This is a genomic window from Mucilaginibacter sp. GW821-FHT07G05 (assembly GCF_059418565.1).
Map to the genome: position 1 here is coordinate 114,235 of NZ_JBWKQC010000004.1, position 57,671 is coordinate 171,905.

A 57,671-nucleotide genomic window follows, 5' to 3' on the forward strand; every position below is an offset into this window, starting at 1 on the left:
TACTAAGGGCGAAAAACATAAATTACAGATTAGCGCTACCAAATCAATGACCGGTCACCTGTTGGGTGCAGCGGGCGCTATTGAGGCCGTTATTTCGTTATTGTCGATACGCGATAAGGTGATTCCGCCAACCATTAATACACAAGAGCTTGACCCGGCAGTACCTGACAGCCTGAACATTGTACTTGGCGAAACCATTGATTTCCCGGTGAACTACGCCATGAGCAATACATTTGGCTTTGGCGGCCATAACGGTACCGTTCTATTTGCTGATCACGAGGCTAAATAAATTTTGAATATACCTGCTGTAGGGGCTACTGCGTTAGCGCGGCCCTTACAGCAGTACCTACCAATTGCATGGTTATTGGCGAACTGCCTATAATGCCCAACCGGGTAATGCCTGCTTTATCTACCACCACATATGCCGGAAAGCCTTCGGGTTTGTAAGCATTGGTTATATCCCTTGCCCCGCTGATCAATTTGGCATATAACACAGGTTTCTCTTTTAATTTTGCCGCGGCAACATCTTCATTATCGGTGGTGATAGCCAGTATGGTAATATCTTCGGGATTATGTACCTGCTTAAGTATTTTGTTGATACTTGCGAAATCTTCCGTACAAGGCGGACAGTTGGCATACCAGAACAGCAAAAGCAGCACCTTACCATTTAATTGGTTTACAGGCACAATAGATTCGAGCGGTTTCGTATCAAATGGCGAACCCTCCTTTATAGCCGGGCTTTTACTGGTAATTGATTCGCGGATCATGTTGAACATTTTATTCTGCTCATCTAATGATAGCTTTTTTATGTGCATTACCGGCTTATCAGTTTGCGGGCCTTCAAAGCTCATAGTATACTGGCCCGAATTAAGCAGTTTAGTATATTGGTAATAACGCAGTGCCTTGCCTTGCTCATCGTATGCCACTAAATTGGTATCCAAACGCCCTGCCTTAGTACTGATCATCGTTGTTGTTATAGTTGTGCTGCCATCGGCATTTTGGACAGTATCCTGGCTATATGCAGCGGCAGATAAAACAAGAAAACAGGCGATTATAAAAAGTTTCTTCATGGTTTACGATAGGTTTAACGGTGAAGCAATTTATAAAATATAGATTGAAAGAAGATGGTCTTTTATGAAATTTAACAGTTTGAAATTAACCGCTGAGTTAGCTGAGGTTAACGCTGAGTTTTGGGAGTTCTTCTTGCAAAATTCAAAGAGATCTCTGTGTAACTCCGTGTTTCTCTCTCTGTGTACTCTGTGGTAAAAAAATAAATCTCCCCGCCCTCTGCGATAACCTCAGCTAACTCAGCGGTTAACCCCTCTTCAAAAAACCAAAACAAAAAAGCCCTTAGCAATTAAGCTAAAGGCTCCGTTTAAAAGTGTATCCAAAAATTATCTTCTTTCGTCAAATAACTGGAACTCGGCTATCGATACCTGATGATCGGAGGCATCAACCAGTATGCGTACTTTGCTGCCCCATACCCGGTTAAAGCGGTGCAGTTTCATGCGCGATTTGTTTTCGCCGCTGTAAAGTGGTTTCCAGGCAATACCATCCCAGTACTCTAAACGGTATTTGCTGATGTTAGATTGCTCTTCAAAAACCACGATAGTGTTAAATGGCTTGTCTTTCTTAAAATCGATCTCGTACCATGGCGCTTTAACACCCGGACTTGATTGCCATGAAGAGTGAAAATTATCATCGTTAGCAAAATCGTAAATAGCCGAATCATCACTCCAGCTGCCATTGGCAGGTGCACGCAACGCGATGTTGCTCGAAATGATAGGTGCTTCAAGCGGAGAAAGTTTGGTTGTTGGGCCGGTGTTCTTCCACAATTTACCTACTTCTTTCAGGCTGGCTAAAGCATTGTCGTCAATTAAACCATCGCGGTTTGGCGCAACGTTCAAAATGAAGTTACAGCTTGCATCGTTTAGCGGGATAATGTTCTCGTTAACAATTTTAGCTGCTTCACGAACCGGGGTAGTAGGGAAATCCGTTTTCCAGAACCATGCGCTGTTGATAGGTAAGCAAGCCAGTGCAGGCATGCGTTTGCTATCTTTTGATAAACGCTGACCGGCACCCATTTCGTAAGTTTTAATATCGGTATAGTATAAACCTTCGGCAGGGTATTTGGCGCCGTTAAGGTCCATCAGCAAACAATCAGGCTGTAATGATTTTACCAGGTTGTAAATATCTTCAAAAGGCACATCGTCGTAAGAAATACGCGACCATGGCGCGTCCCATCCGTCAATGATCAGGGCCTCTATTTTGCCGTATTTGGTAAGCAGCTCGGTAAGCTGGGTTTTGATCATCTCAATATGCTTATGCTCAATTTGGTTAGGGCGTAGTTTGTGGTGTGTATCCAATATCGAATAGTACAGCATCACCTTTAAGCCATTAGCACGAAAAGCATCGGTAAATTGCTTTACCACGTCCTTTTTGTACGGACTGTTCATTACGTTATAATCGGTGCTCTTGGTATCCCAAATACAAAAACCGCTGTGGTGTTTGGTGGTAAGGCAACCATAGGTCATGTTGGCAGATTTTGCCGCTTTTGCCCATTGGTCGGCATTAAGCTTTTTAGGATTGAACATTTCCGGTGAAGCTTCCGGATCAGGCCAGTCGGCATTGTTATAAGTTGGCATGTTAAAGTGAATGAACATACCGAACCTAAGATCCACAAATTGCTGCTGTAGCTGGTTCAATTTTTCGTTATTGATGGGCAGTCCGTTTTGGGCGGCCACAATAGCGGGCAGGCTTGTTATCAACAATAACAAGAAAGTGATTTTGCGCTTGATGGTTTGCATTATGAGGTTTTTAACAAAAGTCAAATAAAACGTTTTTCCGAGGTACTGCGTTTAGCGTTTTTGTCAAAACGTTAAGCTATTTTGGCATGCCCTGTATATTCAAAGCAAAAAACAATGTTAAAATAATATTACAGGTGCTTTATCACCCTGCAAGGGTTACCCGCGGCAACCACATTGGCCGGTATATCTTTTGTAACCACGCTGCCTGCGCCAATGGTAGTGTTTTCGCCAATGGTTACGCCGGGGCAAACAATTACACCGCCGCCCAGCCAGGCGTTGTTGCCAATGGTGATAGGCGCAGCCAGTTCGGGGCCCTTAATTCGTTCGGATGCTATAATGGGATGGTATGCGGCATACAGTTGCACATTGGGCGCTAAAAACACATTGTCGCCGAGGGTGATCTTAGCGCAATCAAGCATAATGCAGTTGAAGTTGACAAACACGTTCTCGCCGAAATAGATGTTCTCGCCATAATCGCAGTAAAATGGCGACTGGATATCTACGCTGTTGCCAAAGCCGCCAAGCAACTTTCGCAGGATGGCTTTCTTCTCGTCGGCATTTTCATAAGGCAGCGCATTATACGCTACAAAAAGCTTACGCGCGGCTGCACGACGCGCTATCAGATCGGGATCGCCGGCATTGTATAGCTCGCCGGAAAGCATTTTTTCGAGTTCGGTAGGCATGGGTTGATGTATTTATACAAATATCAACTTTGCAAGGTTAGTTCCGCTATGCTTTGCGGATTAAAATCGCGCCCAATTAACATTAACGCTTACTCCGAAGTAATGATCACTTCCTTTTGCTTTTTAACGTAAAGCTCATCTACCAACACAATAATTATAGCCAGCATAGGCGTGGCCAGCAAGATACCTAACACCCCCGACAGCGTACCCATTAATACCTGGCTGATGATGGTAAGCGCGGGCGGCAGGTCGATCATGCGTTTTTGTACCATCGGGGTAATGATATTGCTTTCGAGTATTTGTATCAGGATATACATGGCCGCAATGGTGATGGCCATATTTGGGCTAATGGTGAAGCCAAGCAATACGGCAGGCACCATGGCAATCAGCGGACCAAAATTGGGTATAAAGTTAAGCAGGCCCGCCATCAGCGCCAACGTGAGTGCCATGGGGATGCTAAGCGCGGTAAGGCCGCTAACGGTTAGTATGGCGATGAGCAGCATAGCCAGCATCATGCCCTTCAGCCAGCCCTTCAGTACTAAACTAATACGGTCTATAACCACCTTGGCATCGTGCTTGCCGCTTGGCGGTATCAGTTTGATAATACCATCCTTATACATCGACGGACTAACCGTAAAAAAGATACCCAGGAAAAGGATAATATACAGATCGCCCAGTACGCCAAAACTGGTGCTGAAAAAGCTTTGCGCGGTGGTCATAAGGCTGGTGGTATCATATTTGGATACGCTTTTAAGCACCTTCGCGCCCAACTCGGTTTGTTGTAACTGGCCTTGGGCTTTACTCACGATCCTCGGGAAATCATCGCTAAGGGCGGCTACCTGTGCCTGTATCTTGTTGCCCATAAACCAAAACAAAAAGCCCACAATAGCAAACGTACCCACTACTGATATGATCATGCATATCGAGCGGCGCATAAAAGTTCTGCGTTGTATGGCATCGCCCAGGCCATGAAAAAACACTGCTATAAGCGAACCGGCCAGCACCATCAGCAATACGTTAAAGGCAACCCGCAGTATTAATATAATGCTTACCGCAAGTGCTACTATGCCTATTACAATCCAAATTTTATGCGAAAATGAAAGTTGTTCGTCTGTTTTGCCGGTCGGCCTGCCTGTGTTTAATGCCATACTCCTTTTGTGTTTATTACATCAATAAAATTGCAGGTTAATTGTTTGTTAAATAATGATGATTAGATGTAAATAGTATGTTTACAGGGTGCTTGGAAAACAAAAAAGCTTTGACAACTTTTAAAAAGTTGTCAAAGCTCATATCAGGATAGTTTATAATATCAGAATTACTCCGCTATCAAAACAGAGTCAGTAAACCAACCACGGTCATCATATAAATGATCAATGGTTTTAAAACCGGCCGCATCGGCCATTTGGTCTATTTCGTTTACGGTGTATTTTTGGGAGATTTCCATATAAATATACTCGTCCTTTTCAAAACTGATGTTTTCGCCGTTAACGCATACCTGTTGTTGGGTAAGGCTGATGAGGTAACTTTTGCACGAACCCGTCTCCGGGTCATAACTGCAATAATGGTCGAAGCTGTCTACATTGAAATCGGCATGCAGCTCCCGGTTGATACGGGTAAGCAGGTTAAGATTGAACTGCTTGGTGATGCCCTCTTTATCGTCATAAGCGGCACGGATGGTTTTCGGGTCTTTTTTCAGATCGACGCCCATTACCAGCATATCACCTGCCGAAATATGTTTGCGGATCTCGTTGCAAAACTCCTGAGCTTCGCTCACCGGCATATTACCGATGTTGGAGCCTAAAAACAGCACCACCTTTCGCCTGTTAGATATTGCCGACGCCTTTTTCAGCATATCAAAATACTCGCCGTTAAGGCCGGTTATTTTTAGGCCGGGTAAGCTCACCGGCAAGGTAGCATCGAGGTATGATATTACATGGTCAGATATATCTATGGGCAGGTAAGTAAAGTCAGCCCCCTCATCCATCAGCTGTTTTAGCAGGTGGATGGATTTAGTGGCATCGCCTGCACCAAGTTCTATCAGGTCGAATGGTTCGCCGCCTTTGCGTACCGCGGCAGCCAACTGTTTGGTTTGCCGCGTGAAGATCTCCATCTCGCAATCCGTAAGGTAATACTCCGGACTGTTCATAATGTCCTGGAACAGCTTATCGCCGTTCTCGTCGTAAAAATACTTTGATTGCAACTGCTTGGGGCGCAATTGCAAACCGCTGATCACATCGCGGTAAAACTGCTTGTTCTCAACTGCAATATTTTTACACTGGTGGTTTTGTGTTAATATCATAGTGGTAGGTGGTTTTGTATGTTTTATTTTGCCAGCCTTATGCCCGTATACTGCCAGCGCAAATGGGTTTGAAAAAAGTTGCGGTAGGTGGCCCGGCTATGCCCCGGCGACGTTACCTCTGATGCCCCCCGCAATACCTTTTGGTTTACCATGAACTTGCCATTGTACTCGCCAATAGCACCCGGCGCCTTAGCGAAACCCGGGTAGGGCAGGTATGAACTTTCGGTCCACTCCCAACGGCTGCCCCAGTTAAATTTGGCGGAGGCGGCTTCCCATTCAAACTCTGTAGGCAAGCGGCATTGTTTCCAGTCGGCATAAGCGTAGGCTTCAAAGTAGCTGATGTGATTTACGGGCGCTTTTAAATCCAAGGGCTCTAAACCGTTGAGGGTATAGTGGTGCCAGTTGCCGTCAATGAGATACCAGTACATCGGCGCTTCAACCTTGTGGGTATTTACCCAGGCCCAGCCCTCGGCATGCCAGTGTCGAAAATCCTGGTATCCGCCCGCGTTAATAAACTCCAGGTACTCGCCGTTAGTAACCAGTGCTGGGCTTATTTGGTAAGCGTTGAGGTATACCTTGTGGCGGTTCAATTCGTTATCAAAACTAAACCCTTCGCCCTCAAAACCTATTTCATAAATGCCCTCATCCATATTAATAAAAGCAGATGAAGTATGCTCATGAACGTGCGGCGCCTCATGATCTTTTTTATAGGCCGGGAACAGCGGGTTATGCCCTAAAATGTATTTGATATCGGTAAACAGCAGTTCCTGGTGCTGCTCTTCGTGGTTAAAGCCAAGCTGCATCAATTCTTCAATTTTGGCAGGTAACTCGCCGCGTAAAAAGTGATACATGGCATCGTCCACATATTTACGGTAGCTGTAAATATCGATAACCGTGGGGCGGCTTAAATTACCCCTGTCTGTACGGATAACGCGGTTGCCAACAGTTTCGTAATAACTGTTAAAAACGTAGTTGTAATTCGGGTCGAACTCCTGGTAGGCGGCAAAGTAGGGCTTTAATATAAAGGTTTCAAAAAACCAGGTGGTATGCCCCAAATGCCACTTAGGCGGACTCACATCTTCTACCGGCTGCACTACATAATCTTCCGTTTGCAGCGGACTACAGATCCACTCGGTACGTGCCCTAACTTTTTTATAACAGTCTACTAAGTCCATCAAAAATTTTAATTTCTGTCAAGATATTTTTTCAGATCAGATATTGTCTTAACACGCAATTCGGTAGCTTGTTTTTGCCGCATCATTAAAGCGTAAGCGTTGTTAAAACCAATAGGTGTAAGCCATTTTATTTGGTAACGCTTTTCAAACTCGGTTTTTACGTATTGGTAGGTTTTGTCTTTACTTACGGTTAACTCGCTCACCTTTTTAGGCGATGCCTGTAGTATGGCCAGCAGGCCGGTGCCGGTATATTCGGGGTAAAGATCGATCTGCTTATTGGTAAGCGCGTCGAAACAAATTTTGGTACCGCCCAGGCCTGTTTTGGTGGCCACATCGTAATTGGTGTTGCCCTTTATCAGCATGGTGTACATGTTGGCTAAAATGTACTGCTCACCAAATATTTTTGAGCCTATGCGCACTATGCCGTCGTGCCCGTTGCGCGGTGCTTTGTACAGGTTTTTTGATTCCAGGAAATCTTTCGCCACTTGCTCGGGGCTTTGGTGCAGGTAGTCGGTACGGTAATTCAGCTCACGCATAATAGAATCGGTAATTACGCCCGCCAGTATATTCAAGGTATGTTCCAGCTCGGGGAACTGGTTCAACGCGCTCTCGTTAACTATGGGAGCGGCATAATATGGTGGAAAAATGTGCTTATCATCATCCAGCGTAACCAGGTCGTAAGCCTTGAGGCGGCCATCGGTAGAGTAGCCGCTGATGACATCCAGTTCTTTTTCATACGCTGCCTTGTACATCACCGCGTCGCTGATCACTATAGTGCGTACTTTCAATCCGTATTTACTTCGCAGCCCCAAATTGCCATCCTGCCTGCCCATAAACTCGGGGGTAAAACCGGCAGTAAACTTGCCCCCATAAGCAGAAGGGATAAAGTAGAAAGAAGCCAGTAACAACATCAGTACCGGCAATACCGATGTGCCGGTGCGGATCTTTTTAAAGTTCAGCTTTTGCACCCCCGACAACAGGAAATCGAATATTATTGCCAGCAATGCAGCGGGTATAGCGCCTGCCAGTATCATGTTGGTATTATTAAGGGAGATACCCCCGAAAATGAACTCGCCCAACCCACCGGCGGCTATATAAGAAGCCAGCGTAGCCACACCCACATTGATCACCGTAGCGGTGCGGATACCTGCCAGTATCACGGGCATAGCCAGCGGAAGTTCTACCTTTTTAAGTATTTGCCATTTGCTCATGCCCATAGCTAAAGCGGCCTCTTTTACAATAGCATCAACCCCGCTGATGCCGGTGTAAGTATTACGGATGATAGGCAACAGCGCGTATAAAAACAGCGCTACAATGGCAGGCTTGGGGCCAATGCCCAATAGCGGAATCATAAAGCCAAGCAATGCTATACTCGGAATGGTTTGTAAAATACCCGCGATGCCCAATACAGAGCCTGAAAGCTTACGTTTGCGGGCGATAAGGATACCCAGCGGCACCCCGATGATGACCGCGATAAACAACGATATAAAAGTAAGACCGATATGCTCCAGCGTTTGCGAAAGCAGCTTATCGGCTTGCTGGCTCATGAAGCCCAGCAGGGATTGTTGCTGTTCATCCATGGCTTTTATGTTGTTTATATTGATAAAATGCCGTCATCAGTTGATCAAAGCTTACGGTTTTAATTTCTTTGCTTTGCTGGTTTAATATGTTAAGGTTTTCTGCGGATGCGAACCTGAAGCTTTCCAGCGCGGTCCACAAACCTTCATCTGCCGATATTTGGGAGGTGTTGCTTTTGCGTTCAATTGTAGGCAGCTGTTCCCATACATCGGTAAGCTTAATGGTTTTAAACTCCAGTTGCAGGCGTTGCTCCTTTAAAAAATCAATGATAAAACTATTGGCAGGCTTAAACAACAATTCGGCAGGGCTACCCGATTGGATGATGCGGCCTTTGTCCATAATACATATACGGTCGCCCAGTTCAAAAGCCTCCTGCACATCATGCGTTACCATGATGATAGTCTTCTTTTTCAGTTCATCCAGCGCGTTAAACTCTTTATGAATGCTCGACCGGGTAACATTATCCAGCGCGCCGAAAGGTTCGTCCATCAATAAAACCGGCGGATCGGCGATCAGTGCCCTTGCCAGGCCAATACGTTGCTGCTGCCCTCCGCTTAACTCACCGGGATAGGCATGCAGTTGATCTTGGCTGAGATGGAGTTTTTTTAATAGTTCCTGTGTGCGCTGCGCTATGCGTGCTTTATCCCACTTTAACAGTTGTGGTACAATGGCAATATTTTCGGCCACGGTATAATGCGGAAACAGGCCGTTGTTTTGCAACACGTAACCTATGCTTCGCCTTAACTCTTCGGCCGGTTGATCGAGGATGTTTTTCCCGTTAATAAATACGGTGCCGCTGGTTGGCTCGATAAGCCGGTTGATCATTTTGAGGGTGGTGGTTTTGCCACAGCCGCTGGTGCCCAGCAGTACCATGGTTTCGCCCTCGTTCACCTCGAACGAGATCTCATCCACCGCCTTTATTCCCCCGAAATGTTTGCTCAGCTTGTCGGCTTTTATCATACGCGCGTTTATTTTTCTAAGGTCATGAACAGGTTGTTTAACGATTCGGAATAGGTAGGGTGCGCGAAAACGCAATAGCGGATCCTGTCGTAAGTGATGCCGCCCTGCATGGCCATTTGCAGTACGGTAACCACCTCGCCGCCTTCGGTACCCAACACGGCCGCGCCCAATATTTGCTTGGTATCGGCATCTACTATGGCCTTCATCATGCCGCGGGTATCGCCCACCTCAATCGCCCTGGCCACATGCTCCATAGGCAACGTAGCCACTTTATAATTCAGCCCCTGCTTTTTCGCCTCGGCCTCGCTGATGCCTATGCGTCCCAGCTGCGGATCGGTAAACATGCAGTAAGGTACAGGCCTGTCGTGCGCGTTAAAATCTTCGCCGTCAATCAGGTTGCGGTATACTATGGTATAATCGTTATAAGCAATGTGCGTAAACGCCGGGCCGCCTTTTACATCGCCCAAAGCATAAATGCCGGGCACATTGGTTTCCAGCTTATCGTTTACTTTTATAAAACCCTTATCGTCGGTAGCTACGCCTGTTTTATCCAGCGCTAAAGCTTCCGTTTGCGGGATGCGCCCGGCGGCTACCAGCACATGCGAGCAGCTGATCTTTATTTCTTTGTCGCCATGTTTAATGCTGGCCGATATTTTACCGTCGGCAGCTTTTTCAAACAGCGATGCGTTAGCTTCGGTAAGAATGTCAATTTGCTCCGCTTTCAGGATCTTGCTTACCGACCCGGCAATATCTTCATCCTCGCGTGGCAACAGGCGCTCCGATCTTTCCAGTATCGTCACCTTACTGCCAAAGCGGCGAAACATCTGCCCAAACTCCAGGCCGATATAGTTACCGCCAATGATGAGCAAATGCTCCGGCACTTCTTCCAGATCGAGAATAGTGGTTGACGTAAGATAATCGATATCCTTTAGTCCGTCAATATCCGGGATGGCAGTTTTGTTGCCCGCGTTGATAAAGATCCATTCGCCGTTTAATTCTTCCTCGCCGCCATCGTTCAGTTTTACCAGCAGGGTTTTGTCGCCCGTAAATGTGGCTTCGCCGAAAATCAGGTCGAGGTTCTTGGTGGCTTCAACGGCTTTTTGCCCGCCATTGCGCGATTTCAGCACAATAGCATCTTTACGTGCTTTGATCACTTTCAAATCGACCGTAAACCCGCTTATGTTTACACCCAAAGCCGAAGCATGCGCCGCATCATAAGCCGCCTTAGCCGATGCCACCATGGTTTTTGTGGGGGTACAGCCATCGTTAACGCAGGTGCCGCCTACAAAACGCTTTTCAATAAGTGCCGTTCTTTTACCGGCATTGGCGAGTTTTTTGGCTAACGGCACACCAGCCTGCCCGGCACCAATTATTATGGCATCGTAGTTTTTCATAATTATCCGGTTATTTTAACGCCTTTCCAAAAAGCGATGTGGTCTTTTATTTGCGCCGCGGCCTCCTTAGGTTCGGCATAATACCATGCCGCGTCTTGGTTGTGCTTGCCGTTAACGTTAAGCGAATAGTAAGATGCCCGGCCCTTCCAGGGGCAGGTAGTGTAAATGTCGGTTTCTTCGAGGTATTCGCTTTTTACACTCTCTTTAGGGAAATAATGATTGTTGTCAATTACAATTGTGTTATCGCTTTCGGCAATAACCTGGTCGTTCCAAATGGCTTTCATACAGTAGGTTGCTTATAAGGTTCCGTTCTTTATCCCGGCCTTTTCTGCTTCACTCAAAGCTACCCATTTCTCAAATGATTTTATAGCATCGGCAGCATCAATTCTTTTAAAAATTATATCGCGCTCATTTAATGGCTTTGAAAGTTCCTGCTCAATAAAGGCATCGCTGAACCCCGCACTGTACGCGTCGGCCTTGGTGTTAGCATAATAAACAGCGCTTATTTTTGCCCAGTAAATAGCGCTGGCACACATAGGGCAAGGCTCGCAACTGGTATACATAACGCAGCCTTCCAAATCGGGCGTCTCCAGTTTTTTGCACGCTTCGCGGATGGCATTTACTTCGGCATGCGCGGTAGGGTCATTCGTAGCCGTTACCGAATTAGGCGTAGCGGCTATCACCTCGCCATTTTTCACTACCACCGCCCCAAACGGCCCGCCATTGCCTGTTTTAAGGTTATCATCGGCGCACTTAACGGCCAAGGCTATAAATGCAAGATGTGTGGCTTCAGTATTCTCGTGGTTCATAATAATATACAATACCGGCAAGGCGCGTTTTGTTTTGTGCTGATATTCAGCATGGTTTTAAAAAAGAAAAACTGTTTTTAAATAAATTTTTATTTTTTCACAAAAACACATATCTTTGCATTCCCAAAATAAGGGAAATATAAGGCCCGTTCGTCTAGGGGTTAGGACGTTAGATTTTCATTCTAGAAACAGGGGTTCGATTCCCCTACGGGCTACTGAAGAAGCCGCTTTACGAAAGTAGAGCGGCTTCTTTGTTTTACATATTAGTCCCAATATAATATAATAACCGATCTGGTTTGTCTTCCTGAAAGGATGATAGCAATTTCGATACTTTTGTTAAAACAACGTATAAATTAAATATTGTAAAATGCTTAGAAGTGAGTTAAGATATGCTATATGGATAGCTCATGGAAAAAAGGATGCGTACGGGGGTGATTTAATAGAGCATTTCGGTGATCTGGAAATTGATCACATTATTCCAAGATCAACAAGTGAAGAAATGTTAAAAGAGAAGATCATTAGATATAATTTAAATAATGATTTCACTTTAGATTCAGTTGAAAACTTATTGCCCACTTTTAAATTGCGCAACCGGCAAAAATCAGAAATGGCTTTCAATGAATCTTCCGAGAGGTTTTATTTAGCTTATGCCCAAGGGAAAAAGAAGACAGTTGAAGAAGAGTGTAAAAAGGCGATCAGAAACCGAAAGTTAAAAGAAAAAATCCAGTTTGGAAAAAGTTATAAAATTGTTGACACGGAGCGCACAGAGTTTAATCCTACATATTTTCATTCAGATACATTAGTAGTTCTTAATGCTCTTTTACCATCTAAGTTAGATGAATCAGGCAGCTGCGCGATAGAATTTTATGAGGTGGGAAACATGATAACACTGAATAATGATTTAATTACACACTTAATTTGCAATACGGAAAAATACACTTGGAAGAAGTGATTTTGCAGTATTACAATGAAAAAAGTGAAACCGCATTTGTAATTATTGGAACAAGTTCGCTACACCTAAAAAAAGAAGCATATAATCAATTGATCTTTATACTGAAAGATTTTTTGAATGTTTATAGAGAGTTCGCTCATAGATTCAGGACATTTATGGGGATAAGAAACCTTGAAACGCATGAATCTAAAGAACGATATAAACTTACAGTGATAACATTGGAAGAGTGGAAATATCTCGTACAATATAGTTATCAGAATGACCTAAGTAACTCCAATAATAGTTCATTTTACTTTAATGCCAATCCTAATATTTTACTCGCTATTGATTCTTTTAAATCGATCGTAAAGTTTAAAATTTCGCCTTTACTTCAAATGGATAAGGTAATATTAGTATGGCACCTACCACACAAGAGTGATCGTAGATTTATAGAAGATGATGTAGTTTGGACCGCGGAAAAAACACTCAATTGGACTGAAGAAATGCTTACGAGATTTAAAGACGAAAGCATATCAAGCGAAAAAACACAATCAAAGCGCTATAAAAAATTAACCTTATATAAAATATTCCGCATACTACTCAGAAAAGATAGTGTTTGAGATGCCTTAACTCATTTAGGTTTCTACCCGGCGAAATTCCAGTTCTTGCGATAGCAGTTGATGGTTATGAATATCATAAAAAACGACACCTGACAATATGAAAGAGACAGGCTGAAGCACGCCTGTAATTTACTTTGTGAGCTCAAGCTTATTCTGCCTTTTTATTGCACTTACTACACACCCCATATACGCTCAAATTAACTGACGTGCTTTTGAAACCTTTAGGCACGCTGATCTCGGGCAGGTGAACATGCCCATCGAGACAGTAAATGTGGTTACAGTTGGTGCAGTTGAAATGTACGTGTTCATCGTGGTGCTCGTGCTCGTTGCACTTTGCTGAGCAGATGGCATAGTTAGCGGTGCCCTTTAAATCGAGCACTTTATGAATGATGCCTTTCTCTTCAAAAGTGCTTAATACGCGGTACAGGGTAACCCGGTCAATCTCTTTCCCTAAAATCTCTTCCAGTTCGGGTTGCGAAGTAGCCATATCGCGCGAGCGCAAAACAGACAGCACGCTCAACCGCGGACCTGTTTTTTTAAGGTGGTGCTTCTCCAGTAACGTATTAAATTCTTCCTGCATCATTTGCACGCAAAATTAACATTTTTAAGGTATAACGTTGGTATCGGCACATTGGTGTGTATATAAACGCCAATTAATGTAGTGCGCGGCTGCAATGGTAAGGCCGCCAAGCGGCACCATAATATGTTCCCACGCGGCATCGCTTAGGGCGTGCCCGGTAAATATCAGCACAAAACCTATTACCAGCGTAATAAGCGGGGTATAGCTGTAATGTCTTTTAAAGGTAGTGATCAATGCTATACAGCCAATTATTGCCGACAGGCCGATCATGGAAATCTCTACCCATTCATTCGCTAAAAAGCCAATGCCCAAAAGCGGCAGGGCGGTAAGTAAGAGCGGCACAAGCGCGCAATGTACGGCACAAAGTAATGAGGCGGTCATGCCTATAGTATCTAACCCGGAGTGAATTTTTCCTTTCATAACACAAAGCAACCATGTTGCATTTGCAATATTAGCAATTATATTATCACTTCACCGTCATTAAATATTACCCACACCTAAACTATTGGTTTATAAATTGTTAAATATACCATATTGGTGTTATTCGCATATCAGCAAAGTGTTTTCCGCACATCGGCGGCTTACTTTCATGCCCAACTTTGGTTAAAATAATTATCACCATGAAAAGTAAGTTCACGCTGTTTTGTGTAATATGTTTATTATCAACAGCAACAGTATTTGGTTTCGACGGGCCGGGCACTCCAAACTCAGTGGCCTACAACAACATTGTAAAACAGTTTATAGATTGCCACATGACGGCCGACTCTAAAAAACTCGACCGTATTTTGAGCGACGATGCTACCTTTAAAATTCCGCGCGGCGAAAAAACATACATCCAAAGCAAGCAAAACCTCATTAAACAAATGAAAGCCGAAGCCGGCACACAACAAAATTGTGAGTCGAACTACGAAATATTAGCCGAAAGCGATGCCGTGGTATTAGCCCGTGTTCACTTTGTGTACGGTAATACCTGCCAGTGCAACTATTTAACCATCCAAAAAAATGCCGATAACGAGTGGAAGATCACCCAGGTATATAAATTCTTTAAAGAATCAAAAGGCGACGAAGCAACTATGCCGGTAACTGCCAGTACAAAACAGTAACAATAAAGCACTAAGAACCATCTAATTACTGACCTTACTAATCACCCTTATGGGGTGATTTTTTTATTTTTAATATATTGTACTTTAACGTTGGTAAATACCCGCCACAGGCATATAATTAATTTGATAGCATTGCAAATACCCCTATACCGTTTTTACTTCCGCATTATTGCGTTTTTGTGCCTTACAGGCTGTTTTTTTTATAATACAGCTAATGCTCAGCGTTATAATTTTACCCATTACGATATCGAGAACGGCCTGATACAATCGCAGGTTAACCGCCTTGCGCAGGATAACGCGCACCGTTTATGGATGGGCACCCTCGGCGGCGCGGCCCGGTTTGATGGTAAAGACTACTACAACATATCAAAAGCCAACGGACTGAACAATAATTTTGTTTATGCCGTGTTTACCGATAAATCGGGAGCGGTATGGTTTGGTACGCATCGTGGCTTGTCGCTTTTTAAAAATCAAAAAGTATATAACTTTCCGCCACCTTCGGGCATGAAAAACACCTGGGTTACCCAAATAGCACAAGATAAAAAAGGCGATGTATGGATCATCCTGAACAATCATTTGTTTAAGGTTCAGGGTAAAGCGCTGGCGTTGGTTTCATTTGGCGATAACGACCATGGCGTAACCAGCGTAATGGCCGATAAGCAGGGTAAACTATATGCCGCGCTGTACAGAAAAGGCATCTACTCCCTTAATGATCACACCTGGCAACTCTATGTAAATTTCAATGATGAGGCCGATCCAATCCATGTAATGAAGTTCGCGTTTGACAGGGAGGATGCGAAAATACTTTACATCCTGTCACTTAAAGGCTTGTTTACAGCCCGGGGCGGCATGCTGAGCCCGCTTACCGCGGGTACTATGTTACCATCGGGTACATCCTTTTTAAGTTTTGATCAGGATGCTGATAACAACCTGTGGATAGGCACCAACAATGGCGCTTATTACCTTAAACAAGGCAAAGCCATACACTTTACCGCTAAAAATGGTTTAACCGATAATCCGGTTACCGATGTTTTTAAAGATGCCGATAACAACTTGTGGCTGGCTACATCGGGCAGTGGTATTTTTAAGTTTGAGGGCGATGATCACGTTACGTATGATCGCAGCAACGGCTTAACCAATAACCAGGTGGTTATGGGTATAGCCCCGGGCCGCAATGGCGAAGTTATTTTAGGTACAGATGCCGGTTTGCTGAGCTATGCCAACGGTTTACTTAGCCCTATGCCTTTCAAAAATGGGGGTATTGACGAGCGTCGCATACAGGGTTTATTTACCGACAGCAAAAATAATTTATGGATAGGTGCCGATGCCGCCTGGAAGTACGACGGCAGCAAGTACGAAATGATTAAAGGCACAGAGGGCAGTACCATCATCAGCATTGGCGAAGATACCGCCGGCACTATTTGGCTGGCTACGCCCACTGGCTGCATGTATTACCAAAACGGACAGCTTACACGTCTGCAAGGTAGCAGCGCGTTCACTACGGCCTTGTTGCCTATCGGTCGCGATTCTATGCTGATTGGCACGCAGGAAGGGGCTTTGCTCGCCGTTAATAAAAAGCTGGTTCCCGGTTTTAAAATCGGCGCTATAGCCCGCTCGTCAATTTTGGGGATGGCCAAGTATAAAAACCTCGTATTCTTTGGCAGCGACGATAGGGGAATCTTTATTTGGGACATTCCGACCGGTAAAATACGCAACTATGGCGAAAAGCAAGGCTTAAAATCAAACGCGATATACAGCTTGGTTAACGATGATAAGGGCATTTTATGGGTAGGTACCGGCAGAGGGGTGAACCGTTTAAAGGTGGATACCAAAGCTGTTTCGGCCACAGTGCTCAAAAATATCAACGCTAACGAACCCGTTGTTGAATCAAACCAAAACGCCGCGCTGTTTTTTAAAGGCAAGATCTTCATAGGCAATACCAAAGGACTCACTATTTATAATACCGACATTAAAATGCGGTCGGGAGCAGCGCCGTATGTGATGATACAGAATGCACGGCTGTTTGAAGATAATAAATCTCCGAGGCTCATCAGCTTGAACAGCAAGAACGATACTTGCCCGCAATTAAGCGCCGATCAGAACCATTTGGCTATTACCTTTTTTGGCGTGCATCTCAACAATCCGCAAAGCGTAAAATACCAATATAAACTTACCGGGCTGGAGCGTGAATTTTCAATGCCGGTGAGCACCAACGTGGTGGAGTATCCTTCGCTGCCGCCGGGTCGTTACACCTTTGAGGTAAAGGCCATTAATGCCGATGGGCAGCAATCAAAAACCACGGCCAAATTCCATTTTGAAATTGTGCCGCCATTTTATAAAACCGCCCTCTTTCAAATTGTGGCAGCCATATTTATCATGCTGCTCATCATTGCTATACAAAGTCTTTGGCACCATAATAAAAAACAACGCCAGCTGGCTATTGAAGCCATTAAGCGCGAAGAGAAGATCAAAATTCGCCAGCAAACCGCCGAAGATTTCCATGATGACCTGGGTAATAAGCTTACCCGCATCACCGTATTATCCGAAATTTTGAATGTAAAAATTGAAAGCGACAAGCCCGAGCAGCGTAACCTGGTTGAGCAGATCAAGCAGAACGCGGCCGCGCTGTATAATGGCACCAAGGATATTCTTTGGGCGCTCGACCCTAAAAGTGATAACCTGTACGAAACCCTTAAACATATTGAAGAAATAGGGATAGAAATATTTCAGGATACGCCGGTAGCCTTTACCTTTGACAACATCAACGAAGACCTCGAACTGGTAAAGCTAACCATGGAGTACAACCGCAATATCACCATGATATTTAAGGAATCGCTCAATAACGTGTTAAAGCATGCAGATGCTACCAAGGCGGTGTTGAAAATAATAAGGATAGATAAAAACATCATTGGTATAATGCTAACCGATAATGGCAAAGGCTTTGATGCCGACGCAGATATTAAAGGGCATGGCATTAAAAATATACAAACGCGAGCAAAACGTTTCAATGGCTATCTGCAAATTATATCGGCACCGGGGGCGGGTACTACCGTTGCATTAGAATTTACTATTAATACCAAAACCACCAGATAACCATGAGCCGCGATATAAGAGTGAGTATTATTGAGGATGACGAAACCATAAGGCAGGGCTATGCCTTTTTAATTGGTGAGGCCGATGGTTATGAAGTAGTAAGCCATTACAGTACCTACGATGATGCCGCTCGCAAAATCACCGGCGATAAACCCGATGTGATCCTGCTGGATATTGAAATGCCCGGTACCAACGGCATTGAGGCTATCCCGAAATTGAAGAAGCTGCTTCCTCAGTGTTTTATACTGATACTTACCGTATACGAATCGGAAAAGCAAATTTTTAATGCGCTTGAAAACGGCGCATCCGGCTATCTTACTAAAAACACGCCACCGTCGCGTATTATCGAATCTATAAAAGAGGTAAAGGAAGGCGGTGGACCTATGAGCATCAATATTGCCAAGCTGGTGATCAAATCGTTCCAAAAGAACCAGGAGTCGCCGCTATCAAAACGTGAAACCCAGATACTCGAACTCATCCGCGATGGTAAGAACCGCAGTCAGATAGCCCGCGAACTCTTCATCGACCTCGAAACCGTACGCAGCCACGTGAAAAACATCTACCTAAAACTTGATGTAAATTCACGCGCCGATGCCATTAAAACGGCTAAGGAAAACAAGTTGATTTAGGTGGCACGTATTACCTTGTTGTCATTTCGAACGATGAACGAGGAGAAATCTTCTTCATAAGGCAAATCGTAAACATGCATGATGAAGAAGATCTTTCACTTCGTTCAAGATGACAGGTTAAGATGGGGCTCTCTGTGTTTCTTTGTGAAAAAAACTCTGTGTTCTCAGCGATTAAAACTCAGCTACCTCGGCGGTAAAATTGAACTTTTAAGCATAGCGAAGAATCTTTCACTTCGTTCAAGATGGGGCTCTCTGTGTAACTCTGTGAAAACCTTTGTGCTCTCTGTAGTTAAAACACTCAACAACCTCAGCGGTAAAACCAAATCATTAAGCTTAACTAATAGCTAATACCACCCCCATATAAAAAGCTTTCCTGCCTTTAATGTTAAGAAATCGTTCTGTATATTCTAAAGTTGAAAAGATTAATCGTTTTATCAGTGCCAAAAAGTGCCTTTTAATCCTATTAATCGTCAATTAATCTAATTTATACCACAAAAATCCCCCTATGTGGGTGATACTATAACCCATAACTTAGTCTACCTTTGATATCAGAAGTTATTAACTGACCGTCTTTCTGCGACATCTAACCGGGAAAATTCAAGCTACTCTTATTTAAATTTTAGGTATACCCTGTGTTTTCCTGTTTTTACTAATTAGCCGGTAATAATAATGTATGAAACTAAGGTATATACCCGTACACGCGGGTAAATTTGAAGAACAGATAAGCTTTTACACTGAGAAATTAGGCTTTAAAATTATTGACGACAAGCCTCTTTATGAGGATGGATCGTGCGTGATATTAGAAGCCGAAAATCATGATGTATTGCTTGCTGTATCAAAGCAAAATCCTGATAACAGTTTCGAAAATTGCATTGTTTTGAATACCGACGACTGCCTGAACGACCATCACCAGCTTAAAACAGCGGGTATTGAGTTTAGCCGGGAGCCGGAATATTTGCCGATTGGTTTGGTCGCCGAGTTTTTAGACCCCTGCGGTAATAAATTTTTACTTGTGGAGGAACGGGATTACACAGACTACTAACATTCTACCTTATCATGGACTACTCAAAAACCTTAAGAAACAACAACAAAATATATAGCCGCACCAGCAGCAGGCAAAATGCTATGCAATGCTCGTCTGATTTTAATATCAGATTTGTATTAAGCGGCAACGAAAGCTACCAGATCGGCAGGCGCAACCTGTCTATCTACCCCGATTCTTTTTTGATACTCAACAAAGGCACCCATTATGCCAGCAGTGTAGGCTCAAATGACCCGGCGCAATCGTTCTCCATTAATTTCGATCAGCAATTTTTGAACGATTTTAAGAACAGCCACGAACAAACCGACAGGTCGTTATTAGAGGGGCAGGGCTATTTGCAAAGACAGGAGGATGAGTTTAACGAAACCATTTATCCTTTCAAGGGCGATATCAGGTACAACATTTTCCACCTTAAAAGCAGACTGGATAATGGCTTGCAGGATGAAATGCTGATTAACGAATACCTGCACCACTGCCTTATCAATTATTATAAAATTTATAATACCGAGGTGCTGGAGAAAGCCGGCAATCTTAATTTTTTAAACAGTAGCACCCGTGTAGAAATATTGCGCCGCCTTAACATGGCCAAAGAGTTTTTGTACACCAACTTTAACAGCAATATCAGTTTGGAAGATTTGGCGGAGCATGCCTGCCTTTCGGTTAATCACCTGCTGCGCACATTTAAACAGGCGTTTAAGTTAACGCCGCACCAATTTTTGGTACAATTGAGGTTGCAAAGGGCGCAACAGCTTTTAAAAACAACCAAGTATCCTATTAACGAGGTGGTGAGCATGGTGGGCTTTGAGTGCCCGAGTTCGTTTATACGCCTGTTCCGTACACATTACAAACTTACCCCTTTAAAATACCGGATGACCGCCTAAGGCGGTCATCCGGTATTTTAACTTATTGTAGTTTTTCGGTGATTTGCGCGATGTTCAGCTTTTGCTGTTCGCCGCTGTTCATATCTTTAAATGCCAGCAGGCCGCTTTCCATCTCTTCGCTGCCGATGAGGATAGTGTAGGCAATTTGTTTGCTGTTGGCATATTCCATTTGCTTTTTAATTTTGGCACCCGCAGGGTAAAGCTCTGCCTTTACATCTAATGCGCGAAGGCGTTGCAACAGGGGCAGGGCGTATAATTCGGCATTTTTATCAAAGCAGCAGATCAGTACTTTGGTGCTTTGCACAGCTTCGGTAGGGAAAAGGTTTAGTTCTTCCATTACATCGTAAATTCTGTCGGCCCCGAAAGAAATCCCTGCACCGGTCAGATTCTTCAGTCCGAACATCCCCGTAAGGTCGTCGTAACGGCCGCCACCGCCGATACTGCCCATTTGCGCCTCATTGGTTTTAACCTCGAAGATAGCGCCGGTATAATAGTTCAGTCCGCGGGCCAGGGTTATATCCAGTTCCAATGTCGCTTTTTGTAGCGGGGCTATTTTGATGTAGTTTAGCACGGTTTCCAGTTCTTCACAACCTTTCAGCCCGATTTCTGATGTAGCCAGGGCCTCACGCAAGCTTGCCAGCTTTTCGGTATTGGTGCCTTGCAGTAATATTACAGGCTTCAACTGCTCAATATCCGCCTCGGTAAAGCCTTTGGTAAGCAGCTCGGCAGTAACGCCATCCAAGCCTATTTTATCCAGTTTGTCAATGGCTACAGTAAGGTCAATTATACTATCGCTTTTATCTATAACCTGCGCAATCCCTGATAGTATTTTTCTATTATTGATTTTTATAGTGAAATCTTGCAGTCCCAACTTGCTTAAAGCCTCATCATAGATCTGTATAAATTCGGCTTCGTTCAGTAGGGAATCAGAACCTACCACATCGGCATCGCATTGGTAGAACTCGCGGTAACGGCCTTTCTGTGGCCTATCGGCACGCCATACGGGTTGCACCTGGAAACGCTTGAACGGAAAGGTAATATCGTTTTGGTGCTGCACTACATAACGTGCAAACGGAACGGTAAGATCGTAACGTAAAGCTTTTTCGGAGATAGAAGCCGTTAACGCGTTTGAATCATTGGCAGCAAGAGTGGCGGGATTGGCTTTTGAAAGAAAGTCGCCGCTGTTCAATATTTTAAAGATCAGCTTATCGCCCTCATCGCCATATTTACCGGTAAGGGTGCTCAGGTTTTCCATCGACGGCGTTTCTATCTGCTGATAACCATACTTGCGGAAAACCGACTTAATGGTATCAAAAATAAAATTACGTTTAGCCATTTCGGCCGGAGAAAAATCGCGGGTACCCTTTGGTACCGATGGTTTAATGGATGCCATGCGGCAAAGGTAAAAAATTGCGGGGATTTAAGGTGTGTTGGGTAGGTATGCTGTTAGGGTAGGTGATTATTTATTATAAATGAAAGTGTTTGATTACGGGTACTTCATCAAGTATTGCTATTGTCGTAAGGTAAGAAGCAATCTTCTGCTTAGGATAGGCTTCTTGCTGTAATTAATGTTAGTCTGCTCTTGGGCGCAGTGCCCCATTACTTTTGAGGGCAAAAGTAACAAAACCCTTGTCCAGCAATAGGCTTCTTTGCCGCACGAGGCCTTACCCTGCAAATCGTGCAGAACTTGGGGCTGGAACTTTTGCCCCGCCGCTCTTTTCCTCCCCCACATGCAACAAGTTCGCTATGCCCGCCTTTGCGCTCATGGCCTCCATAGTTCTGCCCGCTTTCGCCCGAAGCTGTTTGCTGACGGGAAGAAACAGTCAGAAGCTTTTTTGCTTGCCATACCATACTATTGCGCATATCAACTCACCCCGACTTCCCTGCTCTCGCCACCCCTCTCCGCAAGCGGAAAGAAGGGTTTTACAAGGTGGTTTTTTATCTTTTCATCCCTCTTTGCGCAGCAGAGAGGGTGGCCCAGCGAAGCGTAGACCGGGTGAGTCGACTATGTCGGTTGCTTACCCCAAAACCAACTCCGCCACCTCTTCTCCAACCAAACTACCCATGGCTACGCCCATGCCGTTGCAACGCACAGCGCAATAAATATTGGGTGCTATTTGTTTTACAATAGGGCTTAGCTCGTTGCCGAAACCCATGATGCCGCTCCACCAGGTATCTATTTGTACTTGCTGGCCGGGTAAAATTATGTTGTTGAGATAGTGCAGCAGTTTGGCCTTTACTGCTTCGGTATGGCCCATGTCCCAGGTTTGTTCGGCGTTAAAATCGATATTGCGGCCGCCGCCGAAGAGTATACGGTTGTTGATATTGCGGAAGTAGTAATAGCCTTCATCAAAATGATAGGTGCCCTGTAGCTTTAAACCGGTGATAGGTTGAGTTACCAGTACCTGCCCGCGGCCGGGCTTAACATCCAGCTCGGCGAATAGCTGCGCGGCAAAAGCATTGGTGGCCAGTATCACTTTGCCTGTTTTAAAATTACCCTGCGAAGTGATCAGGTTGATGCCCTCACCTGTTTGCTCGAACCGTTCGATAGCGCAATTATTCAGCACCAGTACACCCGCATTATATACTTTTTGCAGCAGGGCGCGCATCATCTTACCGGTATCTATCTGGCCTTCACATCGGTTTACTATTATCCGGCTTACTTTATCAAACCCAAAGTCTGCAATTTTGGCATTGGCTACTGCATAAATGTCGCGTTCGCCGGTAGCTTGTTGCAATAAGTTGTTAAAGTATGTTAATTGCTCAATGCAGGTATCGGCACGTACTGTTTCGTGCTGCATAAACAATTCGTAGCCGCCATGCTGCTGATAGTCGATATTGGTATCGCCCAGGTTTTGCCTTAGCTTTTGCAAACCCCGCCAGCGATAGTTCACCAACTGCATAGCTTCCTCTTCCGATGAGGCTTTTATATTGGCAATTTGCTCGGAAATAGTGCCGAAACAGGCGAATCCGGCATTTTTTGTACTTGCGCCCGATGGTAGAAAGCCCCGCTCCAGCACCAGTATATTCAGCTTTGGCTGCTGTGTTTTTAAATGCAGGGCAGCACTAAGCCCTACCAGTCCGCTGCCGATGATGATCACATCGCTGTTATTGATGAATGATGTTTGCTCCCAGTAGGAAAACGTTCGCGTGCTCACTTTGTTAATGGTATATAACGGAATACTTTTTGAATATAGGTATTTATAAAAACACAATATGAATCATACAGCACTAATAACAGGATTTATTACGTACAATTCGGCAATTTTCCTGATGATCGCGATTGCATTGATAAGCTTTATTGTGCAATGGCGATTTAAAAGTAAATTTAAACAATATGCCGAGATGGGGTTACTATCCGGTCTTTCAGGCGCGGAGGTTGCCCAGCGCATGTTACGCGATAACGGCATCAGCAATGTACAGGTAATATCGGTAGAAGGCCAACTTACCGACCACTACAACCCCGAGAACAGAACGGTAAATCTTAGTCCGGATGTGTACCACGGCCGCAGTATTGCCGCCGCAGCCGTTGCCGCTCACGAATGCGGACACGCCGTACAGCATGCCAAAGCTTATGCCTGGTTAAGTTTCCGCTCGGCAATGGTACCTGCCATTAATGTGGCATCAACTTTAACACAGTTTACGCTTACTATTGGCGTGCTACTGCTGTTCTTCGCGCATAACTCGTATGTGCTGGCCATTGGCGTTGCCGCGCTGGCATTGGTAACCTTGTTCAGCTTTATAACGCTGCCGGTAGAGTTTGATGCCAGCCGCAGGGCATTGGCCTGGTTAAACAACAATTACAACGTGATGCAAACCCGCCAGGAGCACGAGCAAGCCAAAGACGCCCTATGGTGGGCCGCCATGACTTACGTAGTTGCAGCACTAAGCGCATTGGCAACGCTGTTGTATTATGCGCAGTTTTTGTTCGGCAGGAGAGACTAAGAAATTTAGAATCAAGAGATAAGATTCAGGATATAAGAATTAAGTCCAAGAATATCAAGACGAGAACTTAGCTAATAAAGAAAGCCGGTCTGCAAATGCAGACCGGCTTTCTTTGTTTTATATCCTGACTCCTGAATCTTATTTCCTGATTCTCCTGCGGAGCGATTAATTCATCCTGTAAGGCGCTATTAAATAAAACTCAGGGATCTGTACGTCAAATTCCGAATTATCTAAGAGGCGCAGCATTTGGTATTCGCCTTTCATGCTGCCCATATCGGTTTTGAGGTTACAGCCCGATACGTATTCGTGTGAGTTGCCCGGTTCAATAATGGGTTGTACACCTACTACGCCTTCGCCCTCTACTTCACGTTTAGCGCCGTTTGAGTCGAAGATATACCAGTGACGGCTCATTAGCTGCACGGCATAGTTACCCATATTTTCAATGTTTATCCGGTAGGCAAACATGAAGTGATCGTTTGCCGGATTGGAGTATTCCGGTTGGTATATAGTTTCAACTGAAACCTTAACACCTTCAGTTATAGTGGTAACCATGATTAAGATTATTGTTCTTTAAAATCAAATATATTATTTCCGCCCTATAATCACACCATTTCGCGCGAATATTTTACATCTATCTCACATAAAATGTCCTGTACCTCGTCAATTGTGGCGGCGGTAACCAATTTCATCCTGAATTCTTTAAAATTCTCAATGCCTTTAAAGTAATTGGAGTAATGCCTGCGCATTTCAAATATGCCCGTTTTAAGACCTTTCCATTCTATTGATTTCTCTAAATGGGTGCGGCACACCTCAATACGTTCGGCAATGGTTGGGCCTTCCAGTTTTTCACCTGTTTTAAAGAAGTGTTTTATCTCGCGGAAGATCCACGGGTAACCAATAGCTGCACGGCCGATCATCATACCATCCACCTCATATTCCATACGCCAGTTGGCGGCCTTTTCGGGCGAATCGATATCGCCGTTCCCGAAAATAGGGATTTGGATACGCGGGTTCTTTTTAATATCATGTATCAGCGACCAATCAGCCACGCCCTTATACATTTGCGCACGGGTGCGGCCATGTATGGTAAGCGCCTTAATGCCTACATCCTGCAAGCGTTCGGCCACTTCGTAAACGTTTTTGGTATTATCATCCCAGCCTAAACGGGTTTTTACCGTTACGGGCAGGTGCGTAGCATCCACAACGGCTTTGGTCATTGCTACCATTTTATCAATATCCTGCAATAAGCTGGCGCCGGCGCCGCGGCAGGCTACCTGTTTAACCGGGCAGCCGTAGTTGATATCCATCAGGTCGGGATTGGCCAGCGTAGCTATTTCAGTAGCTTCGCGCATGCTGTTGATATCGCTCCCGAATATTTGTATCCCGATAGGGCGTTCGTATTCAAAAACATCCAGCTTTTTACGGCTTTTGGCAGCATCACGTATCAAGCCCTCCGACGAGATGAACTCCGTATACATCATATCCGCACCATTCATTTTACACACATAACGGAACGGCGGATCGCTCACATCTTCCATCGGTGCAAGTAACAGCGGGAAATCCCCTAAATCAATATTTCCAATTCGTACAGACATAGCTTATCTTTAAGCCCTGCAAAAATAAGAAAAATTAAGTACATGACTGACAGGCAACACTATTACATTACGCCGCCTTTACAATTGGTATATCTTATCCTCGTTGGTTTTGCCTGTGCCATCTTCGGCATGCTCATATCAGTGCTCATTATTAAGGTGCTATACGGCATGGATGTTTTTAGCCAGGCCATGGCAATTTCACCATCATCACCGCCCGAAGCCATCAGCGCGCTCAAAATATTGCTTGCGGTTGGCAACACGCTGTTCATCTTTTTTGTACCGGCTCTGTTTTTCGCCTACCTGGTGGTGCACGATGCCGAGGAATACCTGAAGCCCTCCATCCGGTTCCCATGGCTGCTAATACCGCTGGTGCTGGTGGTCATGTTTATATCAAGCCCTACTATGGAGCTGCTTACCAATATCAATATGCAGCTTAAGCTGCCCGCGTTTTTAAAGGGGGTGGAGAATTGGATGCGTGAATCTGAAGAAGAATCGCAGCGAATTATTGAAGTGGTATTAAAAATGCGCGGCCCCGGCGATCTTATTTCGGGGCTTGTTATCGTAGCTTTATTGCCTGCCATTGCCGAGGAGTTTTTGTTCCGCGGATGTTTGCAAACTATTTTTCACCGATGGACAGGCCGCACCCATTCGGCAATATGGATCACCGCTATATTGTTCAGCACATTCCATTTACAGTTTTTCGGCTTTTTGCCACGTGTTTTACTGGGCGCTTTATTTGGTTACATGGTAGCCTGGAGCGGCAGTATATGGCCGTCGGTTTGGGCGCATTTCATCAATAATGGCACGGCTGTAATCTGGACGTATATGTACCAGCACAAACAAACCAGCATTGATGTGAACGATGAGCACATTTTTAATTATACAGGCTATGTAATTAGCCTGATTTTTCTTTTATTTTTGTTGTGGATCTATAAAAAGATTGCCATAGGCAAAAACAGGGTCGCGGAATATTAAATGGAAAAAAACTGGGTAAAGATCTTTACTTCATTCAATTTTTATCAATCAGAAATTATTAAACAGATGCTTACCGAGCATCAGATAGATACTGTATTGCTCAATAAGCAGGATTCATCTCACCGCGCTTTTGGCAATATAGAGGTTTACGTTCACCAGGAGGATTTTAGCACTGCTATAGAGATCATGATCCTCAATCAGATCAACACATGAGAGTACGCGCCATTACAGGCTTCTTTTTTATCATCGTAATGCTGGCATCGGTGTTAATTAACGCAGCAGTTTTTACAGGGTTCTATTTAATATTAAGTGCTTTTTGCCTGCACGAGTTTTATAAACTGGTTAAGCAAAGCGGCACACAGCCCAACATGAGCGCCGGGCTTATTAACGGTGTATTCATTTTCGCGCTTTTTGCAGCGCAGGCATATTTACCAGGTTATAAATTACTGTTTTTATTGCCGGTAACACTATCGGCCATTTTTATACAGGAATTGTTTAAAAAAGCTACCGCGCCCTTCAATAATATCGCTTATAGTTATTTGGGGCTGATATTTACCATTGTACCGTTTACGTTTTTCCACGCGCTGGCCTTTGTGAGCGGCAGCTTTAATTTTCACCTGCCATTAGGCTTTTTGCTGTTGCTTTGGGCTAACGATACCGGCGCATATTTGGTAGGCAGCAAACTGGGCCGTGTAAAGCTGTTTGAAAGGCATTCGCCTAAAAAAACCTGGGAGGGCTTTATCGGCGGCATACTGATCACCGCGGGCGTTGCGCTTATATTGGGCCATTACTATGGTGAATACAGTTGGAAACAATGGGTATCGGTAGGGATACTCATCAGCACCTTTGGTACCATGGGAGACCTGGTTGAATCAATGTTTAAGCGCAGCATCAACGTTAAGGACAGCGGCGGCATATTGCCCGGCCATGGCGGCCTGCTCGACAGGTTCGATGGCTTGTTGCTGGCGGCACCAATTGTATATGCCTACCTATACTTCATTTCAAATGCTTAGTTTTGTAAAAAATATCTATAAAAAACGATGACTTTTCATAAAGAAGGCTACACATCACTTGCTATCTGCATTCTCTTCATTTTTGTGTTGAATGCGCTTATTCAGTTCTATTTCCCGCAGGCTTACGCGTTAAAGTGGGTTATTTACATCCTGTCGTTCCTGCTGTTCGCTATTATCGTGCAGTTTTTTCGCAGTCCGTCAATAACCATAGCTAAGGACGAAACACAGGTGCTTTGCCCGGCCGACGGTAAGGTGGTAGTAATTGAAGAAACTGAAGAAACCGAGTATTTTAAAGATAAACGTATTCAGTTATCGGTATTTATGTCGCCCGTTAACGTGCACGTAAACCGTAACCCAATAGCCGGTGTGGTAAAGTTTTTTAAATATCACCCGGGTAAATACCTGGTAGCGTGGCATCCAAAATCATCTACCGAAAATGAGCGTACTACCATTGTTATAGAAAACAATGTGGGCATACCGGTATTGTTCAGGCAAATTGCAGGCGCGTTAGCCCGCCGTATTGTATGGTATGTAAAAGAAGGCGATGTTGTTGAGCAAGGCGACCAGTTCGGCTTTATCAAGTTTGGTTCAAGGGTCGATTTGTTTTTGCCATTAGGCACCAAGATCAACGTAAATATAGGTGATGTAGTAAAAGGTGGCCGCACCGTATTAGCCGAATTACAGCCTGCTGTAAAAGCACCAAAAACGGAAGCCAAAAAGAAAACGGTATAAGTTATTGATTGGTGCTTCGCGAAGTGCTAAGGATATATATTGGAAGAGCGATGAGTTTATACTCGTCGCTCTTTTTTGTTAAGGTTGATGCTGTAGAGGATATGATGGTCCGTGTTAATCAACTCACCCCGACTACGCTGTGCTGGTCGGCCCTCTCTGCGCGAGCGCAAAGAGGGCGGGAAGATCAAATCTTGTCATTTCGATGAGGAACGAAGAGAAATCTTCTTCGTCAAACAAGTCGAAGACCAGAATAGCGAAGAAGATCTCTCACTGTGTTTCGAGATGACAGTGCCCCACTTAATACCTGTGGTCTTAAGTGCAACTAAGACCTGAGTGATCATTAACGTCAATCTACCCACAGATAATCCCACCCATATTTTCGGCCAACAAAAAAACCTCTTCGGAAAAATCCGAAAAGGCTTTATGTATCGTGTTCCGCCTCCTAAGGCGGCAAAAATTAAACTCTTTTTGATTTGATACGAGCTGCTTTACCTGTAAGGGCACGCAGGTAGAATAGTTTAGCACGGCGTACTTTACCGTAGCTGTTCACTTCTACTTTATCAATGTTTGGTGAATTGATAGGGAAGATACGCTCAACACCTATACCGTTTGATACTTTACGTACGGTAAATGTTTCAGAAACACCTACGCTGTTACGTTGGATAACAACGCCCTGGTAAACCTGGATACGCTCTTTGTTACCTTCTCTGATTTTATAATATACGCTAACAGTGTCTCCGGCTTTAAACGTCGGAACTTCTTTCTTTACTACTGTTTGCTCTTCTACAAATTTTACTAAATCCATGATTTTTAGCCTTTAAAAGCGATTTTTAGCCCGTAAAAATCGGATTGCAAGTATAGAGATTTTTTTTGATAATTAAAAACCGTTTTTAAAAATTTCCACAAAATATATTTTACTAACAATTTATGGCGGTTTTTACGCATTCACAGTGCTTTACAATTCAAAAAACATCCGTGGCCGGCAGGTTACTTCAGCAGATCGGGCCTGCGGGTGCGTGTACGCTCCAGCGCTTGCTCAAAACGCCATTTTTCTATTTCAGCGGCGTTGCCGCTTAATAATACATCGGGTACTTTGTGGCCATTCCAGTCGGCCGGGCGGGTATACAATGGCGCATCCAGCAAGTCGCCCTGGAAAGAATCGCTCAGGGCAGAGGTTTCGTCGGACAGTACGCCAGGTATAAGCCTCACCACGGCGTCAACCAGTACCGCGGCAGGTAGTTCGCCGCCCGAAAGCACATAATCGCCTATGGACATCTCACGGGTTACATATATATCGCGGATCCGCTGATCGATTCCCTTATAATGCCCGCATAAAATGATGATGTTCTCTTTAATGGATAGCTGGTTTGCTATCTGCTGGTTAAGCGTAACCCCATCCGGCGACATAAAGATCACCTCATCATATTCGCGTTCGCTTTTTAATTTATCAATGCAAGCCGCGAAGGGTTCAATATTCATTACCATGCCGCCGCCGCCGCCGTAAGGGTAGTCGTCAACACTTTTTTGCTTATGGGTGGAGTAATCGCGCAGGTTATGCACGTGAATTTCGGCAATGCCTTTTTTTTGCGCACGCTGCAAAATAGAATGTGCAAACGGGCTCTCCAATAGTCCCGGCAAAACAGTAATGATATCAAAACGCATGGCGCAAAGATAGGCTTTTTGAGATGCAAGAGACAAGAACCACGAGACAAGAGGGATTCTGGAGGCAAGAGTAAAGAATCAGGAGACGGGAAAATGCGTGTTCTATCTTGACTCCTGATTCTTTACTCTTGAATCTCCCCCTTAATCTTCCTCCTCCAAAATAAACACCTCCTCAACAGGTTTGCCGAATACACGGGCAATTTTGAGGGCGAGTATGGTGGAGGGTACGTATTTGTTACTCTCTATGGTATTGATGGTTTGGCGGGATACGCCTATCAGGTCGGCGAGCTCGGCCTGGGTCATGTTTTTAATGGCACGTTCAACGCGCAGCGAATTTTTCATGGTTGCGCTTATAAAATATTCATATTGAGCTGACCGCTTTTACGGCTTGTTTCTTTCGATAAACGATACAACCTGTATTGAAAAACGATTACAAATATCAGCGGAATGGTGATAAGATTAATTTCCTGTACCAACAGAAACTCAATTCCGTAACAAAAAATATTGGCCAGCAATAGTATGGCATAGTTCACATACACGGCAATTTGCATGGCGCTAAGCCTTATCGAATTAATGTACTCATCTTCTACCCGCTCTTTAGAGTAGATCCACAGCAGTAACACGAATGGCATAAAGTAAAATAGGTACTCAAAGTAATCCCCGCGAAAAAGATCGAGCATGCCATATAACGATGGCAGCAGCAAAGCGATGGATAATACCTTGCCTGCAACATTATAAGGCTTGTTGGGTAAAAAGTGCAGCGGGATATCCTGGTACTCGTTTTTGCTTTTATACAACAGGTAATAAAAGCGGGCGATGAATATAGCTAAGGGCAAAAAGAAATTATCGAGCGAAAACTGGAAGCCCTTATTGGTAAGCGCCTCTAAAAACTCCACTTTAAACGCCTCGTTAAGCAGGGCAAGCAACAGCCAGGCAGCATATAGCAGGTAGTTGGCCAATATGGCCCAATATAAGGCGTTTAAACGAATGCGGGCGGTAAGCTCATCTTCGCGCTTTACTTTAGAGAAGGCGATGAATAGCATTCCTCCAACTACCAGCGTTAGTGCCAGCTCATTGGTGAAATTTTCAAATGCGGCCCGGTCAAGGTAACTACGTGTACGCAGGTGAAGCTCAAAACCCGGAATGGCGTAATCACGAAAAACCACAAAGTACCCAAGGATGAAACCCGGAATGGCCATCAGGATACCTAATATCCTGAACACTGGCGGAAAAAGATAACGCGCTTTCATATTTTTCCCTCCTGTAATGAACGATTAAGTAAATACATTTTCCACCGGAAAAGAATGATGAAAAACACAAGCGGACTAATAACATTATAAGCTACGATAGTTAAAAAAGATATGCCGGATGTGAATAGGGTACATGCAATAAAAATTGCATAGTTTAAGTAAATCGCCCATTGCAAAGCATCCAACCGCACCTTCATAATGTATTCATCTTCTTCTTTCTCTTTAGAGAACGCGATCAATATAAGCCCGATAATTACAATTAGTATATTAAAATCGTTAGAGGCCCGCATGCCCAGGCTCTGCGCTTCGTTAAGCCCCTTGGCGAAGCCCTGCGGATGAATAATTTTCATGATTATCGCATAGGCGACATCAAGCGCGAAACACAAATAGCCCACTATACGCCACTTGTGAGGAAATAAATAACGTGCTTTCATAATATCAAATTTGTTTTACCAAATGTAAAACAAATTTGACAAAAGTCAAGCATGCTTGACAAATATTTTTTAATCCAAATAAATATCCAGCAAGCCTTCAGGCAAATCAACCGATACAATGCCTTTTACCACATCAATGCCCTGTATAATTTCTTCATTCAAGGGGAAAAGCACTTCACAGTTTTTGTAAGTAACGGTAGCTATCAGCTGTTGCGGGTATTGCTGTATATCGGTAATCTCGCCCAGTTCGCCTTCGTATATGTCTATCGCCATAAACCCTTTCAGGTCCATCAGTGTAAACTCTTCTTTCTTCTTTTTAGGCTTTAGCTTATTGGGCAGGTAAATATCTTTTTTTACCAATACCGATGCCTTTTCAACCGTGTCCACATCTTCCAGGTAAACATACGCGCCATTTTTGGGGCCATATTTTACCGAGGCAACAAAGTAGGGCACCAGCTTGCCAGCCATGTCAACAAATACGGCATTGTATTTTATGTTCTCCAACCCGTCGAAATCAACAAACAGTTGCATTTCGCCTTTAAGGCCCTTGGTTTTTAATATACTGCCTATCCTGAAACTATCTTCGATCTTCATTTCGTCAAAAAAATTTGATTAAAAATAACAATGGCGATGCCTTTGCAGGTACATCGCCATTGTTATAATACATTTTACTGAAATAATTATTCAGCGCTTTCAGCTTCCGGTTCAGCAGCAGCTTCTTCAGTAGCAGGCGCTTCTTCTTCAGCAACAGGAGCATTTTTAGCGGCAATTGCAGCAGCTCTGTCTTCTTTTTTCTTAGCTTCAGCAAGTAAAGCAGCTTTACGGGCTTCGTCTTTAGCAGATACCAGGTCAGTTTTTTTACCTGTGATCTTGCCATCTTTTTGATCAAGCCATTCAGCAAATTTCGCATCGGCTTGTTCTTGAGTTAAAGCACCTTTTTTAACACCGCCTTGTAAGTGTTTTTTGTATAAAACGCCTTTGTATGAAAGGATAGCACGGCAAGTATCAGTTGGCTGTGCGCCATTGTCTACCCACTCGAAAGTTTTATCAAAGTTAATGTCAATTGTAGCCGGGTTGGTATTTGGGTTGTATGAACCTAAACGCTCAATGAAACGACCATCACGCGGTGCGCGAGAATCTGCTACCACGATGTAGTAAAAAGGTTTCCCTTTTTTACCATGTCTTTGCAATCTGATCTTAGTTGCCATGTTTTAATTTAAAATTATGTATTCAACATTGTTCCCGGAGTTTCTTTCAGCGGGGACGCAAAGGTACAAAAAATAATTATTTATAAAACACTAAGCCATAAATAATTAAATAAGTGTTTAAACTGCTTTCTAAAAGCCCTATTTTAGCCAGTATGAACAACAAACTACGCCTCGCCATTGATATGGACGAAGTAATAGCGGATACAATTGGCAAATTCATTATCCTTTACGAAGAACGCCATCAAACCAAAGTTGTGCTTGATGAAATGCACGGCAAAGAATTTAACGAAGTTTTACCCGAAGAGATACGCCATACCCTGCGCCAGTACATCAACGAACCGGGCTTTTTCAGGGATATCCCTGTAATGGAAGATGCCGTTGAAGTGCTGCAACAATTGAACGAAAAGTACGACCTCTATATCGTATCGGCTGCTATGGAATTTAAAAATTCACTGGCCGACAAGCTGGAATGGCTTAACGAGCATTTCCCTTTTATATCGTGGACCAACATCATCTTTTGCGGCCATAAAATTGTGAACGTAGATATCATGATTGACGACCGCCTAAAAAACTTTGTGAACTTCGAGGGGCGCAAAATACTCTTTACATCGCCGCATAACCTGGCCATTGACGGTTACGAACGCGCCGATACATGGAAAGATGTTGCGGGGATGCTACTTTAAGTTGTGAGTTGCGGGTTGTGAGTTGTAGGAAAATCGGCTTCGATGCCTAATTGTTTATTTAACCGCGGAGGTAGCTGAGGTTTTCGCGGAGTTCGGGGAGGTTTAAAATTCGAGAAAGACTTACGAAGTTTTAAAAACTTCGTAAGTCTTGGCAATGTGCTTCGTGAGTATTGAAAGATAAACTTATTTCTTAAACAGTCAGCTTTACCAGCTTTTCGCCATCAAGTATCGGGATAGCGGTGGTGGTATCTACATTGAGGCAAAAAGCGATATCTGCTTCGATGCCCAATTGTTTGAGGCGTTCGCTGTGCGATGTTTTTTTGAGGTAACCATCGAGATCGTCCTTTGCTAACTGAAAAAGATCATTAGCCGCGATAGCCGGATCATCGGTACGCAGGGTGGTCTCCTTTAGCTGCTCTACTACGGCACCTGCAAACAGGGTATCTTCAAGATTGAAGTTGTTTTTCCAGCCTGCGCAAACAAGCAGGATATTATCGTTCTGCGTTTTTAACCAATCGCACAGCGCGGTAATGTTTAAAAACGAACCCAATACTATCTTTTTAGCTTTGAGCGACAGGTGCAGCGCGTGCGTGCCGTTTGTAGTAGTAAGCACTACGGTTTTACCGGCCACTTTTTCTTTAGTGTAAGAGAACGGCGAATTGCCAAAATCAAAGCCTGATACCACCTCGCCGTTGCGCTCGGCGGCCAGCAGGTAATCGAAACCTTTTTCGCGGTAAGCCGCGCATTCTTCCACCTGCGACACCGGGATTATAGCCTCGGCACCATTTTCGATACCGTAACAAATAGAAGTAGTAGCCCTGAAAATATCTATAATAACAACTATATATTCCTCTACATTATAAAGAGGAATAAGTGCCGGGGTAAGGCATACTTCTAAACGGGCACTCCTGCCTGTTGAGGCAGGAGCTAAATTTTCTGTCTGTGTCAATATCTGAATATATTATTACTCCGGTTCCCCCTTTAGGGGGATAGGGGGATTATGCTTTATAAAAAGGCGGCTTAACAATTTTAGCCTTCACTTTATTATCACGTATCTTGATGAATATTTCGGCATCCTCTTTGGCAAACTCCTTGTTTACATAACCCATACCGATAGCTTTTTGCAGCGATGGCGATTGTGTGCCCGAGGTTACCTTGCCAATTACATTACCATCGGCATCAACAATTTCATAATCATGACGAGGGATACCGCGGTCTATCATTTCAAAACCAACCAGTTTTTTGCTGATACCATCTTGCTTTTGTTGCTGCAAAGCGGCCGAATTGGTAAATTCCTTGCTGAACTTGGTTACCCATCCTAAGCCTGCTTCAAGCGGCGATGTGGCATCGTCAATATCGTTACCGTACAGGCAAAAACCCATCTCTAAACGCAGGGTATCGCGCGCGCCCAAACCAATTGGCTTAATACCGAAAGGCTCGCCTGCTTTAAAAATGGCTTCCCATATTTGCTCGGCGTTATCATTATCAAAATATATCTCAAAACCGCCCGCGCCTGTGTAACCGGTGGCGGATACCACTACGTTATCAATACCGGCAAAAGTTCCTTTTTTAAAGGTGTAGTACTCCATAGAAGCCAGGTCGATGCTGGTAAGGCTTTGGAGCGCCTCGGCAGCTTTAGGGCCCTGAATGGCCAGCAGTGAAGTACGGTCGGATATATTTTTCATCTCAACACCGTTGGTGTTAAACTTAGAAATCCAGTTCCAGTCTTTTTCAATATTTGAGGCATTAACTACCAGCATGTAGGTTTTTTCGTCGATACGGTAAACCAGCAAATCGTCAACAATACCGCCGTCTTCGTTAGGCAGGCATGAGTACTGTACTTTGCCATCGTATAGCTTTGAGGCATCGTTACTGGTAACACGTTGTATCAGGTCGAGGGCGTTTTCGCCTTTCAAAATAAACTCGCCCATGTGGCTTACATCAAACACGCCTACGCCTTTGCGTACGGTTTCGTGTTCGGCGTTTATGCCTGCATATTGTACGGGCATATTGTATCCGGCAAAAGGCACCATTTTGGCACCGGCCTTAACGTGTATATCAGTTAATGCTGTATTCTTCATGTGTCAGTTAAAATTGGGGCAAAAATAGCAAAAATACGCACAAATCAGGCATGTGCCAGGCGCTTATAATACGCGGCCAGTTTAAGGGTAACGGCCTCTACATTGTGCTGCTCTTCGGCCAGCAAACGGGCGTTCGCGCCAATGGTTTTGCAAAAAGCTTCGTCGGCAATGCAGCGTTGTATAGCTTCGTAAAATTCATCGCGATTGTTGGCAATGAGTATATTGTGCCCGTGCTTGTAATTGATACCTTCGGCACCCAGCGATGTGGATATAATACACTTCTGCATGGCCATACCCTCTACAATTTTAACCCGCATACCACCGCCCGATAGCAGGGGCACTATCATAATGCACTTATTGTTCACAAACTCCAACGCGTCATCTACCTCTCCCTGTATGTATATTTTGCCCGGCACTTCGTAATCATCAAACTGTTCGGGGATATCGTTACCGGCAACATACAGCCGCGCGCGCAGGTCGCCATTGCTGAAATCGCTGTGGAAATTATCAATGAACCACTCCATACCTTCGCGATTGGGCAGCCAGGCCAGCGATCCTAAAAAGAACAGACTCGGAAATTCCGTCTTGTCGCAATCCGGGGTGTACTTCAACAGGTCGATACTGATGGGCAGCACCTCTACCGGAACACGAATATCATACGAGCGGATGGTTTTTTCATCCTGCCCGGTAAATACAATGATGGCATCAAAATGGGCGAGCTGTTGCAGCTCATAACTCCTGATACGCTTGGCAAGCATCGTCAGGTATATTTTTTTAAACGGATCTGATTTTTGCTGCGCCAGCCTGAACCATACCTGGTGCTCAATATTGTGCGCCCGGTAAATAAGCTTCGCCTTTGAATTTTTACGCACAGCGGCCAAATAAGGCACCACGAACAAGCCTTCAAACTGTACAATATCATAATCTTGACTTTGCAGTTCGGTTATAATGATGTTTTCGAGCTCTTCGTTGTAATAACGATCAATAATGTGTGCCGTTTGGCTGAAGAGGTTAAAAAAAGCATCAACCATACTTACCGAAATATCAACATGATGCGAGCGGTAATTTATTTTATCGAGGATATCGTCGGTAGCGTGCAGGCGGTCGTTTTGCTTTTTCTCGTCGAGCGAAATCAGCGAAACCTCGTGCCCGAGGTTAACGAGACCTTTAATGGTATTATACACCACTATAGGGTATCCGCCGTTTTGCGGAAACAAAGTACGGTGCGACAATATCAGTATCTTCAATGGGGCTTGGATGGTTTGTAGCAAAAATACTTAATTGCCAGTTACAAACAAGTAATCGGTACGTCAGGAATGGATTATTCTACTAATATTTTTTGGCAGTATAGCGAATTGTTTATGCCTGCTCAAATTCTATCCTGATCTGCGGGTTGGTCACCTTAAAACTAAGGCGATGGTAAGGGGTATGGCCCAACCTTAAAACCGTATTGCGGTGTTTTATAGTAGGATAGCCTTTATTGCTGTGCCAATCGTATTCGGGGTGTTCGGCAGCGATGAGCTTCATATAATCATCGCGGTAGGTTTTGGCCAGTATAGATGCTGCCGCTATGCTATAATACTTGGCATCGCCCTCCACAATGCAGTGGTGCGGCGTGGTTTCGTATTTGTTAAAACGATTGCCATCTATAATTAAAAACTCCGGCTTTAAGGTAAGCTGCGCGATAGCGCGGTGCATAGCCAAAAAAGAAGCGTTCAGGATGTTGATTTGATCTATCTCTTTATTACAAACTGATGCCACGGCATAGGCTATGGCCTTTTGCTCAATTTCGGTACGCAGCTGGTAACGAATGTCTTCGGATAGTTGTTTGGAATCGTTCAGCAGGTGATGGTCGAAATCGGCAGGGAGAATTACAGCGGCGGCAAAAACAGGCCCTGCAAGGCAACCGCGCCCGGCTTCATCACATCCTGCCTCAATTAATTCATGCTGAAATCTTGCTAATAACATCGTTGCTGCGCTTATCTTTTTTATCAAATATCTGATAAATTATGATAACGGGCTTAAAATATTTTTAGTGTAAGGAGGGTAATGTCATCAATGGGCTTGGCTTTTATAGCCTTGTTGAGGTGATCTAAAATGGCTTGGTTAAAATCGATAGGCGGGAGTTTGCCATTCTTTATTACGCAGTTCACCAGTTTGTCGTCGTTCCACTGCTTTGATACATCGGGTTCGTGATCCATCAGCCCATCGGTATAATTAAAAATGAGCGTATTGGGTTCTACATCTACCTCGCCTTCGTTTAAAAACGGCAGATCGTCAAAGGCGCCTATCATGGTGGTGCCTAATTTAAGCGGAACCGCCTCGCCATCGCAAAACATGATGGATGGGTTATGCCCCGCATTAATATAGTTGAGCTTGCGTGTTTGCTGGTTATATCGGGCCAAAAACAGGGTGATGAATTTTTCGCCCTTGGTGTTTTTAAGTACAATGTCGTTAAGCCTGTCGATGATATTGGTGAGCTCGGGCTCTACCGTTACCCAGGCACGCAGACTGGCCTGAAAGTTGGCCATGAGCAAGGCGGCCGAAATTCCTTTTCCCGAGACATCGGCAATACACCATATATATTCGTGGTCGTTTATGCGGATGAAATCGAAATAATCGCCGCCGATGTTTTGATGGGGAAGATAGCGGGCATCAATCTCGATATGCTCGTCTTTGTGCATGCGCACCGGGATCAGCATATTCTGCACATCGCTGGCCAGCTCCATTTCGCGCTGAAAACGCTCGGATTGCAGCTGCTGCTTAAACAATTTCCGGTTCTCCAGCGCCACCAATATCACGTTGATAAGAGTTTGCATAAAGTTGAGGTCGTTGCTTACCATCTCTTCCGGCGATTTAAAATCGCCTATCAATGCAAAGGCTACCGGTTTATTTTTTTGGTAGATGGGGATATAATAATCGTACTGCGAAAGTATGCCGTTCTTATGCCCCGAAACAGGGATGGCCTCACGGAATTTTTTTAATAACAGGCAGGCCTTATAAAGCTCGTAAGTAGGTTCTGTTTGCCCGCCATATTTTGATATACACACAAAAACACCCTCGTCTTCAATTAAAAAACGCAGCTTACCCATATGCAGATAATTCTGGCATATTACTTCAAACATTTGAATGAGTACAGGTGTAGCCGTATTTTTATTGATAGCGCGCGTTATCTCCAATAAAGAGTTTAATTCCGACTGCCGTTTAAGTAACAGTCTAATTAAATCGTCTTCACCTGAATTAGCTTCGTTATGCTGCATTGGTTGTATATAGAAGGCTTTCTATAAAATTAGAAAATAATTTTTTTAAACAAGGATACTTTGTGATTTTATATCAAAGGCATCCCTTAACCCTACCGTTACTAAATTAAACGCGTAAATGGTGAGCATAATGGCCAGTCCCGGTATTATGGCCAGGTGTGCCGAATCCATCACGATGTACCCATAGTGTTCCTTGATCATCCCGCCCCAGGTAGGCATTGGCGGCTGCGCCCCAAAACCTAAAAAACTCAAACCCGACTCTAACAGAATTGCCGACGCGAAATTTGATGATGCTATCACTAATATCGGCCCTATAATATTAGGTAAAATATGCCGCATTATTATACGCCTGTTATTAAAACCTAAAGAACGGGCTGCTTCTATATATTCTACCTGTTTTAAACCGATCACCTGTCCGCGTACCAGCCGCGCTACCTCTACCCACATGGACAGGCCAACCGCAATATATATTTGCCATAAACCCTTGCCCAGCGCGAAGGAAATGGCAATAACCAGCAGCAGTGCCGGTAACGACCATAGTATATTCATCAGCCAGCTTAATGCCGCATCTATTTTGCCACCAAAATAACCGGCCACCGCACCAATGCTTACACCGATAAGCAAACTGATGATCACCGCCACCAAACCCACCGAAAGCGAGATGCGTGTGCCCAATAATAAACGGCTCAGCAAATCGCGACCGTAAATATCGGTGCCTAACAGGTAGGTTTTGATTGTAATGTTTTCCGTGCGGATCCCATCTCTAAAGCGTTGATAAAGCGGCTCGCCAAGCGGCAATACGCTGTGCCTGCCCGATGAATAGAGCACTATAACATTACTGCCGCTGTAGGCCGGCTTTTGCCCGGTAACTACCTCAAATATATTGTAAACCTTACGTTCTGGTTTATCCTCGTCGCCAATGTATTCGTCAACATAAACCGAATCGGCCTTAAAGCTATAACCGGTTATGGGGATGTTGCGATAGAAATCGGGCTGACCGAAAAGCATTTTTTTTAAGACACCCACAGTATCCACCGGTTCATCTTTACGGATGCGCAGCAGCATAAACTTTGATCCCGGTTTTTTAATGCTGAGTTGAATGATCATGTTATTGGCCTGCGGCGTATCGTCGGGCATAATTAAATAGCCCAGTATGGCTACAACAATGCAGATAGCGATGAACACAACTCCGCCAACGGCAAACTTGTTGCGCATAAATACCTTACGGGTCCGCTGTGCTGGGGTGAGCTCGGCCAAGATCTTTTTTGTTTAAATATGCTTTAAATACGGCAATAATTCATCGCCCAGTAAAAACAAATGAACGTGTAATGACTTAAGCCTCGTTCAACTCATCCCAATACTCCACCGCGCGGCGATAATGCGGTATCACTATTGACCCGCCAACCAAATTGGCTATCATGAAAATCTCGTTCATTTCATCGCTGTTTACGCCTGCTTCGTGGCATTTACCGAGATGGTATTTTATACAATCGTCGCAACGTAACACCATGGATGCTACCAAGCCCAGCATTTCTTTGGTTTTTACATCAAGCGCGCCTTCGGCATAAGAGGTGGTATCCAGCGCGAAAAAACGTTTGATATTGGTATTGGCGGTTTCCATTATCCTATCGTTCATTTTGGTGCGATAGGCATCAAATTCATCTGTTAACTTTCCCATTGTGTATGTATTATTCTAAAAATTTCTTCCGGTAATTTAAGGGGCTTACCTGCATGCGGGCCTTAAATGTTTTGTAAAAGTGCGAGACATCGCCAAAGCCACAATCAAACGCGATGGCCGATATCGGCTTATCGGTTTGTACCAGTAACTGCGTGGCGTAACTAAGCCGGTACTCAATAATGGTATCCATAAAGGTGCGGCGGGTTACCCTTTTAAAGTATTTGCAAAAAGCGTTGGGCGTCATGTTGGCTATACCGGCGGCTTCCTCTAATGATACATGGCTCCTGAAGTTCTCTACCAAATAGGCAAACACGGGGTTAATTCGCGGCTGTTCGCTCATGCTGATACCGGGCAATATACCATGCTGATCAAGCAATACCTGGTTGCGGCTTTTGGCCAGCGTTTGCAGGGCATCCAGTAATAAAAGCAGCTTTTTGAAACTCTCGCTATTACCGGTAAACTGCTGCATAATGGCTTTCATATCCGTATTCACGCTTTTAAAGCAGATACCGTTACCGCTTTTTTGCAGCAGGCGGCTAATGTGCCTTAACTCGTGCCGGGTAAAAAAATCATCGCCTAAAAATTCGGGCACAAACTGTATCACTATAGAGCAGGCATCATCCTGTTTGCCCTCCAGTTTCCAGCAGTGGGGCACATTGGGACCAAGCAATACCAAGTCGCCCGGACCAAAATTTTCCATGTGGCTGCCTACATAACGTTTGCCGGTGCCGCTTACTATGTAGGTAAGTTCGTACTCGCGGTGGTAATGGTAAGGTGCGTTAAACCCTTCTGCATCAAATGTTCGCGCCAAAAAAGACTGCTTATCGTTATGTTTTATCAGCTCGTATGAGGCCTTCATTTTTGCGTATAATGTCGGGTTTGTTTGTGTGGGTAATTATATGGATAATATACGCCATTATTATGCCATAAAACATATTTTTTTGGCAATAAGTAAGCCGGATATTTAGCACACCAATAATTCCTGAATTATGAGCTTTACCAAATTATCGTACAGCACTCAACGCACGATAGATGACACTCTCATTCATTAAACAGAACTCTGCGTTATTATAAATAAACAATTCAGCTATTTTTATTTCAAGGGGTTGCAGGCTTCGGATAACCGAAGCCTTTTTTTTATGATGGATGGGCTTTGTTAAAATAAAAAAGCCTTTCGAAGTGTTAGAAACTTCTAAAGGCTACTTCCTGTTTGTAACTTAAAAAGTTAATCAATTCCCGTTGCCGAAAACAATAATAGCGATGGCTATTATGATGAGTGCCAGTAAAACGGTGAGTGTAATCTTGATCCAGCTGAGCGGGCGTTCGCCGATAACCTCGCCTGTACTGGCGTTGATGGTGAACTGGTATACCTTTCCGCTGTAAGTGTATGAGCTTACCCATACCGGTAGCATGAGGTACTTAATGCCTTTGTTGAAATAGTCGCTGTCGGTATCGTCAATGCGCTGCTCGTCGCCGCCAATATCGTTGCGGATGGCGCTTTCTATTTCGGGCTGCATCATAATGACGGCCTGGTCAAAACCGGCCTCGGGTGCCAGCTGATAGGTTTCGGCACGGAAACCGCTGATGTAGCGTTCGTCAAACTTAAGCAACATATTAAAAGCCCATGGGCCAAGCTTATTTAGTGTTTTTGTTGGTAACGATTTGCTGGCAGGTACTACCAAATCGCGAAAATCGCACTGTACCGTGCCCGATGCCGAATACCAGCGGGTATGGCGTACTTGACGGGTACGGGTTTCACTGCGCCCGTTCACGTTTTCGGTATAGGTTTCGGTTACGTAATAGTGTTCGCCGCGCTGCCCTTCGTAACGGGTATTGGTATCGGCATCAAAAGCCCAATGCGGAATGTATACGCCTTGCAACGAAGGCATCATATTGCCGCTTACCTTCTTCACCAAATCATTAGGAGCAAACCACAAGCCCTTCATCCATTTTTGAAAATACTGTATGGCGGCATCCTTAGTAACAAAAAATGGCAGCACATAATGCGGCCGAACGTATTGCTTTTCGGCAGACAGATCGAGTACCAGCGGAGATGTACAGAACGGGCATTTATCGGCCGTAACATTAGCGGCAAGCACGGTTGATGAGCCGCAACTATTACATTTAACGGTCTTCAGCCCGGCATCCTGCCGGTAATTTTCACTTTGGGCTATAAACGCTTCATAGTCCAGCGTGATGATCTCCCTGCTATCCGGTGCCGATTTAATTTCGTTGGATACCCCGCAATAGTTGCATTTTAGGCTATGCGTGCCCGGGGCAAAATTTAGTATAGCCCCGCAACCTTTACAGTTAAGCGAATTATTTATTACGGCACTTGCCTCCGGTTCCATACAGGGTGGTTTAAGTTTTTATAAATGTAATTGCCGATGATTAAGCGGTTGGCAATGGCGGCGGCGTGCTCTTGAACAGATCGGCCACCTCGGGCAGTGTAGCTACCGGCGCCCAGGCTGCCATACCTTTTTTCCAAACCATGCTGCTCTCGCTAAATGAGCGTTCGCCTGCCATTTGGCTTAGCTGGTGCAGGGTAAACGGCCCGTTCGATTTATCGGCAATAACCACGTAGTATTGCTCTTCGGTGGGTATTGGCGGTGGTCCGCCCGCTGTAGGTCGCGGGGTGCTGCCCTGGTTAGGGTCGAATTTGTTTTGCTGGAAGATATTGCCAACCTGTCCCATCATGGCCGCGCCAACACCTAAGCCCATACCTGCCGCGCCAAGGTTGCCCCCAATGCTGTTCTCGGCAGATTTTTCGATAGCGTTAGCTGCCTGAAACTGCGCGTAAGCACCCAGGTTGCCCACTATGCCCATGCTGCTGCGTTTATCAAGCGCCTGCTCCACTTCGGGCGGCAAAGAAATATTTTCAACCAGCAGCTTGGTAAGGTTAAGGCCTATCTCGGCAAAATCGGGCTGTATATTGGTGGTGATAAGCTTGCCCATTTCATCGTAATTGGCAGCAAGATCAAGCACCGGAATTTTTGATTGAGCAACAGCATCCATCCCGCGTGATACGGCGATATTGCGTAACTGCTCGTTAATATCTTCTACATTAAATTCTGGATTGGTAGCGGCTATCTGTTGCAGAAACAATTTAGGATCCTGCACCTTAAAGTTATACGAACCGAAAGCCCTTAAACGTACAGGGCCAAATTCGGCATCGCGCAGCATTACCGGGTTTTTAGTGCCCCAGCCCTGGTTGGTGAACTGGCGGGTGCTCACAAAAAATACATCAGCCTTAAACGGACTGTTGAAGCCATATTTCCAACTTTGCAGCAGGGTAAGGATGGGCATATTTTGCGTGGTAAGTTCATACATGCCGGGCTCAAAAACGTCGGCAATTTTGCCTTCGTTCATAAAAATGGCTACCTGCGATTCGCGAACGGTAAGCTTGGCGCCCATTTTAATGGCATTCTCATACCTCGGAAACTTCCATATAATTGTATTATGAGTAGTATCTACCCACTCAATTACATCAATAAACTCGTTTAATAATTTGCTGAATAGTCCCATAGCGTTTTCAATTGATAGATTGAATAAATATGTAAATTATTTTAAATATATCAATACATAATTTGCCCGGCTAAAAAAGCTTAGCTGTGAAGTATATCAAACAACTCACAAAAAAGTAATCCCGGCATATTTATCATACACCGGGATCCTGAAAAACTATTTAATCGGTAATTTCTATTTTTTGTTGGAGAACAGCCACGGCAACAGTCCGGCTTCGGCGAAAGCGTTGTTCCAGCTATCGTGCCCAACGTTGGGGTAAAGGCTGAATTTAGGGTTAGCGCCTTCGGCTTTCAAAGCGGCTACTACTACTTCCGAGTGATCTGCCGGTACAATCGGATCCTTACCTCCGTGGAAAACCCAAAGTGGCACCTTCTTGGCGTATTTGGGTACATTCAGCGAGTTATCGCCGCCGCATATAGCAATTGCCGCCGCGAACAGATTCGGTTTACGTCCCAGCATTTCAAGCGTACCCATGCCACCCATTGACAGGCCGCCAATGTATACCTGTTTTTTATCGATATATGGTTTCTTCAACAATTCATCGGTAAAACCAAGCAAGGCAGCCATAGCTTTGGTAGGCGCGCTGTCATCAGTTTTAAACAGAAACTTGTTTTTGCCGGTAACATCATTGTGCTCAATATCTACGTTAGACCAAAAGCTTTCGGCAGGGCATTGCGGGAAGATCACTATAGCGCGGTATTGCTGCCTTATGTCGGGCCTCAAAAACAAGTCGGCACCGTAGGTAAGCTGGGCATTGTTATCCTTGCCCCGTTCGCCCGCGCCATGCAGTATAATTACAACCGGGTATTTTTCGGTCGGGTTAAATTGCAGCGGGAACAATATGCGGTAGGGCATGGTATCACCCTTTGCGGCGTACAGGCCTTTATCGTAAGCTGTTCTGTCCTGCGCCTGCGTAATAAAAGGAATACCCAGCATAATTATTAAGAAGAGTTTTGATACTAATTTCATACGGTTAAATATTTTATTGAAACGGCTTGTTTAAAGGTATTATTAAATACTGATAAATCTCGTTGCTGTAACAGGCATTATTTAACAGCGTTTTATCAACAAAGTTTTTGCGCAGGGCAACAATAGTAACATGGCTTTAAAATTTTTGCTTTAGGTATATTTGCGGGCATGCCTACCAAAAAAGCGCTTATTATAGGTGCCGGAATAGCCGGAATAGCCACCGCCATACGTTTAGCCGGAAAAGGCTACAGGGTAGAAGTTTTTGAGGCGAATGCTTATCCCGGAGGCAAGCTATCTGAATTTACACGTGATGGCTTTCGGTTTGATGCCGGGCCCAGCCTGTTTACCATGCCCCAATATGTGGATGAGCTTTTTACACTGGCCGGTAAAAACCCGCGCGATTACTTTAACTATAAAAAGCTGGATACCGTTTGTCGCTACCATTACCCCGATGGCACTCAATTTAACGCTCCCGCCAATGTGGATGATCTGGCAAAAGAAATAAGCCGTAACACAACAGAACCGGCCGACTCGATTTTAAAACATGCCGACTACAGTGAGCGGATCTACCGCATAACCAACCACGTTTTTTTAGAACGATCATTACACCGTCTGCAAACTTATTTGAAGTGGGATACCTTACGATCGATATTTCGCCTGCGGCAGATTGACAGCATGCGCACCATGCACAAGGCCAATCAAAGCTTTTTTAATGACGCACGGATAGTACAAATGTATAACCGCTATGCCACTTATAATGGCTCAAACCCATACGAGGCACCGGCCACACTCAACGTGATACCGCATCTTGAACAGCATTATGGCGCTTACTTTCCGGATGGCGGAATGTACAGCATTATCCAAAGCCTGGTGAAACTGGCGGAGGAACTGGGTGTAAAGTTTCATTACAATTCGCCGGTACAGCAAATAATAGTTGAAAACCATAAAGCCCGCTATATATTGGTGCACAACCGCGAAATTAAGGGCAACATCATTATATCCAACATGGATGTATGGTTCACCTACCGTAAGCTGTTGAACAACTACCCGACCTTGCACCCTAATAAAACCCTGAAACAACAACGCAGCAGCTCGGCGCTGATATTTTACTGGGGAATAAAAAAACGGTTCGACAAACTCGATCTGCATAATATTTTTTTCAGTGCTGATTATGCCGCTGAATTTAAACACATCTGGCAAAAAAAGAATATTTACCACGACCCAACCGTATACCTCAACATCAGCTCGAAACATCAAAACACCGATGCCCCCGAAGGCTGCGAAAATTGGTTTGTGATGGTCAACGTACCGGCCAACTCCAGCCAAAACTGGGATGCGTTGATTGCCAAAGCGAAAGAAAACATCCTCAATAAATTATCAACAGCGCTACAAGAGAACATTGAAGACCTGATAGTTACCGAAGACATCCTTGACCCGCGGAGTATTGAACAGCGCACATCCTCATACCGGGGCTCGCTATACGGCACCAGTTCCAACAATCGTTTCGCGGCATTTTTGAGGCATGCCAACCGGTCGGCAAAGGTAAAGAACCTGTATTTTTGCGGGGGTAGCGTACACCCGGGAGGAGGCATTCCGCTATGCCTGCTTTCGGCCAAAATTGTAAGCGACTGGGTAGGCGATAACTAATACTGCTTTATCTGTTTAGTGCCAAATTTTGCATCAGGTATTGCCAAATTAAAATATAAGCCTATTTTTGCACCACCAAATAAAAAATGGCCCGTTCGTCTAGGGGTTAGGACGTTAGATTTTCATTCTAGAAACAGGGGTTCGATTCCCCTACGGGCTACTGAAAAACAATTGATGCCTTAAGTTAATCAACTTAAGGCATTTTTTTTGGATTAAATTATTTTATAGTTTCCATAACAGAAAGATTAATCCTTTACCGCTAATTGCTGTCATAGCCTATATGAAAAACCTTAACCATATTTATGCCTTTGCGCTTTTGATGTTATTTACATCATGTAAAAAAAGTGATCACCCGAAACCAGTTGTTGACGAGCCTGCCGAGCAGGTAATAGCCATTGTTCGCGATTCGGTATCTTATACCATAGATGGCCAAAACTATACAGCCGGTGGCGTTGGCCTCAATTCTATGCACGTTGGCGGTCAGGAGGCTAACCGCAAACTTGTTATTAACGATAACAACCCGCATAATTATACCCTTGTAGGCAACCCAGACTCTGTGATGTACTATCAAAAAAATTCTATTTCTGCTAAAAGCGCAGATATAACTGTTACTTTTTTAAGAAAATACCTTAAGCAGAAACAAGGGGTTTCGTGGATGCCGGGCCGAAATGATGTACTTAAATTGTTTACTGTAGGCAAGTATGCTCTATCTGAAGATTTCGAATGGCAAAACACCCAAAATGGTATTGCCATTGATATAGCAGCTGGCTCATCTTACAATGCATATAACGGAGTTAATACTGTTGTAGCCGCACCTGGTTTTCAAAAAAATTCCACCTTTGAGATTATAAGCTTCACACAAGCAACATCTGGCAGTTACAATCTGAAAGCAAAATTTACCGCTACAATACTTGACGCGGCGGGCAAGCAAAAAAAAGTGGAGAATGGTTATTTACAGCTAAATTTTGTTCCCTCGTACAATATCTATGGTAATTAAACAGTAAAAATATCATCGACACATGTAAGTTTTCATCTTGCCGATGGTTGTCAAATAGGAACAGTAAAACTTGTGTTTGCGTAGCACCTACGCCTCTCACTACAGCCAGCACCCCGTGGTGGTTATTCCTATGTTTAATCGTAAAGATTCTATAAGTATGAAAGCTACTTTGCCAGCGGCCACAAGCCGGAGGCTTGGGGTGGCAAGGGAGTCTGTATACCTTGCGGCATTCTGATAGAAAGTTCTCCAATCAGTTGCCTGCCAAACTTTTCAGGCCTTTGATAAAAGGGTTCGAGATTTTCTCTCTGTGAGCTACATAAAAAAGCATCGATCAATATGGTTGATGCTTTTTTATACTTACTATTTTGGTGAATCCTCGTCCCAATCTACTATCTGCGCCTGTCGGTAAAACGCTAAAGCTACTGATTACGCTAAGCTACGGCGGACAAATACGGCGGATAATAAACGCTTGATTTTCATTCCAAAGCCGTTCGCTACCGACGTTTCCGTTACTATTTTAACTTTATTTACAAAATTTACATTTTTATTTACAATCCAAATCACCCGACCAGGAAAACATCAAAGTAGGTTTGCTGAACCAATTTGAAAGGATATGAAAAATAAAAAAAATGTCATCTATGCGGTGATCTTACCGCTGGTTGTGGTGAGTGGATTAGTATTTGCTAATCGTGAAATTGAAAATGGAAATGAGCGATCTCCAAAGCCGTTGTCCATTGCTGACAGCATAGCCCATCGGGACGACAGGAAAAAATGGGAGGCTTCTCCCGACGGTATAAGGTACAAAGAATGGGAGGTTTTTCCTGAAGGTATAAAAGTGCACGCCAGTCATGATAAAATAAGGAAGTACATAAAGGATTTTTCCAATATGGAGGCTGTGGTAACCTCTGTTACCTTTCAGCGCAAAAACAGCAACTCATCAGGACCAAAATGGCTTATAGTCAAAATTAATGGCGAACAATACATGATGCAATTTATTCCTGATGATTTTGAGCAGTTAAACAGCCTGAAAGTTAACGACAAAATAATTGTAAGGAGCCGCAGCGCAGGGTATTCGCCAAATCATCCATATTTAATTATATCGGGCGACTATATTGAGCAAAACAACAAGGTGCTTTTTAAACGTGATTTTAGCAAAAACAACGGATGCTGAGGATTACCGGCAAATGTCCTCCGAAACGCTAACAAGTGTTTAGAAGATCTTCCCTTGGGGTATAAAAACCATCAATCATACACGATTGGTGGTTTTTTTATGCAGCGTAAATTCAAAATAAATCAACAAATTACATCTGGGCTGCTATTTAATATATCCTGGCTTTTTCTTCAATAAAAACAGGTGTTAATGTGCTTGGGGCTAAAAGGCTATGAAATATAAAATACCGCTCGCCTCCGGATGCTTTTATCTTTATATTCGTTTATAGTGTGCTGGCGCACCCTTCAAGTGTTAATAATGAACAGCGTATTTGCTGTAAAAAATCTATATTTCAACAAATAGTAAACAGGAAAACAACCGGGATAGATGTTGCAATTGAATCCATATACCTTTCATATTAACGCCTACCACTTAGCGCTTTTGGGAGCAATATTTATCGGCCTAAATTTCATGCTGTTGTTATGGTTTAGTCCCCAAAAAAAGCGGGCAGCAAACCGTTTTTTCGCTCTGGCATTAGGCACCGCGGTTTTATGGATGACGGAAACATTAGGCATCGATATCGGCCTGAGTACCTATTTCCCGCGCTGGGATTGGCTACCCCTTCAATTTTCGCTGGCAACCGGCCCGCTCATTTTCTTTTATGTGCTCAAAATTACCAGGCCCGAATACAAATTAAGGGGTAAGGATTTACTGCACTTCAGCCCGCTGTTGCTGGAGCTGGGCGCTCATGTATTGGAGGTTAATGAAAGCATGAAAACGGGCGGGGCAACCTATACTACCCACATATTTCAACAGTTAAATCTGGCACTCCAATTTTTGGCGTTTTTTTCGGTCAGCATTTACCTGTGCCTGTGCTTTATACAGATAGATCGTTTTTACCGGCAACTCAAATTTAATTGGGGAGACCGTCCCCGGAACGAGCTGCAATGGCTGCGTAATTTACTGTTAACCTTCGGATTGGTGTGGTTGTTATGGATCCCTTTTGCTGCCGCAGATTATTTCTACTACCATAACCAACCGGGCGCACATCCTTATTATCCATTACACCTGCTGTTGGCTGTAGTGAGTATTGGAATGGGTGCCGTGGTTTTTCTAAGGCCGGGCGATAACGCGCAGGCAGATGCGCCATTGTTTTTAAAATCATTGATTCCGGCGGAGCTGAGGCAAAAAGGCATTTGGCTGAAGAATACGATGAAAGCCAATCGGTACTACCAGGACCCGGAACTCAATTTAAGCTTGCTGGCCGAAAAGCTTGACATGAGCCCGCATGAGTTATCGCGGATAATTAACACAGCACTCCAAAAAAGTTTTAACGATTTTATCAGCGAATACCGTGTTGCAGAGGTTATCCGAAAAATGCAGGATCCGGCAAACGATCATATTACCCTGTTGGGCATTGCTTACGATTCCGGCTTCAATTCAAAAAGCACCTTTAACCGGATTTTTAAGGAAATAACCGGTAAAAGCCCGGCCGAATATAAAACTGAACTGAAAAAAGAGCTCCCAACTTATAATATGGGACGTAATGGCCGCTTTGCAACGGTAGTTTCGGGCAATCAATCTGCACTGACGTGGACTGACTCGAAATTCAACTACAACTTTATGTTCAGAAATTATTTAAAAACGGCATTCAGAGGATTTTGGAAGCATAAGCTATTTACGATAATAAACGTTGCCGGTTTATCTATAGGCATCAGCGCCTCGGTAGTAATTTACCTTATAGTGAACTATGATTTTACGTTCGATAAATTTCACAAGGACAACGACCGTATTTGCCGCGTGGTTATGGATATGGAGCTGTCTAACGGGCAAAAAATCCATTCCAGCGGAGTGCCGGGTCCTTTGGCCGCTGCAATTAAAAACCAGGTAACGGGTATTGAGGCCACTGTACCTATCTATGAGTTTTGGCCTCATTTCGTTTATATCAACAATAAGCAAAAGCGGTTTAAAGATCAGAACGGGATGACATTTACCGCCCAGGAATATTTTAAGGTTTTTAATTATGTATGGCTTGCCGGTTCGCGGCAGCATGCGCTTGATGAACCTAACCAGGTAGTGCTAACATCGCAACAAGCCAGGTTGTATTTCCCGGCGTTAAAATATAAAGACATGATAGGTAAAACGGTTACCTATGATACGCTAACAACAACAGTTAGCGGCATTGTACAAACGCTTACACAAAATACCGACTTTGCCTTTAACGGTTTCGTATCTATCAGCACCATAACCACAAACAAAAGTTTTGCCGCATCGTCACACATCACTAATTGGGGGCACATTTTTTCGGGTTCAGAGGTTTTTGTAAAGTTGATGCCCGGCATTTCGGCAGCTAAGGTTTTAAAACAAATGAATACCCTTTATAAGGAAAATAACCCACCCCCGCGCGATGACAGGGCGCTTGCCAACAATGTAAACTTACGCTTGCAGCCATTAGATGATCTTCACTTCAACGCGGATTATAATATTTTCAGTTTTTCATCGCCGGCAAACAAAACCGCCGACTATGGCTTATTGGCTATAGCCGGCTTCCTGTTGCTGCTGGCCTGCATCAACTTTGTTAATTTAACTACCGCCCAGGCCGGCCAAAGGGCAAAAGAAATTGGCATTCGTAAAACAATGGGTGGCACCCGTGCGCAATTGATAGTACAGTTTTTAAGCGAAACATTTTTGATAACCCTTTTCGCGGTTGTTATCTCCGTTTTACTTGCACCGGTTATTTTAAACCTGTTCTCCGACTTTATCCTCCCGGATATCCGTGTAGATTTTCTGCATCAACCGGAGATCATGCTGTTTCTGCTGATCTTAACAATTGTGGTAACCGTTTTATCGGGTTTTTATCCGGCCCTTATGCTGTCGGGTTACAAACCTGTTTCGGTATTGAAAAAACAGGCACAAAGTGATAGCAGCAAAACACGACATGCATGGCTGCGTAAATCGCTTACGGTTTCTCAGTTTGTTGTAGCGCAGTTTTTTATTATGGCAACTGTTTTGGTAAGCAGGCAAATTCATTACGTATTAAATAAAGAACTCGGGTTTAAAAAAGATGCCATCCTGGTTGTTAATGCTCCATGGAAGGCCGCCACGCTCCGCGATAATAAGGCGCTGTTGAATAGCTTTCAATCAATACCCGGGGTTGCTTTGGTAGGTTTAGGCAGCGACCCGCCTTCGTCTGACGTTTTTAACAGAACGCGCAGTGTTTATAATGCCGGAAAAAAGGAAATAGTAACAGAGGAAATAGTAGTTAAAACGGGCGATGAAAATTTCATCAAAACATATCAGCTAAAATTGCTCGCGGGCAGAAACATACTCGAATCAGACACCGGAAAAGCCATTATCATTAATAATACGTACGCGAAATTATTAGGATTTAAGCATCCCGGCGATGCTATAGGGAAACAATTAGACAAGTTTAGCGGGCGCAGAAACATTAGTATTATCGGCGTAGTAGCCGATTTTAACCAGCGGTCGTTACATTCGCCAATCTATCCGTCGGCTATTTCATGGGGTAGCGAAAAATACGGGGAGATGCGAACTTTACATGTTAGTTTAAAACCACAAACTGCCAATGGCAACGAATGGAAAACTACGATTGCGCGCATGGCCAAAGCCTGGAAAAAGGTTTATCCCGACGATGATTTCGATTGCCAGTTTTATGATGAAACGATAGCCCAATTTTACGAGGAAGAACAACACACATCAACCTTATTAACGTGGGCTACAGGCTTATCAATATTTATTAGTTGCCTTGGTTTATTGGGCCTTGCAATTTATACAACCAACCAACGCGCCAAAGAAATTGGTATACGTAAGGTGCTTGGTGCTACTGTTACACAAATTTTAACCTTGCTATCAACAGAACTGGTATGGCTCATTTTACTTGCCTTTATCTTAGTAACGCCGGTTGCATGGTATGCCATGAATAAATGGATGGAAAGTTTTGTTGATCACGTAGCTATCAGTTGGTGGGTCTTCGTTATCAGCGGCGCAGGCATGTTGGTTACGGCATTGTGTACTTTAAGCTTCCAAACCTTGAGGGCTGCTATTGCCAACCCGGTAAAAAGTTTAAGAAGTGAGTAAAAACACGTATTCATCTATCCTTCTAATTCTTTCTTTTAAGCCGGAACAAGACTGAATCAGTATACTAACCCGCCAATAGTCTCAAGTCTGCTAAAAGGCATTCGAGTGAATGCTGCTATGGCTATTTTAAGAGGCAAGTCAAAGTTTTTGATTTGCCTTTTTCTTTGCCCTCAGAAACTGCATTTACTATATCAAAACATTTCAGATCGCATCCTTTCGTCTTTAGAAAGCGTTTTGAATTTTTTATACGCGCTGTTTAAATACAATAATAAGTTAAAAGAATTTGCCTGGAAAACAGCCAGGCCTGGTTTGTACCGTTTTATAAAACTGTTAATTTCTTCATCGCCTACAGGGATGTACTTTTGAACAGTATCCTTACAAAAAACCCTGTCGATGTTTATAGCAGTTTCTTCATCATTGATTAATTTTTCGATTTTCTTCTTCTTTTTCTCATCCTTTTTCCAATACCAAAGCCTTAAACTTAACCCGCCTTTATAGTTTCCGTCATCGTCCATTTGCTTTTTCACCGTTTGATTATGAAAATCAGGGTCTTGATATTGAAAGCGTTTAGTTGATACTGCCTTGTTCGCGTTAATTTTCACCCCCTCAAGCCAGCGTTCAATTTGCAGCAGGTAGATTTGTTTAAATTTGAGGTTGGTTAACAAAATAGTGTCCGGCCTGTAGCCTTTTGCAGCAATTACCAGTAAATCATTAATTGCTGCTTTTATTTGAAAATTGCCGTTAGTGTCGGTATACACATGTTCGGCTTTTGATATTATTGAAATTTCAGCGGATGAGATAGCATTTTTAGTACCCATCTCATATATTTTGCCCTGTACTGTCTGGGCTTGTACAAGTTCGGCATAGAAGAAATAAATAACGAACAGGAACAGTAGCTTCAGTTGAGCAGTAACGTTCATTTTAATACAGGTTTAGTGTGCGTTGCTTTAGTTATTCCAATCTGTTTGAAAATATGAAACGCAACATGGTAAAATATAGTATGTTATTCAATATCAATGACTATTCAAATTATTTTACTACTTCTAAAAACCCGGTAAGAGGTTCGAAAAAAATTTCTTTTTGGTTACTAAAGAAGCCGTTTTACTTTCGTAAAACGGCTTCTTGTTTGATTTTCGGAATGCACGGCACGAGTGCAGCAGCGAGATTATTTTCGCAGCCTGTTATCCGTTATAAAGCGGGATCGAACTCCACGATCCATTCAATACCATATTTATCCCTGAACATGCCGCCATAGGTTCCCCAGGGGCTGTCGCCAATTTCTCCCTCAACCTCACCACCTGCTGATAATCCGTTAAATACCTTGTCGGCTTCGTCACGGCTTTCGGCACTAACCAATATTTTAGATCTGTTTTCGTTTTCACTTACCCGTCCCATAAATTCGGGAACATCATTGGCTATTAACACATTGTTTTTGCCAATGGGCAAAGCGATGTACATGATCTTGTTCGCGTCGTTTTCCGCTACCGGAAATTCATCGCTTGACAGGTCACCGAAACGGACGATCTTTGTAAATTCTCCGCCAAAAACTGATTTGTAAAAAGTGAATGCTTCTTCGGCATTGCCATTGAAGTTGATCCAGGGGTTAATTGCTCTCATAATTTTTATTGTTAAATGTGATTATAATTTTCTTTTATAAGTTTCACGATAAAGTGGTTAACAGCTCTTCCAGGTTTTTTAAGGTCATGGTAAACCCTATCTTAAAGCCTTCCAATAATTTCTCCAATCGTTCGAAAGATTCATTAAAAATGACAATGTGTACTTTGGTTATGCCATTTTGCTCGCTGAAATTGTAATCCCATTCAGAACCCGGCAGTTCCCTGTTTTCGTCTTTATCTGCAAAGGCGTTGTACATCTTAAAATTGGTTTTCGGGGTAATGGATGTAAATTCCTGTACCGACCAACGCTCTTGCCCGTCGGGACTTATCATCGCGTAAAACCGCCGCCCGCCTACTTCAAAATTCATGTACTTGGTTTTGGCGCGCATGGGTGCAGGTGCCCCCCATTGGTCAAGCAGTTCAGCTTTGGTAAAGGCATCCCATACTAAAGATTGCCCTGCATTAAACTCCCTGGTTATGTAAACCGTTTTCGCGGCTTTGTCAACATTAAAATCAAATAGCAAATCGTTGTTCATTATTCCTGTTCTTTAATGGTTGTTAATAATTGGTCGAGTTGATTAAATTGAGTTTCCCAGCTTTTTCTGAATTGGGCTAACCAGTGGTCAAACTCCTGCATTTTTTTCGCGTTAAAGTGATAATAAATTTCTCTGCCAGCTTGTTCCGGTTTTATCAGTTCGCACTCGTGTAATACTTTAATATGTTTTGATACGGCCTGCCGGCTCATATCAAATTTATCTGCCATGGCATTAGGTGTTAATGCCTGAATAGCCAATAAAGTTAAGATAGCCCTGCGTGTTGGGTCGGATATGGCCTGGAATATATCTTGTTTCATTTTTTGCCCGGGCACATTTAAGCAACCCATTGGTTGCAAATATATGCGCAACTTTTTAGTTGCGCAAATTTATTTGCATTTTTATTTCAGGGTGAATTATAGAACGCGTTTAAAGAGTTATCAAAAAAAGGTTTTTGATAACTTGCGCCACGATTATAAAATACCCTCCCGGGAAACGAAAAGGGTGAATCAAATGAATTGTTATAAATCCCTTCTGATAAGAAGACTCAAGACAATAATGAGTAAATACGTTACCGCTTCCAAAATTGCCACCATTTACTATAGGTAACTTTTGTTTGAGTTTCTGCAGATTTATGTTCAGTTGTTTTAATTTCAGCGACTTGGCTTTCAGCCAAATGGAAGTACTCCATAATCTCTAAGTATTTCTCTTTATTAATTGGTTGAAGTATATATTGCGCTTCATCGATCCTTGTCAGCAAGAGAGATGGGTGTTGTACGAATTGTTGATGACCAACCTTCAAGATCTTGCCACCAACTCTTAGGATGACCCAATCTGACTTTTGAAGCAGCAACTTATAATTTGGCAATATAACCTGAATAGTTTGTACACCTTCCGGAAAATCCGCATCCATAAGGCTTGGCACTTCTAATTCGTCTATTGCCTGTTCAATAAATTGTATCTTTCTAATTTCATCTATTACACGGTCGGCAAATTGCTCTTCACTGGGCTGATCTTGCGAAATTTTATCTAAAACGTATTTCCCGTAATAAAATGGCCTCATACAGCCTGATAACTTAATTTCGTCGCTCTCTTGCAAAAGAAAGTTCAACATATCAACACCGTTTAACCGGGATGCGTGCGCCCATTCTGTACCGTATTGAGCTTCAAATTCGTTTAAAGTAAGTTCATCATCCAAATCTGTTGAAATTGGAGAATTATTGATGTGTGCAATTGCCATAGCCAGTTTGGCACCCAGCACATAATCGGCAGTACTTGCGCAAATGTTCAGCTCTACATCATAAATATCATCACTAACTGTAAGCGCCACTCCGCGCGACGACTCATTATTCAAATAAAATTTATTATACCCGATGATAACGGTATCGGGTTCAATTTTTCCCCTTATACAAACATTAGTTGGAACGAAGCTATTTTCAAGCAGTTGCTTATATGTAACATCTTGATTTTTATTTATACTTATGTGATAACTCATAACACCTAAGTTAACACTAAATAGCACACATCATAAAATCAGATTGTTCGCATAAACATAGCTTGGTTTAAGTGCACCGACAACCGCTGGTCTATTCATCGCTTCTCAATTTAAGTACAAAATGCACCGGTCTTTTTACCGTTTTTGCCGCAATTACTTCAAATAATTATATTATTAATTGGGGAGGGGATTCGCCACTATTTTAAATTTCTTTCTTTTAATAATATTTCCAACTCTTTACTTCTGGCTTTATTTTTAGCGGCTATTGGTATATATATCAGGGGAAGAAAAGTTAGTAAGCCAAAGCCATTTCTTACAGTACTGTAAACGGCAACACCAATCAAAAAGCCAAAGATGGCGGCATCGAAAATTTTGGTGGATTTAGTTTTTTTTGCTTCTTGTAACAGCTCCTCGTTTGTTAATTCTGTTAATTCTTTTTGGCTCATTTATGTAATATATTTTGATGCTTAGGTGTTGATAGCTTGGTTCTGAAATTCCCGGCAAACTATCGCTGTCTTGATTGCAATTTTACTAAATTAAA

General features: G+C 43.7%; 59 protein-coding genes and 2 tRNA genes (1 of these 61 running past the window's edge). 20 read left to right on the forward strand and 41 right to left on the reverse strand.

Annotation, left to right across the window (positions count from 1 at the left end; translation table 11 throughout):
• Positions 1–289: the final stretch of a beta-ketoacyl-ACP synthase II gene (gene fabF / locus AC07NA_RS11795; RefSeq protein WP_494897767.1), read on the forward strand. Its footprint begins 965 nt before the window's first position; only the last 289 of its 1,254 coding nucleotides appear in the window; the start codon falls outside the window, past its left edge; it ends in the stop codon at positions 287–289.
• A gap of 25 nt (positions 290–314) precedes the next feature.
• Here the strand turns inward: fabF and AC07NA_RS11800 are convergent, their stop codons facing one another.
• The 11 genes from AC07NA_RS11800 to AC07NA_RS11850 all read right to left on the reverse strand — a co-directional run bounded on the left by AC07NA_RS11800 (position 315) and on the right by AC07NA_RS11850 (position 11,705).
• Positions 315–1,070 (reverse strand): TlpA family protein disulfide reductase, encoded by a 756-nt coding sequence (locus AC07NA_RS11800; RefSeq protein WP_494897768.1) that lies wholly within the window; start codon positions 1,068–1,070, stop codon positions 315–317.
• 324 nt (positions 1,071–1,394) lie between these two features.
• Complete coding sequence (locus tag AC07NA_RS11805) at positions 1,395–2,807, reverse strand: alpha-L-fucosidase (RefSeq protein WP_494897769.1); 1,413 nt, start codon at positions 2,805–2,807, stop codon at positions 1,395–1,397.
• Positions 2,808–2,935: 128 nt separating this feature from the next.
• Complete coding sequence (locus AC07NA_RS11810) at positions 2,936–3,490, reverse strand: sugar O-acetyltransferase (RefSeq protein ID WP_494897770.1); 555 nt, start codon at positions 3,488–3,490, stop codon at positions 2,936–2,938.
• An 89-nt stretch (positions 3,491–3,579) separates the two neighbouring features.
• Complete coding sequence (locus tag AC07NA_RS11815; RefSeq protein WP_345213446.1) at positions 3,580–4,638, reverse strand: AI-2E family transporter; 1,059 nt, start codon at positions 4,636–4,638, stop codon at positions 3,580–3,582.
• 167 nt (positions 4,639–4,805) lie between these two features.
• Positions 4,806–5,789: an L-histidine N(alpha)-methyltransferase gene (gene egtD / locus AC07NA_RS11820; protein ID WP_494897771.1), complete on the reverse strand. Its 984-nt coding sequence runs from the start codon at positions 5,787–5,789 to the stop codon at positions 4,806–4,808.
• A gap of 23 nt (positions 5,790–5,812) precedes the next feature.
• The gene (egtB, locus tag AC07NA_RS11825; RefSeq protein WP_494897772.1) at positions 5,813–6,964 is read right to left on the reverse strand and encodes an ergothioneine biosynthesis protein EgtB; all 1,152 of its coding nucleotides are present in this window, start codon (positions 6,962–6,964) and stop codon (positions 5,813–5,815) included.
• Positions 6,965–6,972: 8 nt separating this feature from the next.
• Entirely contained in the window at positions 6,973–8,544 is a 1,572-nt protein-coding gene (locus tag AC07NA_RS11830) for an ABC transporter permease/substrate-binding protein (RefSeq protein WP_494897773.1), read from the reverse strand.
• On the reverse strand, positions 8,537–9,502 hold the full coding sequence (locus AC07NA_RS11835) for an ABC transporter ATP-binding protein (RefSeq protein ID WP_494897774.1): 966 nt from the start codon (positions 9,500–9,502) through the stop codon (positions 8,537–8,539). Before AC07NA_RS11835 ends, AC07NA_RS11830 begins: the two co-directional genes overlap by 8 nt.
• Before the next feature lie 8 nt (positions 9,503–9,510).
• Entirely contained in the window at positions 9,511–10,896 is a 1,386-nt protein-coding gene (locus AC07NA_RS11840) for a mercuric reductase (RefSeq protein ID WP_494897775.1), read from the reverse strand.
• Positions 10,897–10,898: 2 nt separating this feature from the next.
• Entirely contained in the window at positions 10,899–11,180 is a 282-nt protein-coding gene (locus AC07NA_RS11845) for a DUF427 domain-containing protein (RefSeq protein ID WP_345213452.1), read from the reverse strand.
• Positions 11,181–11,192: 12 nt separating this feature from the next.
• On the reverse strand, positions 11,193–11,705 hold the full coding sequence (locus tag AC07NA_RS11850) for a nucleoside deaminase (protein WP_494897777.1): 513 nt from the start codon (positions 11,703–11,705) through the stop codon (positions 11,193–11,195).
• Between the two features lie 143 nt (positions 11,706–11,848).
• Between AC07NA_RS11850 and AC07NA_RS11855 the strand changes: the two genes are divergently transcribed.
• The 3 genes from AC07NA_RS11855 (at position 11,849) to AC07NA_RS11865 (ending at position 13,256) form a co-directional block, all read left to right on the forward strand.
• Positions 11,849–11,920, forward strand: a tRNA-Glu gene (locus tag AC07NA_RS11855).
• Between the two features lie 152 nt (positions 11,921–12,072).
• Positions 12,073–12,657: an HNH endonuclease family protein gene (locus tag AC07NA_RS11860; protein WP_494897778.1), complete on the forward strand. Its 585-nt coding sequence runs from the start codon at positions 12,073–12,075 to the stop codon at positions 12,655–12,657.
• Positions 12,645–13,256, forward strand: a complete 612-nt coding sequence (locus AC07NA_RS11865) for a hypothetical protein (protein ID WP_494897779.1) — start codon at positions 12,645–12,647, stop codon at positions 13,254–13,256. The genes AC07NA_RS11860 and AC07NA_RS11865 overlap by 13 nt, the downstream gene beginning before the upstream one ends.
• 148 nt (positions 13,257–13,404) lie before the next feature.
• Here AC07NA_RS11865 and AC07NA_RS11870 read toward each other — a convergent pair whose 3' ends face one another.
• Together AC07NA_RS11870 and AC07NA_RS11875 are read right to left on the reverse strand one after the other, a co-directional pair.
• Positions 13,405–13,839, reverse strand: a complete 435-nt coding sequence (locus tag AC07NA_RS11870; protein ID WP_494897780.1) for a Fur family transcriptional regulator — start codon at positions 13,837–13,839, stop codon at positions 13,405–13,407.
• Between the two features lie 21 nt (positions 13,840–13,860).
• Positions 13,861–14,256 carry a MerC domain-containing protein gene (locus AC07NA_RS11875; RefSeq protein WP_494897781.1) on the reverse strand — a complete coding sequence of 132 codons (396 nt, stop codon included), beginning with the start codon at positions 14,254–14,256 and terminating at the stop codon, positions 13,861–13,863.
• 200 nt (positions 14,257–14,456) lie between these two features.
• On the opposite strand from AC07NA_RS11875, the gene AC07NA_RS11880 reads away from it, so the two are divergent.
• The 5 genes from AC07NA_RS11880 (at position 14,457) to AC07NA_RS11900 (ending at position 20,584) form a co-directional block, all read left to right on the forward strand.
• The gene (locus AC07NA_RS11880; protein ID WP_494897782.1) at positions 14,457–14,939 is read left to right on the forward strand and encodes a nuclear transport factor 2 family protein; all 483 of its coding nucleotides are present in this window, start codon (positions 14,457–14,459) and stop codon (positions 14,937–14,939) included.
• Positions 14,940–15,071: 132 nt separating this feature from the next.
• On the forward strand, positions 15,072–18,032 hold the full coding sequence (locus AC07NA_RS11885) for a ligand-binding sensor domain-containing protein (protein ID WP_494897783.1): 2,961 nt from the start codon (positions 15,072–15,074) through the stop codon (positions 18,030–18,032).
• 2 nt (positions 18,033–18,034) lie between these two features.
• On the forward strand, positions 18,035–18,661 hold the full coding sequence (locus AC07NA_RS11890; protein ID WP_345213746.1) for a response regulator: 627 nt from the start codon (positions 18,035–18,037) through the stop codon (positions 18,659–18,661).
• A 673-nt stretch (positions 18,662–19,334) separates the two neighbouring features.
• Positions 19,335–19,703: a VOC family protein gene (locus AC07NA_RS11895; protein WP_494897784.1), complete on the forward strand. Its 369-nt coding sequence runs from the start codon at positions 19,335–19,337 to the stop codon at positions 19,701–19,703.
• Between the two features lie 14 nt (positions 19,704–19,717).
• A complete protein-coding gene (locus AC07NA_RS11900) occupies positions 19,718–20,584 on the forward strand; it encodes a helix-turn-helix domain-containing protein (protein ID WP_345213743.1) in 867 nt (288 codons plus the stop codon).
• 22 nt (positions 20,585–20,606) lie between these two features.
• On the opposite strand, the gene hisS is transcribed toward AC07NA_RS11900, so the two are convergent.
• Positions 20,607–21,977, reverse strand: a complete 1,371-nt coding sequence (hisS, locus tag AC07NA_RS11905; protein ID WP_494897785.1) for a histidine--tRNA ligase — start codon at positions 21,975–21,977, stop codon at positions 20,607–20,609.
• 625 nt (positions 21,978–22,602) lie between these two features.
• Positions 22,603–23,742, reverse strand: a complete 1,140-nt coding sequence (locus AC07NA_RS11910; RefSeq protein WP_494897786.1) for an NAD(P)/FAD-dependent oxidoreductase — start codon at positions 23,740–23,742, stop codon at positions 22,603–22,605.
• 58 nt (positions 23,743–23,800) lie between these two features.
• Here AC07NA_RS11910 and AC07NA_RS11915 point away from each other — a divergent pair, with 58 nt between their 5' ends.
• Positions 23,801–24,529 (forward strand): zinc metallopeptidase, encoded by a 729-nt coding sequence (locus tag AC07NA_RS11915; protein WP_345213740.1) that lies wholly within the window; start codon positions 23,801–23,803, stop codon positions 24,527–24,529.
• Positions 24,530–24,694: 165 nt separating this feature from the next.
• Here the strand turns inward: AC07NA_RS11915 and apaG are convergent, their stop codons facing one another.
• Together apaG and dusB are read right to left on the reverse strand one after the other, a co-directional pair.
• Positions 24,695–25,081 carry a Co2+/Mg2+ efflux facilitator ApaG/CorD gene (apaG, locus tag AC07NA_RS11920; protein WP_345213739.1) on the reverse strand — a complete coding sequence of 129 codons (387 nt, stop codon included), beginning with the start codon at positions 25,079–25,081 and terminating at the stop codon, positions 24,695–24,697.
• Between the two features lie 50 nt (positions 25,082–25,131).
• Entirely contained in the window at positions 25,132–26,124 is a 993-nt protein-coding gene (gene dusB, locus AC07NA_RS11925) for a tRNA dihydrouridine synthase DusB (protein ID WP_494897787.1), read from the reverse strand.
• Positions 26,125–26,166: 42 nt separating this feature from the next.
• Here dusB and AC07NA_RS11930 point away from each other — a divergent pair, with 42 nt between their 5' ends.
• From AC07NA_RS11930 to AC07NA_RS11945, 4 genes are read left to right on the forward strand one after another with little or no spacing between them, the layout of a single operon-like run.
• A complete protein-coding gene (locus AC07NA_RS11930; protein ID WP_494897788.1) occupies positions 26,167–27,099 on the forward strand; it encodes a CPBP family intramembrane glutamic endopeptidase in 933 nt (310 codons plus the stop codon).
• Positions 27,100–27,312: a putative signal transducing protein gene (locus AC07NA_RS11935; protein WP_345213736.1), complete on the forward strand. Its 213-nt coding sequence runs from the start codon at positions 27,100–27,102 to the stop codon at positions 27,310–27,312. It abuts the gene before it with no gap.
• Positions 27,309–28,112: a phosphatidate cytidylyltransferase gene (locus AC07NA_RS11940; protein ID WP_494897790.1), complete on the forward strand. Its 804-nt coding sequence runs from the start codon at positions 27,309–27,311 to the stop codon at positions 28,110–28,112. The genes AC07NA_RS11935 and AC07NA_RS11940 overlap by 4 nt, the downstream gene beginning before the upstream one ends.
• Positions 28,113–28,139: 27 nt before the next feature.
• The gene (locus AC07NA_RS11945; RefSeq protein ID WP_345213734.1) at positions 28,140–28,844 is read left to right on the forward strand and encodes a phosphatidylserine decarboxylase family protein; all 705 of its coding nucleotides are present in this window, start codon (positions 28,140–28,142) and stop codon (positions 28,842–28,844) included.
• 457 nt (positions 28,845–29,301) lie between these two features.
• Here the strand turns inward: AC07NA_RS11945 and rplS are convergent, their stop codons facing one another.
• From rplS to AC07NA_RS11980, 7 genes are all read right to left on the reverse strand, one after another.
• On the reverse strand, positions 29,302–29,649 hold the full coding sequence (gene rplS, locus AC07NA_RS11950; RefSeq protein WP_345213733.1) for a 50S ribosomal protein L19: 348 nt from the start codon (positions 29,647–29,649) through the stop codon (positions 29,302–29,304).
• A gap of 182 nt (positions 29,650–29,831) precedes the next feature.
• Entirely contained in the window at positions 29,832–30,506 is a 675-nt protein-coding gene (gene trmD, locus AC07NA_RS11955) for a tRNA (guanosine(37)-N1)-methyltransferase TrmD (protein WP_494897792.1), read from the reverse strand.
• A 141-nt stretch (positions 30,507–30,647) separates the two neighbouring features.
• A complete protein-coding gene (locus tag AC07NA_RS11960; RefSeq protein WP_494897793.1) occupies positions 30,648–30,848 on the reverse strand; it encodes a helix-turn-helix transcriptional regulator in 201 nt (66 codons plus the stop codon).
• A gap of 8 nt (positions 30,849–30,856) precedes the next feature.
• Positions 30,857–31,756 carry a hypothetical protein gene (locus tag AC07NA_RS11965; protein WP_494897794.1) on the reverse strand — a complete coding sequence of 300 codons (900 nt, stop codon included), beginning with the start codon at positions 31,754–31,756 and terminating at the stop codon, positions 30,857–30,859.
• Positions 31,753–32,190 (reverse strand): hypothetical protein, encoded by a 438-nt coding sequence (locus AC07NA_RS11970; RefSeq protein ID WP_494897795.1) that lies wholly within the window; start codon positions 32,188–32,190, stop codon positions 31,753–31,755. Before AC07NA_RS11970 ends, AC07NA_RS11965 begins: the two co-directional genes overlap by 4 nt.
• A gap of 69 nt (positions 32,191–32,259) precedes the next feature.
• On the reverse strand, positions 32,260–32,784 hold the full coding sequence (rimM, locus tag AC07NA_RS11975) for a ribosome maturation factor RimM (RefSeq protein WP_494897796.1): 525 nt from the start codon (positions 32,782–32,784) through the stop codon (positions 32,260–32,262).
• 86 nt (positions 32,785–32,870) lie between these two features.
• The gene (locus AC07NA_RS11980; protein ID WP_494897797.1) at positions 32,871–33,398 is read right to left on the reverse strand and encodes a 30S ribosomal protein S16; all 528 of its coding nucleotides are present in this window, start codon (positions 33,396–33,398) and stop codon (positions 32,871–32,873) included.
• Between the two features lie 113 nt (positions 33,399–33,511).
• Here AC07NA_RS11980 and AC07NA_RS11985 point away from each other — a divergent pair, with 113 nt between their 5' ends.
• Positions 33,512–34,081, forward strand: a complete 570-nt coding sequence (locus tag AC07NA_RS11985; protein WP_494897798.1) for a 5' nucleotidase, NT5C type — start codon at positions 33,512–33,514, stop codon at positions 34,079–34,081.
• A 190-nt stretch (positions 34,082–34,271) separates the two neighbouring features.
• Here AC07NA_RS11985 and AC07NA_RS11990 read toward each other — a convergent pair whose 3' ends face one another.
• The 11 genes from AC07NA_RS11990 to AC07NA_RS12040 form a co-directional block, all read right to left on the reverse strand.
• Entirely contained in the window at positions 34,272–35,030 is a 759-nt protein-coding gene (locus tag AC07NA_RS11990) for a 2-phosphosulfolactate phosphatase (RefSeq protein ID WP_494897799.1), read from the reverse strand.
• A gap of 49 nt (positions 35,031–35,079) precedes the next feature.
• Positions 35,080–36,162 carry a glycine cleavage system aminomethyltransferase GcvT gene (gene gcvT, locus AC07NA_RS11995; protein ID WP_345213774.1) on the reverse strand — a complete coding sequence of 361 codons (1,083 nt, stop codon included), beginning with the start codon at positions 36,160–36,162 and terminating at the stop codon, positions 35,080–35,082.
• A 44-nt stretch (positions 36,163–36,206) separates the two neighbouring features.
• Entirely contained in the window at positions 36,207–37,433 is a 1,227-nt protein-coding gene (locus AC07NA_RS12000; RefSeq protein WP_494897800.1) for a glycosyltransferase family 4 protein, read from the reverse strand.
• Positions 37,434–37,521: 88 nt separating this feature from the next.
• Positions 37,522–38,130, reverse strand: coding sequence for a ribonuclease HII (gene rnhB, locus AC07NA_RS12005; protein WP_494897801.1), 609 nt, complete (start codon positions 38,128–38,130; stop codon positions 37,522–37,524).
• Positions 38,131–38,183: 53 nt separating this feature from the next.
• Positions 38,184–39,422 (reverse strand): PP2C family protein-serine/threonine phosphatase, encoded by a 1,239-nt coding sequence (locus tag AC07NA_RS12010; protein ID WP_345213777.1) that lies wholly within the window; start codon positions 39,420–39,422, stop codon positions 38,184–38,186.
• A 45-nt stretch (positions 39,423–39,467) separates the two neighbouring features.
• Positions 39,468–40,679: an ABC transporter permease gene (locus AC07NA_RS12015; RefSeq protein WP_494897802.1), complete on the reverse strand. Its 1,212-nt coding sequence runs from the start codon at positions 40,677–40,679 to the stop codon at positions 39,468–39,470.
• Positions 40,680–40,755: 76 nt separating this feature from the next.
• Entirely contained in the window at positions 40,756–41,100 is a 345-nt protein-coding gene (locus AC07NA_RS12020; protein WP_345213779.1) for a carboxymuconolactone decarboxylase family protein, read from the reverse strand.
• Positions 41,101–41,110: 10 nt separating this feature from the next.
• Entirely contained in the window at positions 41,111–41,959 is an 849-nt protein-coding gene (locus tag AC07NA_RS12025) for an AraC family transcriptional regulator (protein ID WP_494897803.1), read from the reverse strand.
• A 370-nt stretch (positions 41,960–42,329) separates the two neighbouring features.
• Positions 42,330–43,451: a zinc finger domain-containing protein gene (locus AC07NA_RS12030; protein WP_494897804.1), complete on the reverse strand. Its 1,122-nt coding sequence runs from the start codon at positions 43,449–43,451 to the stop codon at positions 42,330–42,332.
• A 40-nt stretch (positions 43,452–43,491) separates the two neighbouring features.
• A complete protein-coding gene (locus tag AC07NA_RS12035; RefSeq protein WP_494897805.1) occupies positions 43,492–44,625 on the reverse strand; it encodes an SPFH domain-containing protein in 1,134 nt (377 codons plus the stop codon).
• A 174-nt stretch (positions 44,626–44,799) separates the two neighbouring features.
• The gene (locus AC07NA_RS12040; RefSeq protein WP_494897806.1) at positions 44,800–45,594 is read right to left on the reverse strand and encodes a carboxylesterase family protein; all 795 of its coding nucleotides are present in this window, start codon (positions 45,592–45,594) and stop codon (positions 44,800–44,802) included.
• A 168-nt stretch (positions 45,595–45,762) separates the two neighbouring features.
• Here AC07NA_RS12040 and crtD point away from each other — a divergent pair, with 168 nt between their 5' ends.
• The 5 genes from crtD to AC07NA_RS12065 all read left to right on the forward strand — a co-directional run bounded on the left by crtD (position 45,763) and on the right by AC07NA_RS12065 (position 53,486).
• The gene (crtD, locus tag AC07NA_RS12045; protein ID WP_494897807.1) at positions 45,763–47,241 is read left to right on the forward strand and encodes a 1-hydroxycarotenoid 3,4-desaturase CrtD; all 1,479 of its coding nucleotides are present in this window, start codon (positions 45,763–45,765) and stop codon (positions 47,239–47,241) included.
• Positions 47,242–47,329: 88 nt separating this feature from the next.
• Positions 47,330–47,401 (forward strand) — tRNA-Glu (locus AC07NA_RS12050).
• Positions 47,402–47,521: 120 nt separating this feature from the next.
• A complete protein-coding gene (locus AC07NA_RS12055) occupies positions 47,522–48,238 on the forward strand; it encodes a hypothetical protein (RefSeq protein ID WP_494897808.1) in 717 nt (238 codons plus the stop codon).
• A 613-nt stretch (positions 48,239–48,851) separates the two neighbouring features.
• Positions 48,852–49,409: a hypothetical protein gene (locus AC07NA_RS12060; protein ID WP_494897809.1), complete on the forward strand. Its 558-nt coding sequence runs from the start codon at positions 48,852–48,854 to the stop codon at positions 49,407–49,409.
• 366 nt (positions 49,410–49,775) lie between these two features.
• Complete coding sequence (locus AC07NA_RS12065; protein WP_494897810.1) at positions 49,776–53,486, forward strand: ABC transporter permease; 3,711 nt, start codon at positions 49,776–49,778, stop codon at positions 53,484–53,486.
• A gap of 191 nt (positions 53,487–53,677) precedes the next feature.
• Here the strand turns inward: AC07NA_RS12065 and AC07NA_RS12070 are convergent, their stop codons facing one another.
• The 6 genes from AC07NA_RS12070 to AC07NA_RS12095 all read right to left on the reverse strand — a co-directional run bounded on the left by AC07NA_RS12070 (position 53,678) and on the right by AC07NA_RS12095 (position 57,576).
• Positions 53,678–54,406, reverse strand: coding sequence for a carboxypeptidase-like regulatory domain-containing protein (locus AC07NA_RS12070; RefSeq protein WP_494897811.1), 729 nt, complete (start codon positions 54,404–54,406; stop codon positions 53,678–53,680).
• Between the two features lie 268 nt (positions 54,407–54,674).
• On the reverse strand, positions 54,675–55,103 hold the full coding sequence (locus AC07NA_RS12075) for a VOC family protein (protein WP_494897812.1): 429 nt from the start codon (positions 55,101–55,103) through the stop codon (positions 54,675–54,677).
• A gap of 43 nt (positions 55,104–55,146) precedes the next feature.
• Entirely contained in the window at positions 55,147–55,638 is a 492-nt protein-coding gene (locus AC07NA_RS12080) for an SRPBCC family protein (RefSeq protein WP_494897813.1), read from the reverse strand.
• Positions 55,638–55,955: an ArsR/SmtB family transcription factor gene (locus AC07NA_RS12085; RefSeq protein ID WP_494897814.1), complete on the reverse strand. Its 318-nt coding sequence runs from the start codon at positions 55,953–55,955 to the stop codon at positions 55,638–55,640. Before AC07NA_RS12085 ends, AC07NA_RS12080 begins: the two co-directional genes overlap by 1 nt.
• 251 nt (positions 55,956–56,206) lie before the next feature.
• Complete coding sequence (locus tag AC07NA_RS12090) at positions 56,207–57,130, reverse strand: DUF4299 family protein (protein WP_494897815.1); 924 nt, start codon at positions 57,128–57,130, stop codon at positions 56,207–56,209.
• 197 nt (positions 57,131–57,327) lie between these two features.
• Complete coding sequence (locus AC07NA_RS12095; RefSeq protein ID WP_494897816.1) at positions 57,328–57,576, reverse strand: hypothetical protein; 249 nt, start codon at positions 57,574–57,576, stop codon at positions 57,328–57,330.
• Positions 57,577–57,671: the final 95 nt, after the last annotated feature.

What these genes read in the sequence shown, in the direction of transcription:
- AC07NA_RS11800 (WP_494897768.1), bottom strand. Translation starts at nt 1,070, where the DNA reads ATGAAGAAACTTTTTATAATCGCCTGTTTTCTTGTTTTATCTGCCGCT.
- AC07NA_RS11805 (WP_494897769.1), bottom strand. Translation starts at nt 2,807, where the DNA reads ATGCAAACCATCAAGCGCAAAATCACTTTCTTGTTATTGTTGATAACA.
- AC07NA_RS11810 (WP_494897770.1), bottom strand. Translation starts at nt 3,490, where the DNA reads ATGCCTACCGAACTCGAAAAAATGCTTTCCGGCGAGCTATACAATGCC.
- AC07NA_RS11815 (WP_345213446.1), bottom strand. Translation starts at nt 4,638, where the DNA reads ATGGCATTAAACACAGGCAGGCCGACCGGCAAAACAGACGAACAACTT.
- egtD (WP_494897771.1), bottom strand. Translation starts at nt 5,789, where the DNA reads ATGATATTAACACAAAACCACCAGTGTAAAAATATTGCAGTTGAGAAC.
- egtB (WP_494897772.1), bottom strand. Translation starts at nt 6,964, where the DNA reads ATGGACTTAGTAGACTGTTATAAAAAAGTTAGGGCACGTACCGAGTGG.
- AC07NA_RS11830 (WP_494897773.1), bottom strand. Translation starts at nt 8,544, where the DNA reads ATGGATGAACAGCAACAATCCCTGCTGGGCTTCATGAGCCAGCAAGCC.
- AC07NA_RS11835 (WP_494897774.1), bottom strand. Translation starts at nt 9,502, where the DNA reads ATGATAAAAGCCGACAAGCTGAGCAAACATTTCGGGGGAATAAAGGCG.
- AC07NA_RS11840 (WP_494897775.1), bottom strand. Translation starts at nt 10,896, where the DNA reads ATGAAAAACTACGATGCCATAATAATTGGTGCCGGGCAGGCTGGTGTG.
- AC07NA_RS11845 (WP_345213452.1), bottom strand. Translation starts at nt 11,180, where the DNA reads ATGAAAGCCATTTGGAACGACCAGGTTATTGCCGAAAGCGATAACACA.
- AC07NA_RS11850 (WP_494897777.1), bottom strand. Translation starts at nt 11,705, where the DNA reads ATGAACCACGAGAATACTGAAGCCACACATCTTGCATTTATAGCCTTG.
- AC07NA_RS11860 (WP_494897778.1), top strand. Translation starts at nt 12,073, where the DNA reads ATGCTTAGAAGTGAGTTAAGATATGCTATATGGATAGCTCATGGAAAA.
- AC07NA_RS11870 (WP_494897780.1), bottom strand. Translation starts at nt 13,839, where the DNA reads ATGATGCAGGAAGAATTTAATACGTTACTGGAGAAGCACCACCTTAAA.
- AC07NA_RS11875 (WP_494897781.1), bottom strand. Translation starts at nt 14,256, where the DNA reads ATGAAAGGAAAAATTCACTCCGGGTTAGATACTATAGGCATGACCGCC.
- AC07NA_RS11880 (WP_494897782.1), top strand. Translation starts at nt 14,457, where the DNA reads ATGAAAAGTAAGTTCACGCTGTTTTGTGTAATATGTTTATTATCAACA.
- AC07NA_RS11890 (WP_345213746.1), top strand. Translation starts at nt 18,035, where the DNA reads ATGAGCCGCGATATAAGAGTGAGTATTATTGAGGATGACGAAACCATA.
- AC07NA_RS11895 (WP_494897784.1), top strand. Translation starts at nt 19,335, where the DNA reads ATGAAACTAAGGTATATACCCGTACACGCGGGTAAATTTGAAGAACAG.
- AC07NA_RS11900 (WP_345213743.1), top strand. Translation starts at nt 19,718, where the DNA reads ATGGACTACTCAAAAACCTTAAGAAACAACAACAAAATATATAGCCGC.
- hisS (WP_494897785.1), bottom strand. Translation starts at nt 21,977, where the DNA reads ATGGCATCCATTAAACCATCGGTACCAAAGGGTACCCGCGATTTTTCT.
- AC07NA_RS11915 (WP_345213740.1), top strand. Translation starts at nt 23,801, where the DNA reads ATGAATCATACAGCACTAATAACAGGATTTATTACGTACAATTCGGCA.
- apaG (WP_345213739.1), bottom strand. Translation starts at nt 25,081, where the DNA reads ATGGTTACCACTATAACTGAAGGTGTTAAGGTTTCAGTTGAAACTATA.
- dusB (WP_494897787.1), bottom strand. Translation starts at nt 26,124, where the DNA reads ATGTCTGTACGAATTGGAAATATTGATTTAGGGGATTTCCCGCTGTTA.
- AC07NA_RS11930 (WP_494897788.1), top strand. Translation starts at nt 26,167, where the DNA reads ATGACTGACAGGCAACACTATTACATTACGCCGCCTTTACAATTGGTA.
- AC07NA_RS11935 (WP_345213736.1), top strand. Translation starts at nt 27,100, where the DNA reads ATGGAAAAAAACTGGGTAAAGATCTTTACTTCATTCAATTTTTATCAA.
- AC07NA_RS11940 (WP_494897790.1), top strand. Translation starts at nt 27,309, where the DNA reads ATGAGAGTACGCGCCATTACAGGCTTCTTTTTTATCATCGTAATGCTG.
- AC07NA_RS11945 (WP_345213734.1), top strand. Translation starts at nt 28,140, where the DNA reads ATGACTTTTCATAAAGAAGGCTACACATCACTTGCTATCTGCATTCTC.
- rplS (WP_345213733.1), bottom strand. Translation starts at nt 29,649, where the DNA reads ATGGATTTAGTAAAATTTGTAGAAGAGCAAACAGTAGTAAAGAAAGAA.
- trmD (WP_494897792.1), bottom strand. Translation starts at nt 30,506, where the DNA reads ATGCGTTTTGATATCATTACTGTTTTGCCGGGACTATTGGAGAGCCCG.
- AC07NA_RS11960 (WP_494897793.1), bottom strand. Translation starts at nt 30,848, where the DNA reads ATGAAAAATTCGCTGCGCGTTGAACGTGCCATTAAAAACATGACCCAG.
- AC07NA_RS11965 (WP_494897794.1), bottom strand. Translation starts at nt 31,756, where the DNA reads ATGAAAGCGCGTTATCTTTTTCCGCCAGTGTTCAGGATATTAGGTATC.
- AC07NA_RS11970 (WP_494897795.1), bottom strand. Translation starts at nt 32,190, where the DNA reads ATGAAAGCACGTTATTTATTTCCTCACAAGTGGCGTATAGTGGGCTAT.
- rimM (WP_494897796.1), bottom strand. Translation starts at nt 32,784, where the DNA reads ATGAAGATCGAAGATAGTTTCAGGATAGGCAGTATATTAAAAACCAAG.
- AC07NA_RS11980 (WP_494897797.1), bottom strand. Translation starts at nt 33,398, where the DNA reads ATGGCAACTAAGATCAGATTGCAAAGACATGGTAAAAAAGGGAAACCT.
- gcvT (WP_345213774.1), bottom strand. Translation starts at nt 36,162, where the DNA reads ATGAAGAATACAGCATTAACTGATATACACGTTAAGGCCGGTGCCAAA.
- rnhB (WP_494897801.1), bottom strand. Translation starts at nt 38,130, where the DNA reads ATGTTATTAGCAAGATTTCAGCATGAATTAATTGAGGCAGGATGTGAT.
- AC07NA_RS12010 (WP_345213777.1), bottom strand. Translation starts at nt 39,422, where the DNA reads ATGCAGCATAACGAAGCTAATTCAGGTGAAGACGATTTAATTAGACTG.
- AC07NA_RS12020 (WP_345213779.1), bottom strand. Translation starts at nt 41,100, where the DNA reads ATGGGAAAGTTAACAGATGAATTTGATGCCTATCGCACCAAAATGAAC.
- AC07NA_RS12025 (WP_494897803.1), bottom strand. Translation starts at nt 41,959, where the DNA reads ATGAAGGCCTCATACGAGCTGATAAAACATAACGATAAGCAGTCTTTT.
- AC07NA_RS12030 (WP_494897804.1), bottom strand. Translation starts at nt 43,451, where the DNA reads ATGGAACCGGAGGCAAGTGCCGTAATAAATAATTCGCTTAACTGTAAA.
- AC07NA_RS12035 (WP_494897805.1), bottom strand. Translation starts at nt 44,625, where the DNA reads ATGGGACTATTCAGCAAATTATTAAACGAGTTTATTGATGTAATTGAG.
- AC07NA_RS12040 (WP_494897806.1), bottom strand. Translation starts at nt 45,594, where the DNA reads ATGAAATTAGTATCAAAACTCTTCTTAATAATTATGCTGGGTATTCCT.
- crtD (WP_494897807.1), top strand. Translation starts at nt 45,763, where the DNA reads ATGCCTACCAAAAAAGCGCTTATTATAGGTGCCGGAATAGCCGGAATA.
- AC07NA_RS12055 (WP_494897808.1), top strand. Translation starts at nt 47,522, where the DNA reads ATGAAAAACCTTAACCATATTTATGCCTTTGCGCTTTTGATGTTATTT.
- AC07NA_RS12060 (WP_494897809.1), top strand. Translation starts at nt 48,852, where the DNA reads ATGAAAAATAAAAAAAATGTCATCTATGCGGTGATCTTACCGCTGGTT.
- AC07NA_RS12065 (WP_494897810.1), top strand. Translation starts at nt 49,776, where the DNA reads ATGTTGCAATTGAATCCATATACCTTTCATATTAACGCCTACCACTTA.
- AC07NA_RS12070 (WP_494897811.1), bottom strand. Translation starts at nt 54,406, where the DNA reads ATGAACGTTACTGCTCAACTGAAGCTACTGTTCCTGTTCGTTATTTAT.
- AC07NA_RS12075 (WP_494897812.1), bottom strand. Translation starts at nt 55,103, where the DNA reads ATGAGAGCAATTAACCCCTGGATCAACTTCAATGGCAATGCCGAAGAA.
- AC07NA_RS12080 (WP_494897813.1), bottom strand. Translation starts at nt 55,638, where the DNA reads ATGAACAACGATTTGCTATTTGATTTTAATGTTGACAAAGCCGCGAAA.
- AC07NA_RS12085 (WP_494897814.1), bottom strand. Translation starts at nt 55,955, where the DNA reads ATGAAACAAGATATATTCCAGGCCATATCCGACCCAACACGCAGGGCT.
- AC07NA_RS12090 (WP_494897815.1), bottom strand. Translation starts at nt 57,130, where the DNA reads ATGAGTTATCACATAAGTATAAATAAAAATCAAGATGTTACATATAAG.
- AC07NA_RS12095 (WP_494897816.1), bottom strand. Translation starts at nt 57,576, where the DNA reads ATGAGCCAAAAAGAATTAACAGAATTAACAAACGAGGAGCTGTTACAA.